Here is a 51,997-nt window from a genome sequence, read left to right as displayed (position 1 = left end):
TGGTGGTAACGGTGATGTTGACCTTCCGTTCGTAGTTAATATGGCATTGAAAGGTAACTTTGATTATCGGGCCAGCAATGGTTCGGAGAGCACAAAAATCAGGACTTCAAGCGTTCCGCGCACACCTGAGCGTTTGCTTGAGGAGGTTGTAGCGTTCTATTTGGCGCATTTCCCTCAACGAGTATTACGGGTTGATCCCGTTAGGATGTCTGTCACAACCGCCGCAGTTGAAACAGGAGTAGGCGCTGATTTTGCTATCCTCGACGCTACCTGCAACGATCCTGGGCCAAGGCCATTGATACTGATAGACGCGCCTCGCGGAACAAAAATAATGCCGATGGCGGGGGAGTTGCTGAATGGGGCGGTTGAGGTCTTATATGAAGAGCTAGTTAGAAAGCTTTCAACTTCCGAAGAGCCGTTAAAAAGATTTAGCCGCGATATGCCGGAAGACAAGAAAGCAGAGAGGTGGGGCGAGTTGATCACCCGCTTTGATTCGCGCGTAGCTATGCAGATTGTTGAGGAAGCCGGGAAGAAACACGGCGGGGCACGGTTCGACTGGATAGATTTTAGGATGCCTTGGGGCAGCACTGGAGCGCCTTCGCCATTTCATCTCCATATTGTACCGGCCGGACGCTACTCGATGGGTACGTTTGCCCACGCTTTTATTCAGCGCGGGGGAAGTAACGGAGTGAGAATTGTTGGTACGTTAAAGACTGGCGGGGATATCAATGTTATGGCCATCTATGAAAGATGAGGATCCGAATAGCGGACCATCGACCCCCAAGCAATCGTTTCGTCCGAACTGCCGTGGGGTCTATCTCCAGGATAGTTTAGAGGACGGACGTCGCTATCGGTGTCGCGCACTTGCAAGTGGCATGAGAGCAAGGGTGTATCGAGTGACGCACCGCCCGTACCCAAATGAGAACCGATCGTTTGTGAATGGCCGGTTTTTGGCGGCGGGCGCAAGCGGGCGTTTGATTTAGTGCTGCCTACGGAGGGTCGGGTTCCATTATGTGGTTCGTCCTTGGCCAACGAACCAAAGTCCGGAATGCGATATAGAAAGGATAGAATTTTTGCACCTTTGCAATGTTTGGCTTTTGGGGTTATATAAAAAATAATGCTCTGGTTGTTGTTTTTTTGTTTTCGTATTTGCAATAATTGATTGTGTGGCATGTGTCACGCAAATAATAATTAGAAGAATAATATGAATGCAGAGACTCAAAGCGCCTATATTAGTTTGGCCAGTAATTTTTATGCGACTCGGATGCAGGGCGTTGAGCTTGATGAGCTCAATATTATTGGTGCTTTACTACGGGCGGCCCCTGATTACCGCCCGGATTATTATCGGCGCCTACGTAACGCTTTGGCGTTTGATCAAAAGCATCGAGGAAATTTCTGGGCTGCCCAAGAAATCAATCGTACGCTCAATCCGGTCACTGTGTTAAATCTGCCGCGAAAGAAAAAGCAGCGACGTCCGCAGAAGCTTTCTACCGCTGATTTCGAAGCGTGGCTACGGTGTCTGGCTGAACGAGATATGCCTGTCGAAGCGGGAGCTTTAATGGTGATATCTCTTACCGGAGCGCGACCATGCGAGCTTAACGGAATTTCTATCGATGGCCGGCGCATCCATATATCCGGTGCAAAGCTTAGCCACAACGGTTTACGCGGCGCTAGCCGAACGCTTGAGGCTGATGGAGACGTCTGCAATATCTTGAGAAACGCTCTCGCTGCTTTTAAATGTCAGCCGCGCAGTATGGATTCAATACGCGTTGCGCTTCACCAAGTCGCTACTGAGCTATTCGGTAGGAGGAAGGTGCCGAGTATGTACACACTTCGTCACCAGTTCGGCTCAAATCTGAAAGCCTCAGGCATGTCCGCAATAGAAATGGCATACGTCATGGGGCACCAGGCTACCGATTCGATTAGCCGCTATGGCGATAAAAGATTTGGACGTGCAGAAGCGGTTAAGGTTAAGCCTGCAAGCGATGCTGACTTTTCAAAGGTGAGAGATACAGTGCCTGCTCGAATGCGTGCGGACGCCGTGGCTCTTAATGATCAGCGAGACTTGGATCGTAGGACTGAGGTCGCTGACGGCTGAGGTGATGTGGTCATTTCAGCGGACAATCATGAATTCCTTAGGCTATAGAGCGTTTGTATCTAGCTCTGGTTTTGATAGCGGTTTCCACCTTTACGTCGTCAACGCTCAGGTATCTGTTACGTAATCTTGGACACATGGGTGTCGCTCACCGGCAGCTTGCGGCCAGAAGCAGCCGTAAGCATAAGAGCTACAGGTGCTTCTAAAGCCCGAAACAAGACCAGAAACCATAGCGGCACCGGACGGATCAGACGTTCAGCCTGACCTCTCCAACTCCAGTCAGACCGAAAGTGATCGTCTGCCCCGGATCAGCCCAATAAATACCAGTCCAACTGCCTGTAGCAATAAGGTCGCCGGCGCGCAACGGCGTGCCTTGCGCTGCAGCATGTCGCGCTAGCCACGGTAGAGACGACAGTGGATCGATAAAAGGATGCGAGCCGTTAGCGTTGACTACTTCGTGGCTATCAACCCATAGTTTCGTGGTTTGGTGTGACCAATTTGGCAGATCCAATAGCTGTACGGCAACGCCAAGAATGAGAGCCCGGTTGAGCTGTTGGTCGGCAAGTCGAAGCAACGGATCGGCATCTATTCCGCCTTCCAGACGTGTGTCGCAGAGTTCAATCGCTGGTAACCACGCATCAATCGCGAAGCGGATTTCGGTCAGATCAGGGGCGTCGGGAAGATCCCGCCCTAGACGGACAACGAGCTCACCCTCGATACCGAGCGCGGTGACGTAACCGGGCGGTACGTGCCAGCCTGATCGATGGATCGCAGTAGCCTGGACCGCCGCCGCGCTGATCATGCCGCCAGGGGAGCCCCCAAGTTTCCAGGCGGCCGGACGCGCGCCGTCGAACCAACCTAGGGCATGACCGACCCGGCGTTGTACAGCGTAGGCCGCGGCGGTGTCGGGCAGAGCCAGCCCGCTGAGAGGCTGGCGCTGGCCCGTGCGCCAGGCGGTTATCAAGCGCTTGGCAACGGCGTCGATGTGAGCCTCGCTCACATCGGGATCTCGGTCTGCCGGCGGCGCGGCTTGGCCGGCTCGGGCCGGGCACAGGGCAGGAACTGACCACGGCCTGCGTCGCCGCGTGGCTGTTCGCCGTCCCATACGACGTCACCCCGGGACAGCGTCATCGCTGGCCAGGCGCTCAGATGCATGCCGGCATAAGGGGTGTAGTCCACATTGTGGTGCAGGCGGTCATTGTCCAGATGGAAGGTCTGCCCTTCGTCCCAGATCACCAGGTCCGCATCCGAACCGATGGCAATGCTGCCCTTGCGCGGATAAAGACCGTAGAGCTTGGCGGCGTTGGTCGATGTGAGGGCGACGAAGCTTTGGGGCGTGATTCGCCCGGTACGTACGCCCTCGGACCAGAGCAGGGCCATGCGCGTCTCGACTCCGGGAATGCCGTTGGCGACCTGGTCGAACGACACTTGCTCGCCATGCGCTTTCTTGCCGCCCGGGCCGTCGTAGCGGAACGGCGCGTGGTCCGAGGAGAACACCTCGAACGAGCCGTTCTCCAGCCCGTCCCAGATGACCTGCTGGTTGGCCTTGTCCCGTGGTGGCGGGCTGCAGATGCACTTGGCACCCTCGAAGCTGTCGTCGCAACCCAACGAGTCGGCGGTGAGGAACAGATACTGCGGGCAGGTCTCGGCGTAAACCTTGAGGCCGTTGCTTTGCGCCCAGCGAATCTGTTCGACAGCCTCGCGGCCGGAAACGTGGACGATCAGGATCGGTACGTCCACCAGTTCCGCCAGAGCAATGGCGCGATGGGTCGCTTCGCGCTCCACCAGCATCGGTCTCGACGTGGCGTGGTAGCGGGGCGCCGTGTGCCCGGCGGCAAGCAGACGCTCGGTGAGCCAGGCGATGCAGTCGGCGTTCTCGGCATGCAGCATCACCATCGCGCCCTCACGGCGAGCGACCGACAAGGTGTCGAGGATTTCACGGTCGCTGAGCTTGAGTGCGTCGTAAGTCATGTAGATCTTGAACGAGGTGTAGCCCTCGGCAATCAGGGCCGGCAGTTGGTCGCGAAGGACCTCGGGTGTCGGGTCGGTGACGATCAGGTGGAAGGCATAGTCGATCACCGGCTTCTCCCCAGCACGGCCGTGATAGTCCTCCACGGCGGCGCGCAGGCTCTTGCCCTTTTCCTGACAGGCGAACGGAATCACCGTTGTGGTTCCGCCGCAGGCTGCCGAAACGGTGCCGCTGAGAAAGTCATCGGCCATGACCGAGCCATCACCAGTGGGCTGGTCAAGATGTACATGGCTGTCGATGCCACCGGGTGTGACGTGACGCCCTTTTGCATCGATTTCGCGGGCACCGGCCGGCAGGTCGAAGCCCAGCGCGGCGATGCGCCCGTCACGGATGCCGATGTCGCTGGTGAAGGTGTCCGCGGCAGTGACCACGCGGGCGTTACGAATGACGGTATCGAATGGTTGCATGTCAGGCTTCCTGAAGTAGCCGGCCCCAGCCGGTGATGCGACGGGTATCCACGCCAGCGCGGCGCAGCATGTCCCACACCACGGTGGTCACGGTGTCGAACACCGGGACGCCGTGTTCGGCTTCCCAGTGGGCGACCCGGTGAGCGGCATAGAGATTGGTGCAAAAGGTGGTGATTGCCTGCGCGCCGGCCGCGACCACGTCCGCGACCTGGCGGTCCAGCGTGGCGTCATCGACCAGGGCGAAGGCGAAGTTTTCCTGGATCCCCAGATGACTTTCGGTGCGGGCGTCGATGCCGACCTTGGCGTAGTTGGCGATGATCCTGCTTTGCACGTCGGCAAGGTACGGGGAAACCAGCCCCAGCCGCCTGATGCCGAAAGCCTCGAGCGCTTTGTTCAACGCGAGGACGGATGTGCTGGCGGGCACGCCGGTGGCCTCGGTGATGGCCGCGCAGAGCGCTTCATCCTGATCGAACCCCAGCCAGCCGGCGGAGGTGCCGCTCCAGCCGATCGCATCGACATGGGCGTCGGCGAGCAGCTTCGCGGCATCCAAGATGCGTGTCTGCTGGAACTGCCCGAGCGCGTCGGGGCTGAGGGCGATCTGGGTCACGGAAAACCGCGCGAAATGCACGCTGACTTCCGGCAGGCCGGTGACCAGCCGCTGGGTCAGCGGCTCGAGCGAGGTATTTGAAGAGGGCGTGAGGATGCCCAGGCGGATACGTTGGCTCATCGGGGAGTTCCAGCAACGGACGGATAGGGACGGAGCGGCTTCGGGCAGCGCTGCCACAGGGCCTGACAGACGCGGTCGGCCTCGGCGCGTATTGCAGCCTCGTCGACACGGGTGGCGCGGCCCTGGTCGATGACCAGCTCGCCGTTGACAAGAACGCTTTCCACGTCGGCAGCGGTGGCGTTGTGGATCAGGCTGCCCAGCGGGTCGATGCAGGGCGTGAGGTGCAGCTGACGAAAATCGAGGATGGCGAGGTCGGCGAGCATGCCCACGGCGACCAGGCCAAGGCGATCCGCCCAGCCCAGGGCGGTGGCGCCGTTGCCGGTGCCCATGGCGAAAACGTCACGAGGCTGCCAGTCGTCCGCCACGAAGCCGGCTTGCAGACGGCCGATGGCCAGGGTCCAGCGCATCACCTCGATCATGTCGCCGTGCATGGTGTCGGTGGCGAGGCAGATCGGCGCGCCGGCATCAATCAGACGGCGGGTCGGCGCGATCCGCCCGGACATTGCATTGCCCACCGGGATATGTACCACGTGCGCGCCGCTGCGGCCGAGCCGCGCGATATCTGCCTCGTCGACGTGAATGCAGTGGCCAGCCAGCAGGCGGTCGTTCAACAGGCCCAGCTCGTCCAGCAGCTCCACGGGGGAACGGTCGTGCCGTGCGCGAACCCAGTCCACCTCGTCCTGACTCTGCGCGAGGTGGGTGCTGATGGGTAGATCGTACCGCTCGGCGAGGGCAGCAATCTCCCGCAGGAACTCGACCGAACAGGTATCCGGTGCGTGGGCGGTCAGGTGTGCCTGGATACGGCCATCGGCCCGCCCAGCCCAGCGTTCGACGAACGCGGCGGCGCGCTCCAATTGCCGCTCGCCACGGGCGCGATCGAAGCGACGGTCGCCTTCCAGCACCGAGGCGAAATCGACATCCGCCAGGCGCTGGCTGGCGAACAGGCGCACACCGGTTTCTGCCATGCCGGCAACGGTAGCTTCGGCGTGGACGAAACTGTCCACCAACGTGGTGCAGCCGGCGCGCAGCGCTTCCAGCGCACCGAGGCGCGACAGGGCGAGTGCTTCGTCCTCGTTCAGCCAGGACGCCTGGGGCAGGCCCGGCGTGTAGGACGGGGCAAAACCGCAATCGGGCGCCACACCCCGGACGAAATTCAGGCCAGCGTGGTAATGGGTGTTGACGAAGCCAGGGGTGACGACCCGGCTGGGCAAGGCGAGGGTCCGAGCCGCTGCCGGGCGTTCGTCGCCGATGAAGGCTATCTGCTTGCCACGGATACCCAGATTGGTCGTGCGCGCGACGCCGCCAGCCAGCAGCAATGTCGCATCGGTGATCAGCAGGTCGAGCATGTCGTCGGTCATCAGGCAGCCATCCATCCGCCGTCCACCATCAGGGTGGTGCCGGTCATGAAAGTCGAGTGGTCACTGGCGAGGAACAGCACAGCCAAAGCGATATCTTCAGGGCGCCCCAGGCGTGGCCAGGGAGTGCGGCTGGACGCACGAGCAAGCACGTCCGAGGCCACCGCACGGCCGCCCGCACCTGTCTGGATCTTGCCCGGCGCCACGGCATTGCAGACCACGAGGTCGGCCGCGTAGTCCGTGGCGATCTGCCGGGTCATGTAGTCGATCGCCGCCTTGGTGGTGCCGTAGCCCAGGTCTCCGGGCGCGGCGATCAGGCCGTGCTGGGACGACAGGTTGATAAGCCGGCCGCGCACCTCATTGACGGGGGGCTGCTCCACCATTTGACGCACGGCGGCGCGGCAGCAGCGGTAGACGCCGGTCAGGTTGACGTCCAGCAGGCGCTGCCAGTCGGCTTCGTCGAGCTCCAGCAGCGGCCGTGCATGGCGAATGCAGGCATTGTTGATCAGCACGTCCAGGCGGCCGAAACGTGCCACGGTCTGCGCCACGAGCGCGTCGACCTGAGCGGTATCGGCGACATCGGTGCGGAAGAAGGTGGCGCTGTTGCCGTCGCGGGCGATGAGCTCGGCTGTCGGATCGCCACCTTCGATGACTTCGGTCGTCACGTCGGCGATCACCACGTCGGCGCCATTGGCAGCCAGCTGCCGGGCAATGGCACGGCCAATGCCGGAGGCTGCGCCGGTGACGATGCAGACCTTGCCGCTCATGTCGAAGCGGGCGGAGGGAAACGGGATGTGCTCAGTCATGGTGTGCTCTAGCGCCGGATAGATCGGTGCCGTGCTCCCTGATCCAATGGTGGTAGTCCGCTTCCGCCTCGGTCAGCCCGAAGCGGGGCCGGAAGGTGCTGTCGCCAAGGAGCCGCTGGATCGACATGGAGGCGCGGTCGTAGTCAGCGAAATAGTCAATGTTGGCCCGTTCGCCCGATTCGGCCAGGCGCCAGCTGAAGTCCGGATAGCGAGCCGCGATGCAGGCGCACCAGTCGGCCAGGCTCCATTCGAATCCGGCCGCCAGGTTGTAGAGCGGATAGGCCCAGCTTGGTTGATCCAGCAGCGTGGCCATGGCAGCCGCTACGTCGCGTACGTACAGCCAGTCGCGTCGGCCAGCACGGGGAAGGATGGCCGTTTCGCCGTCTCGGGTGCGTACCAGAACCTGCAGTGGCGGACTCAGTGTGTCCCGTACGCCGGTGTCCGCCTCCCAAGGGCCGAAGCAGGTGCCCAGACGGCCAACCACCAGTGGCAGGCCTCGTATGGACGCCAGCCGCATGGCGGCCTCTTCGGCGGCACGCTTGGACATGCCGTAGAGGCCTTCCGGCAACAGCGGGGTGTCGTCTTCGCGTAGCGCCACCGGCGAACGCCCGCTTCGTCCGTATACGGAACCGGAGCTGGCATGCAGTACACGCTCGACCCCCGTATCGGCGGCCGCGTTGAGTGCAGCAAGCACACCGCCGACGTTGACCTCGAAGATCGTCTGCGCGGCATGCCGCTCGCGCGCCTCGTCGGCGGTGATCGCGGCCAGCGTAACGACGCGCTGCGGGCGGTGCTGGCTCATCTCGGCACGCAGTGCATCGACGTCCCGTACGTCACCGATGGTGGACACGAACCGACCGGGTAACGCTGCGAACGCGCGGTTGGCGGCTTCGGTCGGCGGTGAACGATCGAAACCGATTACCGTCTCGCCCGTCGCTAGCAGGTGCTCGGCGAGCGCAAGGCCTACGAAGCCACTGCTTCCAGTGATCAGCGTGGTCATCTCAGGCCGATTCCTTCACCGTTTCCGGGCGCAACAACGAGAGGATGTGGCGTTTGTAGTCGTTGAACGCGGCGCTGGTCGGGTCGCGTGGCCGCTCCAGCTCGATGGGCAGAAGCTCGCGGATTCGTCCCGGCCGCGCCGACATCACGGCGACGTGGGTGCCCAGCGCCAGTGACTCATCGATGCCGTGGGTGACGAACACGATGGTGCTCTGGCTTTCGCGCCAGATGCGGATCAGCTCACCGTGCATGTCCATCTTGGTCTGCTCATCCAGCGCACCGAACGGCTCGTCCATCAGGATCACTTCCGGATTCATCAATAGCGCACGGGCGATACCGACGCGCTGGTTCATGCCGCCGGAAAGCTCGCTCGGGAAGTGATTCTCGAAGCCTCTCAGGCCCACCATTTCGATGTAGCGCTGAGCCTTTTCGCGCCGGTCGGCCTTGCTGGCGCCGCGCATCTTCAGGTGGAAGGCGACGTTTTCCCAGACGGACAGCCATGGCATCAGGTTGGCCTGCTGGAACACGACGCCTCGGTCGGCTCCCGGCTCGGTGATGACCTGACCGCCAACGGTGACGGTACCGGACGACGGCTTGTCGAAGCCAGCGATCATGTTGAGCAGGGTGGACTTGCCGCAGCCGCTCGGACCGAGCAAGCAGAGGAACTCGTTGCGCTTGACCTGAATGCTGACGTTATCCAACGCGGTGACGACCTGCTTGCGCTGGCTGTCTTCGAACACGCGGGACACGTTGTCGATGGTAATCAGAGCCATGGTCTTCATCCTTCCTTCGCTTGCAGGGTGGAGCCGCGCTGCCAGCGCAGGACACGACCGGCGATGTACTTGATTACGTAGTCGCTGAGGAAACCGAGCAGGCCGATGCTCACCATCGAGGCGATGACGATGTCGTAGCGCAGGAAGTAGTACGAATCCCACAGAACATAGCCGACCCCACTTTTCACCGCGACCATTTCGGCCGTCACGGTGAGCATCCAGGCCGAGCCGATGGCGATGCGCAGACCGGAGAAGATGCTCGGCAAGGCGGCAGGGAACACGATGTGGCGCAGCAGCTTCGACGGCGTGCCGCCAGTCATGGCGCCGGCGCGCAGCAGGTTGCGGTCGCAGGTCTTCACGCCGTGAATGGTGCTGAGCAATACCGGGAAGAACGAGCCCATGAACACCAGGAAGATGGCAGGCTTGTCGGCGATGCCGAACCAGATGATCGCCAGCGGGATCCAGGACACCGGTGGGATCGGTCGCAGCGTCTGCAGCGTCGGCTCGATCAGCGCTTCGACCTGGCGCGACCAGCCGATGGCCATGCCGATGCCGACGCCCAGTACCGTTGCGATCAGAAACCCGGCGAACACCCGGCCGGAACTCGCCGCAATATCGGACAGCCAGCGCCCGGAATAGCTCTGGGTGTTGCCGTCCGTGGAGAAGATCCAGTCCGCCCAGGCCAGCATGACCTGGGACGGGGCCGGCAACAGCGCGGGCGGCAGGATGCCTGAGCGGGAGAAGGTCTCCCAGCCGGCGAGGAGCAGGACCGGCACTATGAAGCGCTCGATCCTTTTATAGAGGCGTTGCGAGAGTGAAGAAGACATCACGGGTCCTGAATCAATAGCCGAGGTCGGTCTTGGACTTGCCGGTCACTTTTTCCAAGAAGCTGTAGTCGAGGTTCTTCTCGACCGCCTCGGTGACGTCCGTGTTGATGTACTTCAGGTCGCGCATCATCTCGGCGATGGCCACGGCGGACTCGCGGTACATCCTGTAGTCGGGATACAGGTTGTCGACCGCGCCGGTGGCGATGGCATTGTCGAGGCCTGTGACCTTCTGAATGGTGTCGACGAAGAGCGGTTTGTCGTCGGCCATCATCTCGTTGACCTTAACGATGGCGCGTACGGCCTCCTCAACGCCTTTCGGGTTGTTCTTGATCACGTCCGAGCGGGTGACGATCAGGTTGGTCAGTTTTCCAGCGGCCTGCTCATATGGAAAATCGAAGAATTTGGCGGCCTTCACTTCCCGGATTTGGGTGGCGAACGGATCGACCGACGTGATCAGCTCGACTTCGCCTCGGCGCAGCGCCTGTACATGGTCGGACGGGTTGGGGATATTGATGAACTGCACATCCTTGTTGATATCGATGCCATGGGTCAGGAACGCGCCTCGCATATGGATGTCCTGCGCATTGCCACGGGAAGCCGCGACCCGGAAGGGCTTGCCTTCGTCTTTGTATTGCGCGATCACGCGCTTCAGGCCTTCCCAGTCACCCGGCTCGACGGCCAGGTCGTTGCCCACGAGAATCTGGGACCCGCCATTGATCTGGCCAGAAATCCCCACGATGTCGAAGCCCTTGTCGAGTGCGGTGGCGTAGTGCAGATAGGTGACCTGCGCTACATCAATGCTTTTGGAAAGCAGGGCCGTGAGCACGTCGTTGCCGGTGTTGAAAGAGATAGCGTCTAGTTTCACGCCCGTGGTGTTTTGCGGAGTGAGCGACAGCGGCGTGCAGTGGGCGCACTTGGCGTAGCCCAGCTTGATCGGTTCGGCTTCCTGCGCTTGGCTCAGAGCAGGGGACAGGGCGGCAGTAAACATCAATGGCGCCAGCAGGGCGCCGGCAGCGCGCTTGAGTACAGCATAGGACGAGCGGATGGGTCGCATGTCGAGGCTCCGTGATTGTCACAAAAATTATGTCTCGTTGTGGCAAAACGTTTGCAACCGCCATGCCACCATTGTGGAAACTTCCGGGTCAGGCTTGGCACGGACCATTCGCGATCTTGCTGCAGCGCCGGTATTCAGGGCATTGCGGCACGTCGATATATGTTCTCGACCGCTGCGATCTGGCTGGCTGGGAGGCGTACATGTGAGGTGAAGCGCTGACACCTCATGCGCGATGAAGGTGCAAGTTGCAGAGAAATGTTCTCCAGCGGTGCAAGTTTGCACAATTACTCAATTTTTTGTGACAATCCTCTTCGCCGATGTAACAGGCGAAGGGCAGGTGCAAGGAATCGATGTGTTGACCGAGAAAGAACCTTCACGCTCGCGCAAAGCGCGCAGCGCCGGACAGATACTGGGAACGAATGACAAACTGGACGCAATATACGAGCGAATCCTGGCTGCCGTGATGGAGCACCGCCTGATTCCCGGAACCAAGCTAGTCGAGGAGAAGCTCGCCAGCGTGTTCCACGTGAATCGGACCCGGATCCGCGAGGTGCTGTCCCGGCTGGCCTATGAAGGGGTGGTGACCACCATTCCGAACCGTGGCGCCTTTGTTGCCAGCCCGTCGGTGGAAGAGGCCCGGCACATCTTTCAGGCGCGCCGAATCATGGAGCCAGCGCTGATTCGCAGCCTGGTAGACAAGGGCACCGACGAGGACTTCCAGAAGCTGCATGCACATGTCGCCGAAGAGCGCGACGCCAGGGAGCGCGGTGACAAGCGCGCAGTGATCAGACTATCTGGAGAGTTCCACTTGCTGATCGCCGAAATGGTCGCCAGCCCACCGCTGATCAAACTGATGCGTGAACTGTCATCGTTGACTTGCCTGATCATCCTGCTCTACGACTCGCCCAACGTCCCGGCCTGCCCGAACCATGAGCACACCGACATCATCGCGGCGATGGAAGAAGGCAATATTGAGAAAGCCATTGCGCTGATGATCGGACACCTCGATCACATCGAGGCCACGCTAGATCTTTCGCTGCCCGAGGACACCGAAGTGGACCTCGAAGCGATATTCGGTTGAGCCGGTGAGCACGCCAAGCGCATTGAAACTGGCGGCGCGGGTCCGCTCCGGCGAGACTCGCGCCGTCGCGATTGCCGAGCGCCAACTGGCGCGGATCGCTGCGTTGAATCCGTCACTTAACGCACTTGTGCAAGTGGATGCCACAGACGTACGGCTCCAAGCAGCGCTTATCGACGCGCGCTGCGCCGCTGGTGAAGATCTGCGGCTTGCCGGCGTTCCGGTCACTATCAAGGATAATCTGTGGCTGCAAGGGCAGATCAGCACCTGTGGGTCCTGGCTCTACCGCAACCACCGTGCGCCGCGTGACAGCTGGGCCGTTGCCCGCCTGCGGCAGGCCGGCGCCCTGCTGGTGGGCGTGAGCAACTGTTCGGAATTCGCCTGCAAGGGGGTGACCGACAACCGCGTATATGGCGCGACCTGCAACCCTTGGGACCTGAACCGCACGCCTGGCGGCTCATCCGGTGGCGCCGCCGCAGCAGTGGCCGCCGGACTGGGAATGTTAGCCCTGGCCACCGACGCCGGTGGCTCCTCGCGTCGGCCCGCGGCGCACTGCGGTGTCGTGGGTTTCAAACCGAGCGCTGGCCGGATCGCCGATCCCTGGGGCTTTCCCGTCATCGGGCGCGAACTGAATGTGATCGCCCAATTGGGGCGACGTGTCACCGACGTCTCACTGATGCTCGACGTGCTCACCGGCGTGCACTCGGCGGACCGCTACTCCACGCCCATGCCAACGGTGGCGGCCCGCCCGCTCGAGACCTTGCGCATCGGTTACAGTCTCGACCTTGGGCTGGGCTATACCGTCGATGCGGATGTTGCCGCGCTGTTCGAGCAGACGGTGAGTCGATTGCAATCGGCCGGCCTGCAGGTACGGCCGTTCACGCCCCGCTGGCCGCAGGGGTTGCCCGCCGCCCCTCTGTTGGAAGCGCAGCATGCGGAACTCGCCGCGCATTTCGGTGAGGCTTACCGCGCCGATCCGACCCGCTTCGATCCGGCCATCGCCGAGCAGATCGAAGCCGGCTTCGCGGTACCTGCGACGCGGATGGTGGCGTTGGCCGCGCTGCGGGACGCCATCGTCCGCAACACGGCGACCCTATTCGAAACGGTGGACCTGCTGTTGTGCCCGACCGTCCCGGTCGAGCCCTGGTCACTAGATGTGCTCGGGCCTCCGACCATTGGCGGCCGGCCGACCGGCCCGCGTGGTCATGCGGTCTTCACTCCGCTCTTCAACCAGGCTGGCGTTCCGGCCCTTTCGGTCCCCTGTGGGTTTGGCGCGCAGGGATTGCCGCTGGGGTTGCAGATCGTAGGGCCACGCTTTCACGATGACGACGTGCTCCGCCTGGGAGCGTTCGTCGAGGACACACTAGCCCTGGAAATGGCACCCCTCGGCTTCTCCCAGATGCCCGACACGTTGGAGCAGGCATGAAACTGTTGATCGTCAATCCGAACATTTCCCGGAGCGTCACAGATCTGATCGAGGCGGAAGCCCGGCGCGTAGCGGCCCCCGACACGGTGATTACGATGGCTACGGCCGCTGCCGGCGTGGCCTACATCGAGACACGCTTCGAAGCCCTACTAGGGGCGCACGCCGTGGCCACCATCGCCGGTGAGCGGCTTGGCGAATACGATGCCTTGCTCGTCGCGGCCTTTGGCGATCCAGGCCTGCAGGCGCTGAAGGAGGCGCTGGACGTACCCGTCGTCGGGATGACCGAGGCGGCCCTGATGACGGCGGCCCAGCTTGGCCAGCGCATCGGCATCATCGCCATCTCCCACCGCATCACCGCGTGGTACCGCGAGTGCGTCGACCAGTACGGGCTGTTGTCACGCCTGGCATGCATCCGCCACCTGAACGATCCCCTAAGCGATCCAGGGACCGTCCAAGTCGACCATGCCGCCCGTTTGCTAGAACTCTGCAGGCAGGCAGTCTCGGAGGACGGTGCAGACGTGCTGATCCTAGCGGGCGCGCCCCTGGCGGGTTTGGCACGTAGTCTGGTCGGCCAGTTGCCGGTTCCTGTCGTAGATGGGGTATCGAGCGGGGTCTGCCAAGCTGAATTACTCGTGCGGTTGAAGCCTGGCATTGCTAGGCAAGGGAGCTTCGCGCGCCAGCCGATTAAGGATAATGCTGGCCTGCAATCGGCGATCGTTACCTTATTGAACTATCAGAACGCCTGATCTGGGCTGTGGTTCGCTTCCCTTGAAGAGCTGCTGGTCACGACCGGCCAGAAGCGGCCGGCGGCTTCGTAAATAAATCTGCCCCCTTTTCGGGTTCATGAAGTCCAGGCGTGCCTGGACTTCGTCATTGATCACTCCGCCTAACTGGTCGTACTGGCCGTGGGTTGCCCACGTCAGGAACTTATCGGACGGCTCATCCAGGCCGATGGCCGAGCGCGAGGGGTGGGGCACTGCGTGGGCGCCTCCATCGATTTTTCTCCGGCAAGGTCAGGCGAGCGGCGAGATGGATGGACCGCATGGCTACGCCGCATGTGCACTGAACCCCGGCGCCTGGCCAAGCGCTACGCTAAAGATGCGGTGTGACTGGTGCCTATCCTGTATTGGCAGTTTCGGTAATGCTGGAGCTCGACGGGCATCGGCTAAGAAAATTCGTTGTCGTCGAAAGGGGGCGCTTCTGGGCGGTTACGACTGTTCTTGGAAGGCGGCTATCGGCCCGATTCTGTTGAAAAAGTCGGTTTCTGAGAGAGTTGTTGTTCGGCAGCTCAAAAAACGCTCGATTGCGGCGTTGCTACGTAAAAAACCAGGACAGCTCCGTCTTCTGAGCAAACCAGACGTCGCTAACGCTCTTTCCTGGGTAAAAACCGCGACGGGACTTTTTCAACAGAATCGGCCGTTCAGAGCCAGTCGGGTCAGGCAGGTAACAGCCAACAGCGGTCATCTGGTATCTAGGAAAACTGGAGCGATTCATTTCTACTATGGCTGGGCAGGTTTGGCTGGTTGAGCCAAGCTGCGGCGTCGAGCCAGCATAAGGATCTGCGAAAGTGCGCATTATCAATCTGAAGATTGAGAATTTTCGGGGTGTGAAGTCAGCGGATCTTACGTTTGACGGACATACCCTGCTGGTAGGGGGCAACAACGTCGGGAAGAGCACGATTTGCGAGGCTTTAGACCTTGTGCTCAGTCCAGATAGGCTTTCTCGCTTTCCCCCGGTTCAGGAGTTTGATTTTTACAATGCCTCGTACCTTGATGCTGACGGGACCACCTCCGTAAAGATCAAGATCCAAGTCATGCTGGTGGATCTCAGTGGTGAGGTTGAGCGCACCTGCGCCGCTCACACCGAGCTGTGGCATGTCAAAGAGCAACGTCTGTTGGAGGCTGGTGAGGCAGATGCCGCCGTCCCTCCTGATGTTATTCGATGTCTGCGTATTGAAACCCAAGCCTTTTACAACCCAGAAGAAGATGAGTTCGAGGCGGACACTTTCTTCTCATACAGCCCTAGCCTTGAAGGTGGCGAGCTTCAGCGTGTAAAGAAAACTGTGAAGCGGCTGTTTGGGTTTCTCTACCTTCGAACCCTGCGCACAGGCTCACGTGCCCTCAGTCTTGAACGAGGTTCTCTGCTCGATCTCATCCTTCGGTTGCAAGGGGTTCGAACCGGGCTTTGGGAAAAGTCTATCAAGCGACTAAGAGAGCTGGATCCTCCAATTGATTCGGATGCTGCTGACCTTCGGCCGGTATTGGATTCCATTGAAGAGAGGCTTGCCCAGTACATTTCCGTGGGCGGTGCTGGCAAGGCGACCCAGCTATTCGTTTCGCAGCTCACGAGAGAGCACCTGCGCAAGACGATGTCGTTCTTTCTCTCCATCACAGAGGACCAAAAGCCAGTCCCCTTCCAGCATGTCGGAACGGGCACGCTGAACACCCTCGTATTGGCCCTGCTGTCATTCATCGCTGAGGTGAAGAAAGACAATGTGATTTTCGCGATGGAGGAGCCCGAGATAGCACTTCCACCGCATACGCAGCGCCGTATTGCGAAGTACCTTTTGGAAGAAACAACGCAGTGCTTCGTTACCTCGCATTCGCCGTATGTCATCGAGCGATTCGACCCATCTCAGATCATCATTCTCAGACGCAGCGCTGAGGCAGTGGTCGAGTCGACCGCCGTTGCCTCAGGCACGACCTTGAAAGGCAAGATGTACAAGCGGCATGCACGAAGAGGCCTTGCAGAAGCAATGCTCGGTCCTGGGGTGATTGTTGCTGAGGGGATCACCGAGCACAGTGCCTTGACCACTGTCGCTGAGAAGATGGAGCGGGCCGACCCAGATCTGTTTCCCTTGGACTTGGCAGGCATCACGATCTTCCCTGTCGATGGCGACGGTTCGTTGTCGAATTTCGGTGCTTTCTTCAAAGCCCTCGGCCTACGAACCTATGCCTTCTATGACTACAAGCCGCGCAAGGCAGAAGAAAATCAGAAGCTTGTGGAAGCCTTCGATATCCCGAACGAGATTCCTTACCCAAACATTGAGGAACTGCTGGTCACCCAGACGCCGGTAGAGCACCAATGGACATTCCTTAGTGCTCTTCGTGATTCCGGGGATCAAGGAAACATTGGCATCCCTGCCGAGCGCCCAGATGACAACGGTGTAAGAGCCAACATGCGGAAAGCACTCAAGAGCAACAAGGGCAACGGATATGCAGCCCGATTGCTAGACCTTTGTGCAGTTCACGAATTGCCAGTGGGTATCACAGATTTCCTGACACGCGTTTACGAGGACTTTCCAAAACCTACTCCTGCTTCGCAGCCCGATGATGAACCGGCTGACGAAGAGGATGGAGAGGATCTGGTAGGCGGCTGATGATCATCTGCGATCGGCGTCAAACGATTCTGGACGAGGATGGCCACCTCCTGATTGTCGGAGGGCCCGGCAGCGGGAAGACCACAATCGCCCTTCAGAAGGCTACGAAAATTATCGCTGCTGGGTTGCAGCCGGGGCAGTCAATACTCTTCCTTAGCTTCTCTCGGGCAGCCGTGGCAAGGGTCGCAGAGGCGTCGAGTCTGCTAGTCGATAAGACCGTACGTTCGCAGCTCAGCCTCCAGACCTTTCATTCCTTTTGCTGGTCATTGCTCAAAAGCCATGGCTACCTGCTCGGCTCTCCGAAAGGGAAGCTCAAGATCCTGCTGCCTCAAGATGAAAAGGCTTTGTCCGGTGGAGTGAAAGCACCGGAGAAGGGTGAGAAGGCAACAGCCAAGTGGCTCGAGTGGCAGGTCGAGAGGGAGCGACTTTTCGCGGAAGAGGGCCAAATCTGTTTCGACCTGTTTGCTCCTAAATCCAGTGAGTTACTGGGAAGGTGTCAGATGCTCCGGGAGCTGGTTGCAGGCACTCATCCCGTAATCATTGTTGATGAAGCCCAAGATACTGGGGATGCGGCTTGGAGCTGTATTGAGGAGCTGGCAGGCCTCTGCCAGATCATCTGCTTGGCTGATCTTGATCAGCAGATTTTTGACCACCTAGAGGGCGTTGGTCCAGAGCGAATCGAGCATATCAAAGACGCCTTAGATCCCGTTTTTGTAGACCTGGGCTCCGACAATAACCGCAGCCCAGGCACCGAAATCGCTGTTTTTGGCAATGACATCTTGGAGAAAACGCCGAGAAAAGCCCCATATGCCGGGGTTGGTCGCATTTTTTATGACCCCAGACAGGAACCGGTCCAGTGGCTGCGTGTGGCACTTGGTCGATTTTTCGGTAGTGCTAAAGCTAACGGTTTGGAATTGGAAAACATCGCGATCCTTGCAACCACTGGCCGCGGCGTCGCCAAAATCTCTGCCGCTTTGAACGGTGGGGCGAAGCCTATTCCTCATAAGGTGTTGTTCGATGAGGCCGGAGTTCTGCTTTCGGCTCGATTGGCAGCATTCCTACTGGAACCCAAGCTTCCAGAACGACGTGCAGCTGATATCGCAACCTGTCTTGAATTACTTGCCTCGATAAGGCGTGCGTCCGGTAGCGCGACAGCGATCAAGGATGCAGCAACCTATCTGACATGGAGTGCCAGTATCGCTGCTGGTAAGCCCCCGAAGACCAAATTAGCGAGAAGTGCTGAAGCACTCATTAATGGCGCTGCGGATCTGGTGCTTACCGGGGACCCTGGCAGGGATTGGATTCAGATCAAAACGCTGCTCTATCGGACCGGCGTAACTGAGTTCAAGCAGGTCGCGGAGGCCCTCGACTATCTGATTGCTTTCAATCGTGGCAAGCGGATCAGCGCGAATTTATCGGAAATGTGGATGACAACAGGTGAATATACCAGCGCGCGTCAGGGGCTTGATAACGCACTGGTTCAGGATCAACTGCTCGCTGACGGAAACGACACTCAAGGCATACACGTCATGACAATCCACAAATCCAAGGGGAAGCAGTTCGATGCCGTGATCCTTGTTCGGGAAAGCATTAGGCTGGGAGCGAACGTGTTTCGCTCCTCCTTGGTCTGGCGTGGGGACGAAGCGCCCTATGATCGCAGTCGGAAAATTCTTCGCGTTGGAATCACTCGCGCGCGGCGTTACGTTCTGATGCTCGAACCGACATTTCCGGCATGCCCCATCATGTCGGAGCACAGATTGTGAGGGTGACCGCTTGCGGCCGTAAGCGGAAGCGGTGCTATCTGCCCCTAAGAGGTGTGTTCAAGCTCGTCGTTTGAGCTTTAGCGAATTTCCCTGGCTCACTTTTCTAAACTGACGACTCACCGTCGCGCGAGCCCATACAGTGGCGGGCCTGAAAGCAAAGCTCGCACTTGATTTAGGTTGTCACCAACGGTCATTGAAGCGAAATGCCTTTATACCAGCGGCTGGGCGATCCTATTGATAAGTTCCGGCCCATCATTCCGCACGTTCCCGACGTCCTTACCCACCGGATGCCACTCGAATTCCTCGACGCATAAACCATGCGCCAGTGCTAGCTCCTCAGCCTTGAGCGGCAAAAGCTCCTGCTGCATCCAGAGCGCAGCGTACTCTGGCGATAGAACCAGAGGACGCCGATCGTGAATATCGAGCATGCCGGCAGCGCTAGATGACGTAATGACAACAAAGCCGTCGCCGTCTCGGGGTTCCAGCGAGGCGCCTCGCTGAAACCGCCCGAGCGCAGCGAAAAACATCGGCTCGCCGCTACGGAGCGTGATGTAGTAGGGCTGCTTGATCTTCGGGTTGGCCGCGTCCTTCTTCCACTCGTACCAACCATCAGCGGGCACTATTGCGCGGCCGGTTTGCCAGATATCGCGAAAGAACTTGCTAGTCGCGGCCGTTTCCACCCTGGCATTTATCGCTGGTGGTCGCTTCCCCTGTGCCCACAATGGGGCGTAACCCCACTTGACCGGCTCCATGCGCAGGCCATCATCGTCCTGGTGCAGGAGCTGAACCAGTGATTGCGGACACACGTTGTAGCGTCCGATTGGCTCAGGATTCACGCTGCCACGCAATGGCAAGGGCAGCTGCATCGCGATCTTGTCCAGGTACTCATAGGCGATTCGGTACTGAGCGAAACGTCCACACATGGGTGCCCCCGCACATCTGGTTCAATTGACCGGACTCTAGCTTCAGAATACTGTATATGCATACAGTTATGAGGTCTGTGCCATGCCCGTCCATATGTTGGGACCTGCTGCTCCCGCCACAATTGCACTGCCGTTTTTCAGTTTCTGCGTGCCCGCCGGATTCCCGAGCCCAGCGCAGGACCACATGGAGGGGAGCATCTCGCTCGACGAGCTGATGAACATCCGAGCTCCGCATACCTACCTGGCGCGCGCAGACGGGGAGAGCATGATCCAGGTCGGCATTTTCGACCGAGACATTCTGATCATCGACCGGGGACGGGAGGCAGAAAAAGGGGAGGTGATCATCGCAGCGCTGAATAACGAGCCTCTGGTCAAGATTTTCGACCGAGCCGGCAGCCAGGTCATTCTGCGCTCGGCTAATCCGAAGTTCCCGCCGCGGTACCTCCTCGAAAGCGAAGAACTCTACGTATGGGGCGTGGTGTCATACAGCATCCGAATCCATGGCAAGTACTGAGCGGGCCATCGCCCTCATTGATTGCAACTCGTTCTACGCCAGCTGCGAGCGTGTCTTTCGACCAGACTTGCGCCGTACGCCTATCGTCGTGCTTTCGAACAATGACGGCTGCGTGATCGCGCGCTCGGCCGAGGCAAAGCAGCTCGGTATCAAAATGGGCGTGCCGTATTTTCAGATCCGGCGCGACCTGGAGCGTTGGGGCGTTGTGGTGTTTTCCAGCAATTACGCGCTGTACGGCGACATGAGCGAGCGCGTCATGACGGTCATCGAGAGCCTGGTGCCTGCGGTTGAGGTGTACTCAATCGACGAGTCGTTTGCCGACCTTACCGGTGTGCCAGACGTCGAAGTGCTCGGCAGGCGGATCCGCGCTGAGGTACTGCGCAGCACAGGTATCCCGGTCGGGGTGGGCATTGGGGGGACCAAGACGCTCGCCAAGTTGGCGAACCATTCAGCGAAGCGCTGGCAGAAGCAGACGGGTGGGGTAGTGGACCTTCTCGACCCGGTGCGGCGCGACAAGGTGCTGCGCGTGACTGACGTCGGCGATGTATGGGGTGTCGGTCGCCGGATGACCGAGCACCTGAACAGGTTGGGCATACGTACTGCTTGGGATCTAGCTAGCGCGGATGCCTGGACCCTGCGCAAAAAATTCAGCGTGGTCATCGAGAAAACCGCACGCGAACTGCGCGGGACGCCGTGCCTCGATCTGGAGGAGGTCGCGTCACCCAAACAGGAGATCTGCTGCTCGCGGATGTTCGGCAAGCGCCTGCGCGAGCTTGAGCCAATCAAGGACGCAGTGGCGGCATATGCCGCTCGGGCCAGCGAGAAGCTGAGGGCACAGCAGTCCATGTGCAAGCGCGTCCGAATCAGCATCCGTACCGGCATGTTTAATCCCGACGAGCCCAAGTTCGCGAAAGGCGTCGTGTGTGAGCTGCCGTATCCCACCAACGACACCCGCTACATCATCCGGGCGGCGATCGCTGGGTTGGAACACATCTATCGCGATGGCTTTTCGTTCAGCAAGGCAGAGGTCCTGCTGATGGACCTCTGCCAGCGCGGCGAGTACACCGACGATCTATTCGCCCAAACCCAGCCCGCCGCGTCGGAGCGCGTTATGGGCGTGCTCGATGCAATCAACGCCAAGTGGGGCCGCAATACCCTCCGGCCCGGCCGCGTAACCACCGCGCCGGACTGGGGCATGCGACGGGAGATGATGAGCCAAAGTTTCACGACCAGGCTGGATCAGTTGTGGGTGGTGCGGTGCAACTAGGCGAGTGCATGCGAGGACCGATGAATTCCAGGTACTGGTTGTAGTGCGATCGCTTGCATCCGTTGACCGCTGAAAGCGTAAAGAAAAAGCCAGGCAGTGCCTGGCTCTTGTGTTGGTCGGATAGCTTACTGAAGCCAACCCTCTACCTTTTCGGCGCCGTGCTTTTCTTTCCAAGCTTTCAAAATCTTATGATTGCCACCCTTCGTCTCTACCACCTCTCCAGTTTCTGGGTTTTTGTAAACCTTAACTTGGCGCTGCCGACGAGGCGCTTGAGACGTCGGGGTGGCGCTGATGCTGGTGCGGCTGGGCTGCGGATCCAATATTGAAATAATTTCGCGCAGGCCTACGTCATATTGCCCCATCAAATTGCGGAGTTTTTCCTCGAACTCGATTTCGCGCTTGAGTTTGTCGTCATTCTTAAGAGCATCAAGCTGCTTGAGCTGGGCTGCGAGCTGGGCTTCTAGAGCTTTGAATTCGGCGAGTTTGGACATGGGTAACCTTCGGAGAACGAAACTGCTTTGTGTGTCTCAGTCTACCGCTTGGGCACGGAGGGAGAAAACTAAGGACCGACCGATTTCGTGAGTAATTCAGTCATCGAGAAGGCTGGTACAGGGATGGCGCTGCGGAGTGTTTGTCAGCCAGAGAGGTGCGTACTTCCTGACATATGAAGTGGTGGGTTAGCAAAATGGGAGGTGACCAAGCGGCGGCCGTTGCATAGAAACGTCGCGCATCCCGTAGAGGAAGCGGACGTGAGCAGGCTTCTTCTGCTTTAGCAGAGGTAGCCATGCATAGCATCGAAATTGGAGCTAGCCATTTACCTGCGGCAAATGAAGAAAGCTGCCTTTTTTGACAACAATGGCAGCCGCTTCGCGAAGGCAGTTGATCATTTTGGTCTTATTGCTCGGTCTCGCTCCACATTCGTTTCGCTTACCTGCAAACGCCCAAAATGCTCAACTGCCCCATACTTGAAGGTTTCAAGTATGGGGCGCGGGGGCATACTTGAAGGAACGCTTCGCTGCTTCAAGTATGCCCCCGCAATTTTGTTGTCAAATCATAGCCGCCAGGCGTTGCCTGGCCGAAATGGCGATTGTGCACAGACGTGAGCTGCGCCATTCGCGGGCGCTGCCGCCCCGGCCTCAATCATAAGCCCGATCACTGCGGCACACTTGTCTTACGACCGCCATGTCACATGACTCGAGTGCTGCAGTCTCGCCGTGTCACTCGTAGGGCTTGCGGCAGTTAGTGAGTGTCGATGCGCCGGGTGACCGTGCCGTGTGTCTGTCACAGTGGCGTTATGAAGCGGTGTCCGGTCTGATGCCAAAGCGCCCACGCTTCAACTGAAATTTGTGTGGCAGCAGCCGACTGTCACGGAATTCTCGTCGCAGCGGATGCAAGTTCTTCGATGGTGGACTGTGCTCAGCGATAGGGCGTGCCAACCGTCGCCGCAAGCGATGCCCGGAGTTGCGTGAAAATTCGGTTTCTTTCCTGTTGTGTTCAGAACGAAAAAGGCCGCAGATTGGCTGCGGCCTTTTATTCATCCTGTCTCATAATCATCTCCAAGCGATGATCGTTCCCGCTCTATGCATTAGTGAAGCTGCAGCTTACTTTTCCTCCCGCGCTTTCCGCGTCCGGCTTGGTTTGCGAGCAGGTTTTTAAAATGCTCCCAGCGAATTCGCTCGGTCTGTACGTTGTATGTCAGTCCCCGTTCCATCTGCTCCAGTAATCTCAAACTCAGTGGCCGCTCCAGGTAGTGGTCTGCTGTGACTTCTGGTGCACCACCTTCATGGCCGAGCAGATAGGCAATGGTTGAAGGGGGTATACCTGACCGTTCAAGTCTCACGGCAAACGAGCGGCGGAAACTTTTAAAATTGAGCCCACCATTTACGGCTGGCGGGCAGTGCTGACCGATGTATCCTGTTCCCGTGCATGGCCCGCAGAAAAACCGACTTGGGTCGCGGGAGTACAGGTGCTTCGAATCGAAGCTCAGCTCGTTGAAAAGCAGTGCATCGTTGCCTTCGGCCTGGCGCCGTTCTTCTACGAATTTTAGAAAGCCCATCTCCACTAGCTTCGAGCAGATTGGGATCTGCCGGGCCGACGGCCCCGTCTTCAAAGACTTGTCGTAGCCATTGTCGTTGATATCGATAAGGTCGACGCAGTGGACATCTTGGATCACATCATGCACACGTAGCTGGCATAGCTCGTTAAGCCGCGCGCCGGTATAGAGCCCAAGCGGGAGCAACCAAAACCGATAGGGTTTGGCGTCTTGGTAGATCTTCGGCATGTCGCCAGCGAGATACTTTCTGTAGGGCCAGCCTGAAAACATCTGATTCAGATTGCTATCCAGAAATGGCTTGGTGATTTCGGCGTGTTTTGTATTGCATGTCGCGACTTTGATCGCCTCGGTAATCAGCTTGCTCTCAAGTGCTTCGTCCAGCATTCGATTGAACAACTGATAATAGGTCGTGAGGTTTGCGCCTTTGCTACCCGACGCAGCGTTCTGCTTGAGTAACGACGGTAGCTGATCCTTCAGACGCTGTACGTCGGCCCGATCAAGCTCAGCAACTCGGCGGGTAGGATTATCTTGCGTCAGAACGATCTTTAGTTTTTCCATCCTCGCTCGAAGCATGTGCTCGGATTTACCTGCGTAATTGTTTTCTCGCAGAAAGCGGGACAGCGTTATATCCATGAACTCGGTCAGCAAAGGAGATGACTGAAAGCGGTTTATCGCATCCGTAACCGTTGAAATATTTGCCAAGGCGATTCGCAAGTGCTCTTCATGGCCAGGTTCGACGATAAGACTCAGACCTTTGTAGAAAGGAATGGAGAACGGGGAAGTTACATTCATACGTACCTCACTAATGGGTGAGGCTTGAGAATATTGCTGTATGGATAAACAGTCAACATAATCTATTAGGAATTATTGATCGATAGCTTTTATTGACAAGTTGTCAATAATCGAAGGATGAGCAAAAGGTAGGGAGCGGGGCTCCCACCTCTGCTAGCTAGACGTTATGCGTACGTTTTCCAATGCCGCTTAACAACCCGCACGCTGGGGAACGGGGTGCCAACGGGGCGACCAACATTGAAAATGCCCTGTCGTTCTCGTAACTCTTGATAGTGCCGGTAATGGATGTGTCCCAGGCCCAACCCGAAGTCAATTTTGTCGAGCTCATTCTTGAGCACGTCTGATGGGTAGCAGTCGCCGTACCCACCGGTGGTGCTTTTATCCGAGTGACCCACTAACGCTTTGGCTTTCGCGAGGTCGAGGTTCTGTCGGCGGAATTGGTTGATAAAGGTGTGCCGTAGGCCGTGATACGTCAGGCCCTCCTCTCCGAGGCCGCAGAGCCCCAAGTAGCCATGACTGCTCTGGCTTGAGCCCAGGTACCAACGACTCGCAACGTGCCCAGGAGAAAGATCACCGTAGACACGGATATTTTCGAAAAGGGGAGCTTTTACATCGTGCTCTACTATGTCCAAGCGCGCTTGGTGATACTCAAGGAAGCCTGTTTCGATCAGCTGTTTATGTATGGGCACTAGCCGTTCAGAGTCGGACGTTTTGAGCTGCTTCGACCCAGTCCGATTGATGCTGATGATCCAAACGCCGAGCTCCTGCCGAATGTCTTCGAGCCGTAGCTGGCACAGCTCGCTGAGCCTCGCGCCGGTATAGAGGCCAAGCAGCGGCAACCAAAACTTGTAGTCGTCCAGACGCCAGCGAGGCGGCTGGGTCAGCGTGTAGGCCGGGCCGTGAAGAAGTTTCTCGATCTGGCTTGGGCTATAGGTGCGCTTCCTCGGGGCCTCGGCACCTTTGGTGCTGAATGCCAATCCGGCCGCGATGTTTTCGGTGATGTAACCTTGATCATGGGCGTAGGTGACAAGCGCCCTCGCCAATTCGAAAAACTTCTTCGCAGTGCGAGGGTTGATTGGCTCGAACTTACCGTCGCTAATGATCTTACTTAGCGGCTGGTTACGCGTGGCACGGAGGCGATGCCGGTTCTTCGGATAGCTACGCAGATGATCGCGTAGCGTGTTGAATTCAGCGCGAGTCAGCGTCTCGACTTGCCGGTGCCCGCCAAGCAGCTCGCACAGGCCTTCCAGGCGGGCCTTTGCGGTAATGCGAGTCCGCGGGTTAGCCCAGGCGCCTTCACGAATTTGCCGTTCTTCGTATTCCTTTACCAAAGCTGCGAGGCTCAACCCTGCGTTTGAACCACGCGCCGGCGAGACAATGCGATCGTTGACGGAGGGTTGCGTAAAGAGGGTTTCAAGCTTGGCTTTCTGCGCGTCGGGCAGAACGCTCCCGAGCGCATTCAGCAACGCGAGCGTGCCTGGATCCTGTGGCGGTGCCACAGCATCTGTCGGCGAGTTCAGCTCCGGAATCGTCTGCATAGGCTCGGCGGTTGCAGCAGAACCCAACATCCGCCGAACCAGGTCACCGATTTCCTGCATGGCTTGGGCGTAAGGATCTTGGTGATCGTCTTCCTGAAAGTAACGCAACAGCACCTTATCAACCTTCTGCAGCGTATACGTCAGCATGAGGACCGCAATGATGATGGAGCTAGTGAGCAGCTCAACCCGAAAGCTTTTCTTTTCTCTCAGATGCGCTTTCATGCACAGCGGATCGAGTTCGATAAGCATCACATAAAGCCCCGATCCCTCCTGCACCAAGAGCGCTCGATCAATGATGCGGAGCTTTAGATGCAGCGCGTTGGCTTGCTGAAGATGGAAATGCAACGCTTGCCGAGACTGAGGTAGTGCTGGGGGGATGTGCATGAGATTCCGGCCCTGGTCTGGGCGGGCATGGCACAGGTACTCATAAAGCGTCATCGCTGCAGACGCAGGGGATTCTTTCGAATAGCGTCCTAGAGATGGCGGGACTGTTTCAAGCACATCAAGGGCAGAGTAAATGTACCGGGCAGCGTCGCTGGCGACGTTGTGATTGCTGGTTCCGAGCGGCCAGTCAAAGCGTACGAACCCGACTCCAAGTGCTTTCACCAGCGCGGGCGTCGGTGTAAGTGCAAAGAAGATTTCGCCCCCTGGCTCGTGGCTATAGAGCACAACACGTTCAGCGCTCTCTTCCATCATCCGCGCATGTGCGGCCGTGAGGTCTTGATTGGCGAGTGCCATTGGCGAGGGACGAACCTTCCAGACGCGGTCAGCAAACTTGAGAGCCTCCGCCACCTCAAGGTGAAACCTTTGGAGGTCAACCAATAGTCGGTCTGAAAACAGCTCGACGTAGTGCTCCGTTGCTTTCGCAAGAAACTGCTCGAAAGACGCGTTCAAGTACTTGGCTAGATCGCGGGCAAGGGCTTCGTCGTGACTAAGCGCCCAGCGGATTTGCGCGGGCAGCTTGGGGTTGGCCGCGAAATGCTTCGGAAAGGTGAGGTAATACTGGAAGCCAGTTTTGGCTTGATAGACAAGGTGCGGAACACCTGTTCTGCTTTGGCGCTTGGACATGATGGCATACCTTTTGGATTCACAGACGGACTGTGAGTAATCCAATGCCATCAAATCTGGTCTGAAACCCGCGTTCTAGACGGGTTTCAGTGTTGAATTGGTGGAGCCGGGGGGATTTGAACCCCCGTCCTATTGCCGTATTTGCTGGGCTGCGGCTAAGTGGTTGCTGAAATGTTGCTGAAACGCAGTTTTGAGTACGGTTTATGCGGGTCACTTTCAGGCATCGCCATCGCCATCAGCTCATAGAGGTCTACCAGCGCGGCATCCATGGCCTGCGACGCACTGACCGCCAGCTTTTCGTCATGCGAAAGCGTGTGGTAGTGCGATAGATGAAGGCGCTTCAGCAGCTCCAGCGGCACGCTTACCATCTGATTGCTCATGCTGTCACCTCGGACTGTATTGCTTCAAACTTGCCCGGCTCTCTGCCTGCTTTGGCTAGTTGCCCACGCTGAGCATCAATAAAAAGCTGCTTGATTGATTCTGCTGTCTGATTTGACACAGATGATCTGCCCTTTCTCAGTGCCGGGTTCCGCCAGTGCTCATTCCTAAGCAGCTGATGATCTCGAATGCCCATAGGGCCGACCGTTGGCTCGCCCGTGCCATAGACGGTGCCGACGCTTAGGCCAAGATTATTCCGGTTGGATATGATCCATGCCGCGTCCGTTACTTCATCAAGGGCGCTCGAAAGGGCAAGACATGCCTTCTTGAATGATGGCGCTTCCTTGGCTGCCTTCAAAATACTTGCCTGTGCATCCTTGATAATCGACTCAGCCCAGGCTACCTGCTTGGCCGATCCGAGTAGTTCGCTCATGCTGACTCCTCATTAGGGATTTGAACCGGCGTCCCGAACAATTCCGCCGCCTTGCTGCCGGACGTGTCGCCATCGTTCGGAATGTAACGGCCATAGACGCGGGCGATCATCACCCAGCTACTGTGGCCCATCTGTTTTGCTACCCACATTGGGTGCTCACCGGCTGACAGCATCATCGATGCGTACGTGTGCCGGGTCTGGTACGGGTTCCGGTAGCGGACCTTCGCCTTGCGAATGGTCGGAATCCAGAACGATTTACGAATGGCCTGATCGCCATCGAAGGGCTTGCCGTAGCGCGGATCATGGAAAACCGGCCCGCCTACTATATAGGTATGCGCTTTCTGCTCTTCCAGCGCCGCCAGCGCCATCGGCAATAGCTTAACGTCCCGCAATCCCGCCGCCGTCTTCGGCAGCTCCGCTTCCTTGGCCGCCTTGGTCAGCCCTCGCGAGATCCGCGCCTCCCCCCGTAGCCAATCAATATCCCCCCATTCCAGCGCCACGATCTCCGATGTGCGAAGCCCGGTCCAGAACGCGAACTGCAGAAGGTTCCGGTACTGCCCGGTCGCTGCCGCCAGGATCGCCGCCTGTTCCTCCTTCGTAAACGGATCGATCTCGTCTTCCGCCTTGGGCTTACCCTTCACTGAGTAAGTCCAGCCGGCCAGCGGGTTTGCCTCGATCAGCTCATCGTCTACCGCATCGTTCAGTGCCGACCGCAGGCAGCTTTGCACGTTGGCCAGCCGCTTGTTCGATGCCTGCATCGTTGCCAGTTCGTCGCGGACCATCTTGCGCGTGAGCGTCACCAGCGGCAGATGCCCGAGCTTGGGCGCCAATACGCCGCTGATGATCTTGCGGTAGCCGTCCAGGGTGGACGCCTTTAGATGCGCCTCCTTTCGGGCCAGCCACTTGTCGAGATAGTCGGAGAGGGGTATCAACCCGGTCTGATGGCCGAGCTTTACAGCGCGCTTGGACTTGGGGAAAGTCGCCGCGTAGTCGAAGGTGCCGTGGTAGATCGCGAGTTCAATCGCCGCCTTGTGCTTCTCGGCACGCTTCAGGTTAGCGGGGCTGGGCTCAAGCGGGAGACGCTCGCGGCACTGCTGCCCCTCGAACATGAAACTGATTTCAATGCTGGTCGCCGACGCGCGCCGGACTCCATTCCGCTTTCCACCCATGCTTCGTACCCTTCCACGCTGATCAGCGGCTTGTTATCGGGGGCGCGGATCCAGACCTCGCCCAGCGGCCACGTTCCGTCCGACATCTTCCCCCGGATTGCGCGCTCAGTGTAGCCGCTCACCTCTGCAAATTTCTTGACCGTCTGATATCTGGCCATCTCTCACTTCTCCAATTCACGGCAGCCGCAGTAACTGCAACGCTTACCGAGTACATTCTTCACGCACACGTTCGTGCGCTCGCCTTCTTCCTCTATCCACACTTCCATGCGGATTCGCTGCATGTCCGATCTGGCGAGGATTTCAAACTGCCGCTTCTGATCCTGCTCTGGCAGGCGCTTGAATGATTGCCATAGGCTCATGTTCACCCCCTCACCGTTACGCCGGCTGCTATCGCCTTGTCTGTGTGCTGCATGTCTATCTCCTCGGGCGGCTATACCGCCATTTCAAGCTGTGTTTCGCGCTGCCAGACGGCGGCGCTGTTATGCGCTTCTATTCGGGATGCGATGACCTCGGCGCGCTGGCCTGCCGTGGGCGGGACGTACATACCGAAGCGGCCGACGCTGCCGCCGTTCACTGCAGCGTTAGTTGAGTCGGCCGATGCGAAGGGGAGGCTGGAGAAGATTGCAGGGTCCAGCATTCGCAGCCCGTGGAGCCGGCAAGCCGGCCGCCCCTGGTCGTCGCAGATGGCGTTCATAGCTTCGCCGATACGCTTCCACCATGAGTCGGTGCCGGGGCTCGCCCACTGGCCGGAGCTGCCAAACGCTACGGTTCGCCACTCTCCAGCCAGACGCTGCAGCCGCTCGATTGATTCGTGGAGGTGCCAAACAGGAACGCCTGGCAGGTGGCTTGGCCATTCTTCGAGAAGCCGGTCATTTGCCGCTTCGTCTCCGTCGATCACGTCAGGGATCAGCGCCCAGTCGAAACCAGGGTGTCGATGCCAGTCATCCACCCATCGCACATAGCCTTCGACGTCGAGCTGGCCGCCCTGCTTCCATACCGTGAAGGCGCCGTTATCGAATACGAAGGACTGGCACACGTCAGCAACAATCCCCATGTCATCCCGCCTAGGAAATGGAACGAGTGCATGCCGACCCGCCAAGAAGCGCGCCCCGTCCTGCCTGTTACCGCCTACGGGGGTCCCGTGGTAATGAATCATTCAGCGTCTCCAGCCAGTTGATTGCTTCGTCCAGTCGCCCGAATGTGCGAGTGCTGTGATATCGGAGCCATGGACTGACGGGATCAGGCGCAACCACCGCCACGACCTTTCCCATCTGCCACGCCAGCAGAACTTCCATCGATGTCCCTGCGCTTGGCTTAGGGCACACCGCGAGAAGCACGTCGCATGCGGCCACATCCAGCTTGTCGAGATCGACGATCTCTCTATAAACGGCTGCCTCAACCCCTCGGTAGTCGCGGCGCATCGGGTCTAGCGTGTCGCTGAATCGCGCTTTCACCGCGGAGCGCCAGTCGTTGCACTCGCCGTCCGTGCAGCCGTTGATTGGCCCTGCCAAATAGATCCGCATCAACTCCCCCTCCGGCTTTCAATGCCGACGCCGTGATGGTTGGCGCTGATGATCTGCAGTCCGCCGAAGCGCTGATAAAGATCGTCCGCAATGTCCTCGTGATAGCCGCGCCTATGCAGCGCACAGGCCGTCTTGATGTGCTCTACCAACACCTTGTCGCGGCTATGGATTTCGAGGCTGTAGACGATCTGCTCGTCATTTGCCGGGCAGGCAGCGACGAACTGGTATCGATAGATATTCATGACGTGCAAATCCTCCCCGCCGACTCTCGCCGGCAGGCTGTGTGTTTGGGTGGGGGTTAGGGGGTGGCGTCTGATTTCAGCGCCGCATCCATGCGGGCAATCATGGCTTCCGACCGCGCTAGTAGCTGGTCGAGCTGATCGTTCTGGCGTTTGACCTGAGCAATCATGGCGTCCATGTCATCCATGCTCTTTTTGACTAACTCGCGAAACCACTCCAGATCAGTCTGGCGTTTCATTCACGCCTCCTTCGCAGCCATGGCGGCGGACGAACGGAAAAGCTCGTCAGCGGCTTCAAACTCACGTTCCAGTCGACGTGTATTTGCGCTATCAAATTCGCAGCAGTTGCTGTAACCGGCCGCTACATTGCGCATTCTCATGAATGCCTTCCGCATCCCCTCGACCTCGGCGCGAAGCTGGCTGACCTTCTCCATTGAGGCGATGCACACACGCTGTTGGCTGTCTCGATCTTCCCGCAGCCTATCCCGCTCGGCGGTCACGGCTGACAGGGCGGCATGGTACTGGTCCGCCTGGCGAACGATGCCATGCACCAGGCTTGCGTGAACTACCTGAGTTCCTGGCGCATAGCACTCTGCAGGGTGCGATGCAGGGCATTGAACAGCGCCTTCCGCCTCTGCGGGCTGGGCGCGGCGGTTCCAGGCTTTCAGAACTGCCGGTACAAGAGATAGGTCCGCGCTAACTGCTGCCCTGGCCCTAGCGGCTTCGTGAACGGTGAAATAGCAGTCATCCGCATGATTGTTCGTCACAGCATCTCCTCCACAAAACGGGCACGGCAGTACCTCCCGCTCATCCTGCGCCGGGGCTTGTTCATCCTGCTGGGAGTCAAGCAAAGCCCTCATTTCCTTCGGAGCTGCTTCGTAAAGAACAGAGCTTGCCTTTAAGCAACCCATGAGCCTGTCCAGCAGCTCCCGATCAACTAATACCTTGCTCATACGTCACCTCGTTGGGCGGGGCTGAGTGTTGAGGATGGGGCGGTGCGTAACACGGAAGACCGGGGACACCTAAGCGGCTTGCTTATTGCCTCATCGAAACTCATGCCTTGATAATCCAATCGATGCTGAAGAGTCGTTTCGCGTATGCCGATAATTTGCGCCGCCTTCCTCAGGGTCACGCGCTCACCATTTAGCTCGACATAACGGCAGTTGCGCTGATTCAAACGCTGCTCATGACGAGCAAGCCACTTGCAGTTTGATGCCTCGTAATTGCCGTCATTATCAATGCGCTCGAGGGTGAGTCCGTCTGGCTTGAGGCCCATGTCCCAAAAGAACCGATCAAACTCTAGCCACTCAGAACATACGGTTATTCCACGAGCACCGTAGTTCTTGAAGCTTCTATTCTTAGGGTTCAAGCAGCGCTGCTTCATGTCTTTCCAGCACTGGCGGGTCGCTTCAAGCCTCGCTCTTTCCGCAGAAGAAGCGCCTTTCAGTTGATTAGTCATTTGAATTAGCTCCGCCAAGCCCAGCAAGAGGGGCTGGCTCTACCGGCTCGGCCTGCTGGGATAGGGCGGCGTCGATCCGTAGCTTCTCTGATATCGGAGCGTACGGATAAACGGCTCGCAGCAACCCCTTCACCCGCTCCAACTGCGTCCAAGTAGTCCGATGCTTCTCGCGCTGGCGTTGGATTTCGGCGTTGAGTTCGGATAGGGCGCGCTCGGCGTCGGAAAAGGCTGCGCGGAGATGGTCACGCCACCAATATTTATGGCCGCTTGGGTGATCCTCTCCGAACCAGTATCCGTCCAGCTCGCATTCTCCTAGCAGGAAGCGTGTCACCACATCCAGCCCGCTCTCTAATTTTTCGCTCATGTGCTGCTCCTTGCTACGCCGCATGCCCTAGCGCCCCATCGGCGTAGTGCTCGGCGATCTGTTCGTTGAGTTTGTCCAGCAGGTCGGGGCGCAAGAATTCGAGGTGCAGGTTGCCGTTTTTGAAGGCCTTGGCCTTGTAGTAGGCGTCCTCGAACACCTGGCCGGCCTTGAATGCGCCGTTCATGGCAGACTCGAAGCTGCGCGGCTGGAAGGGCTTGCCGTCCAGGGTCTTGATCACGCGGTCTATGTCGTTGAGCTTGTCCTGTCCGGTGCCGTGCCGTACCTGCAGGCCGCCCGTCCAGCCCGGCTGGATGATCCAGCTCATCACGATCTTGCGGCCGATCCTGAACGGCTCGTTGGCGTTGGTTCGGTAGCTATCCGACAGGCTGCGGAAAACGTTCACGACGCCGCGCCGGAACATCTCGCCAGCGCGTTGGTGCAGGTCGATAAACGTAGCCCGGACGGTTGCATCAACGAACGCTGGCGGCACTGGCGACAGGCTGCGCTCGAACTCGGCGACGGCGTCGGCGTCCATCAGCTGACGAAAGCCGGTCAGGTCGAACGCCCGGCGCCACATGCTGGCGTCCAGCTCGTGCCGGGTGCGATCCTCGCATTCCCGAAACTGGCCGCCGCATGGCATCAGGTAACTGCCGTGCTGCTCGAGCAGCGTCTTGGCCATATCGTTCAGGCGCCGTGCCTGCAGGTGCAGGTTCAGGGCCTTTTCGCGGGCGTCGAGGAGGTCGGTTAGCGTGATGGGTAGGGTTAGCTGGTTAAACGGGCTGACGGTCATGCGCGGGCCTCGTCTTGTCTGAATAGGGATTCCCACGGCGAGCAGATACGACCGGCTGCCGTAAAAGCCTTGCGCGTCCGGTAGGTCGGCGAGTCGAAAAAGCAGGCCTTGCAGCTGTAGCTGAGGCCGTCCTTGCTCTTCGAGTGCCTGAAGAAAAACTCGGTGTCGGCGGGCCACCACTCATCGCAGCGGCGGCAGTATTTTTCGGGGGCGGTCATGCGGCGGCACGCCTTTGAGGCCAGGCGCCGCACGCATCGAACACGCGATAGGCTTGGTCCTCGTCCAAGCCCTTGCCGCCCGGCACCGCGATCCAGCCTGAGCCGATCTTGTGGTTCGGGTTGCAGCCGGCCAGCAGCTCGCGGTAACAGTGCTCAAGCACTTCGGCCAGGCTGTCGGACTTGTACATGCCGTCCGGCGCTATCTCGGTGGACTTCATATAGCGCCGGCCCTGGCCATCGAGGCAGAACGCGCCGATGTAGATGACCCAGCGGTGGGAGATATTGCAGACGGCCTCACCTATCTGGTGGCTCGGCGCGATGTTCTTGCAGGTCTTCCAGTCGATCAGGCCTTGCCGGCCCTCGGGATCGATGTTGACGACCGATACCCGGAACTGCCGGAGAATGGCGCGGCTGACCTTCTCCAGGCGCGCGCGGGGGATGCATCCTTTCATGGGCGGCAGACCTCCAGCAGGCTATCGGCGCTCAGCCGGCCGAGCGGCGCGGCGATGTATCGATCAAGCGAGTAGACGCCCCATGGCTGGCCTGTTTCCGTGGCCCGGTAGGCGGCGTGGCGGATGGCGTCCAGCACATCAACGAACCTCATGCCCACACCTCCCGAAGCACGTTGTTACGGCGGGCCTGCGGTGTGCCTCCCTTGCGTGGCGATGCCTGGCGCTGGGCTTCGGCGCCCTTGCGAGCACCGCGACGGCGGCTGGCTGCCTCAGCGTCGGGGTTCAGCGAGTTGTTCCACATGCCGACCTTTGGCGGCTCGCCTATGCGGTTGCTGAGGTATTGGACCTGGCCGCCCTTGCGAACGAACTCATCCATCTGGGCAGCCAGTTCCTGGCGCGCAGCCTCGTGCGCGGCCAGCGAGTTAACGCGGTCGTAACGGTAGTCTTGCATGGTGTTTGTCCGGGGAGGAGGGCGCCGAGGGGCGCCCGGGGTGGATCAGATCAGCAGCGAGCGGGCGCCGCGGTAGGGGTCGGCGAATGGCACGTCGTCCTCATAGGCTGGAGGCGCCGCCTGCTGGCTGCGTTGTGGCTGGCCTTGACGCTGTTGCTGCGGCTGCCCTTGCTGCTGATCGTCGCGCGGCTCAAAAAGGGCAAGCCAGATGGAGCCGTCTTCGTCGACCTTGCAGCCGGCCGGGTTGAAGAAGGCGTCCATCTTCATGCGGAAACCCTTGTCGGTCTGGATGACCGCGCCGACTTTCCGGCTGATGTACTTGGTCTCGCCGTTCTTCTCGTACTTGCCGACGGTGGCTACTACGTCGTATTTGAGCTTGGCCATTCTGGCTCCTTACTTGATGCGGATGGATGATTGGCCGCGCTCCAGGCGCGCACCGGGCACTTCCTCGCCGGCCTTTAGCTTGGCGGCGATGGCAGTCTTGTCTGGCGCGATCTCGGTCTTCACGCGCATCAGGTCGTCCGGGATGCTGTTCTCGTCATCCACAACAACCGATTCGCGGCCCTTGGCCAGGGTGATGGTGAAGAGCGGGCAGCTGATCTTCGTCATGCCGGCCGCTTCCATGTTCTCGCGCAGGTACTCCTTGATCTCGCGCTGGCGGTTGGCGAGGAGGCGCTTTCGCTCCTGCAGCCGGTCGATTTCCTTATCCAGCGCGGCAACGTCGGCATCGAAGTTCAGGATGACGTGAGAGACGGCCAGCGCCTTGTCCTGAAACTCCGCCTCAATGCCTTGCATCGTGTCGCGGATGGCAACGGCCATGTCCTCGTCTGCCGCTTCCTGCAGCAGGGCCAGCTCCTTGAACTGGCCGGTGATTTCGTAAAGGGCGGTCATGCTTTCGCCTCCTGAGCGGATAGGGCCGACTTGCGTTCATCCTTCGCCCGGGTGAACTTGAGCTTGTTGGTTTCATCCTTGCGCAGGTCCAGCTTCCGAATAGCTGAGGCGAAAACCTTCTGCAGCTCGTTCAGCGTTTGCGCTGTCTGGATCAGCCGCAGGTTGTTATCCAGCCACTCGCGATACTCCGCAGCCTGGCGCTCCTTCGTCTCGATCTTGTCCTCGGCTCGCTCGATTTCAGCCTCGGCTTCGATCTCGTTGACGTAATGGATGTCGTCATACAGGCCCATGCGGATATCTGCGGAGAAGCCGAGCTGGCTAAGGCACTTGCCGATGGCATCGGTTAGCGATTTTTTCGGGGCTTCGAAGTCAGTCGTGACACCGAATTTGTTCTGCGTTACGAACGGGGTGTGCCCGTAGTGCATGACCGTCTTGCGCTCGCCGTCGTCGCCGATGTACCAGAGCGCCACCTTGAGCGTGTGGACTTGGGCGTGGGCGAGCACCGTGCCTTCCTTGTTGGTGAGCGGCCCGCCAATGTCGAATCGCTCCTCTACCACGTCGTAGCCCCATCCTGTTCCGCATGGCCCGAAAGTCTCGGTCGCGCGCTTGGCAAGGTATTGAGCGTTTACGGCGGTACCGGTAAAGCCGCCCGGGCCGGTGTATTCCTTGGTGAACTTGGGGTCGGTCTTCTGAACCGCGTCCCAAATCTGCAATTTGCTGGACACAGGATCTCCTCGGCCGCATCGCGCAGCCTGTCAGTAGGTTGGTTTATCCGAAAAAGTGATTCATGGCCGCCCACTGGAAGCCCGCCGTTATCAGCAGGCCAGACAGGACGGCGAAGCCAGACAGCGCAGACCATCCAGCCGCATAGCTGTGGCCTGTCTGTGTGTCGTAGGGGGTGGGGTCGTAGGGGAGGGAGGCGGTGGTCATGGCAGCACCTCGTCACCTGTCAGATGCTCAGCGAATACAGTCGCCTCGCCGTTCGTTTCCCAGAACTTGCCTTTGCCATCAGTTAGCTCGAACCAGAGGCCGGGGTTCATTCGGCCAGTAGCGCGCCGCTGTCTCACGAATAATCCGAACTTGTTCGGGTTCGGGTCGCCTGCCCATAGATTGCACATCCGGTCTCCAAACTTCGGCTTGCGCCCTGCATTTATGCGCGCAGCCAGTTCACTCATTGCCTTCCTGCGATCCTCCATGCTCATTCCGTCACCATCCCTGCAAGTCCGCTCAGCACAACCAGCAGCGAGAACACTACCAGGCCTGATGCGTAGAATTTCCAGAACCAGATGCGCTTGGCGCGTTGGTATGAGCTAGTCATTCCGCACCTCCAGCACCCGGCGACCGCGCTTGATGGTCATGGGCGAGCAGATGCCTGAGTCGATCAGGCGTGTTTCAGGTGGCAGGCCTAGCGCCTTGCACAACGACTGGCCGGGCGCGGAGAGCAGGGTGAAGCGCTGGGCTATCTCAGCCACCTGCTCATCAATGAGGCTGGTTACTGGCGCGGTAGTGGCGTTCATGGCTTTTCTCCCTGCTGGGCGCGCATGAAATCCGCCATGCCGCCCATCTGCTCAACGATGGCGCGCTCTTCGGCTTCGCTGCTGGATGTGATCTCCAGCCTTTTCTTGAGGCAGCGCGCGCAGTCGACGGCACGCCAGTCACCGCTTAACTTGCTGGTCTCACCTAGCCATACGCCGCAAGGGCCGCGCTCGGCTTCCTCGTCCCCAGCGAGAAATGGAGGGTAATAGTGAGTCTTCATGGCTGCTCTCCTTGCAGGGCGGCGCGAGCTTTAGCCCCGCCATCACGGTCCAACGCTTGACGAGACGATTCGCCTACGGATCCCAATTTTCGACAACCTGCCGCTTGCTTTGAATACCACTCCAGCACATCCCGCAGCCGATCCTGCTCAGCGAGAAGGGCTTCGATTCGGTCATGCTGCGTGTGCAGCGTGTTCACCAGTCCGTCAATGTTCTCTTGCAGTTCGCAGACTGCGACCCCGTAGCTGTCGCCGTCCTTGGTGCGCACGTCCACGCCGAGCAGATCGCGCAGCAGGGCTACCATCTCGGCGGGCGCTGCAATGACGTAGTGGTCGTCAGGCTCGCGGACGTACTCGAAGCCCTTCTTCAGGCACTCTTCCTGCCAGTTCACTTCCTTGCTCATGCCGCAGTCCTCACGGTGAATTTCGTCTTGAGCGTCCATGCCTTCGTGACCGCGTGATGCAGCCGCAGATAGCGGGCCGTATCGATCTGTCCGGTATCGCGCAACGCCTGCAGGTAGCCGTACAGGACGTTACAGTGGTAGTCCGCGGTGGCAGCGTACCGGGCGCCACGCAGGTGCTTGAAGTGCTCGCGAATGGTGTCTTCGGTCTTCATGCTGCCTCCCGCTTGATCTCTTCGGCGTGTTCGCGGCGCCGGTTGGCCTCGTGTTCGAGGAATTCGTCTATCCGGTCATCGCAGTAGTCGAGGAAGGCCTGGACGGTTGCTTCGTCGTGCTCCTCCAGCTGCCGCTGAATGGCTTCTTCAAGCGTTGTGCTATCAGCAGGCAGGGACGACTCTCGGCGCCGCTGGCCGCGTGCTAGTGCGTTCATGTGGGTTACCTCGGGTCGCCCGGACGGGCTGGGGTGGGCGTTACGAATTGGCCGCGTTGCTTTTGAGATATTGCTCAACTTCCTCGACCGGCCAGCGGACAGACTTGCCGAAGCGAATTGGCTGAGGGAAGCCCGGCGTTTTGGTCCAGCGCCACCAAGTTGTTCGGCTGATTTCAAGCTGCTCGAAAAAGTGCGCGGCAGGTTTGTACGTAGTCATCTGGGCTTTTTTCATTTCCATGTCCTTTCGATCTATCTGCACACCCACTGCAAAGCCCCCGTCCTGTATCGCAGGACCAAGTGAGGTACAGGCAGAGGCTTTGCGGTAGGTGCTGGGGTAGGAGGGTGATGCAGTGGCCGGGCATCACTCCGGCGCGCCTTAACAATGCGGTGGCTCCGCAAGAGGGCTCCCGACCTTTCGGCCCGCATGGCAACCCCTCTGACGACTTCTTCCCCGGTGCGCCTGGCTCCGGCATTTCTGCTGTTTGCGTGTCTATGGTTGCCACGCCGCACTGCATCGGGGAGTGATCTGTAGAACTGGCCCACACGGGCGACCTCCCACCCTCCACGGGTAGGCGCGCTAAGCATCGACGCCGATTACTAGTCAGGAGGCCTGCAGTCCTCCATTCGTTCATCGCCGCCTACGCAACCAATCACCGCCGTCGCGAACGGCCGGGTCGCTGGTTAACACTGCGCTACAGCTCTACAGATCACTCTCCGATGCAGGCTCGTTACGTGAGCCATTCGGCCGTCTCAACGGGGTGTAGTGGAGTCCCGCCAACGGCTGCCGGTGTTTTTCGCAATCAGGGCACTACCGGCTTATCCCTGTCGCAGGTATCCCGAAGGGGCGCTGCGCTCGCCTGTTACTTGGTGCGGGCTTCGATCATTGCGTCGGCGATGGCGTAAGCGTCGGTTGCCAGATGGCTGAACCTCTCGAAGTCGCCGCCGCCTTCGAGCAACCCTTGCATCGCCTTCGCTGCGAAGTAATCGCGTAGAGTCATGCCATTCCTTTCGGCGCAGCCCTCACTCCATGCCGTTTGGAGCGGAAACGCTGGCCCGCCTGCTTCAATCTCTTTCGCTTCCATCATCCTTCTCCTTCCAATTCCTTCTCCACCAGTCCCACATGTACAGCGCTGCTAGGGCGCCGCAGAGGATCAGGGCGTCTGGGGTGGTTAGCATCGCCTGTGCTCCTGTGTGCTGGTGGGGCGGTTAACCTGCCAGCTCATCAGCGCGAGCTGCCCAGGCGGCGTGTAGCCTGTCGCGCAGCACTTGCTGATGCTCTGCGCTGATGATGTGCGCCACATGCAGGGCGATGATGAATCCAGACGTGTGCGACGCCATTCGCAGGAGGTCGCGGTCGGTTTCTGCGGTTGCCAGCCCGGCAATGTCCTTTTCGGCCATCTCTACGGCCAGCCTGTGATGTGCGTTCATTTCCGTTCTCCGGTTGTCTTCCCGTCTGGCCCTGTCGCCAAGGCCAGCCAGTGAAAACTTGCATTACGCCGCACTGCCCGTTCGGGTCATTCGCTCGGTTCGGTCAGCACCTCGCCTGTTCCAGCCCCTCAATGGCTTTTCCAGTGCGCCGGTCGCCGTCGAGGCAATGCGGTTTGTGTTGCGGCAAGTTCTTAAAGAGTTTCCGGGGATTCACCCGAGGCCCGTTTCGGGGCCTGGAAGCTTGTTGCGCTTCGATGGGGTGAACAATACGGAAACGTATTGAATCGGTCAATACGTTTTCGCATTAATTTATACGGTAGGTAATACGCTGTGGCGCCAGTGATCTGTCGTTTGCATGAAAACAAGCGAAGCGGCCATTCGTCGGACGGGTTCGAGCGGGGAATCTGAGGCACAAAAAAGCCCGCTCAGAGGCGGGCTTTTGATATCGCGGTGATATTAGAAGACGGACTTCGCTAGCTTGGCGTCGATGACGCGGCCGATGATTTGGACATCGCTCGTGACCTCGATTGTCTTAAAAGAGGGGTTCAGCGGCTCCAGGTATTCGACGCCGCTGTCTCTCACATAACGCTTGAACGTGGTTTCGCCCGTTTCGCCAAGTCTGGCAACGTAAAACTTCCCGCTGACGAGATCAAAGCCTTCCGGCTGAACCAGAATGCGCATCTTAGGTGGGAAGCTCGCGCCGTCCCCTGGGGAAACCATCGACAGGCCCTTCACCTCAAGCCAATAGCCCCTATCGCCCGCCTTCTCGTCCGATTCGATAAACTCTTCGGCATCGCCGGGCATAAAATTGTCGGCCGATTCAGCCCACATTCCAGCAGCAATCCAACTGATCAAGGGATACTTCCTCGCTTCCCTATGTGGCTGCAAAGTGGGGCTGACGTTACTCAGCGCACCACCCCCAAAGAGCAGCCACTCAGGCGGAACCTTCAAGGCTCTGGCGAGTTTGGACACGGTATCTCGCCTGGGGCTTTTGCTCTCCCCAGAAAGTATACGGTTAATCGTTGGTTGCGGGACAGAAGACTGGCGCCAGAGTTCCCCCTCTGACCACCCTCTAGCCCTCATCAAGCCTGCAAGACGCGAGGCAATATTCATCTCATCCCCGATACGGTTTTGTATATCGAGATTGTATTGCTCTAAGTCATGCGTTTGCGTATCATCGGCCATACATAACCTGATTGGTATCGTATCAAATGACCATCCAACAGATGCTCTGTGAACTGGCCAGTCTGGGCTACTCACAGCGGCAAATTGCCGAGGCTAGCGGGACCAGCCAACCGAACATTAACCGCGCCCTCAAGGGTACGTCTGTTCGGTACGAGATCGGCAAGGAGATCGAGCGATTGCATAAGAAAGCCACTCGTTCCGCGTCCCGCAAAGCAGCGTAACCCTAACCACGAAGAGATAAGGAGTTTTCTCGCCATGTATGACAACCCCCGCCACAAGAAAGAACAGATCGTTAAAGCCCGCCTGGATTACTACGACGACTGCGCATTTCGTGCGCTAGCCAACCAGATGCGCATGCAGCCCGCCGTGTTAGCCCGCCACTTGATTAAAGAGTTCATCCGCGAGGCTAAGGGGCAGTCTGCCACTACCGAGCAGCGTACCGCCGTTTAGAGGCACTGAGCAGGGGAAGTTTGTGGGTGAGCTGATTGAGCTGGGGGAGTTTGACGACGAGGAACGGAGATTCCTGCGGGAGATGGCGAACGGCCTTAACAAGTCGGTCGAGGACGCAACAGGAGAGATCCTGAAGATGATCGCCGAGAACCACAAGGTGATTCGGAGCCGGGTGGTAGCAGCAGAAGTAACAGACCTCGCCCTAATCAGGGCAAGGAAGCGGGGGCCTGAAAAGGGCCAATAAAAAAGCCCACCGGATCAGGGTGGGCTCAGGACAACGTACTTACGGGAAAGATTATGGACAACGTGATTCACATTGGCAACACCCAACGGGGGTTTACCCGGATGGACAACAGCATCATGGAGGCTCTGGCTGCAGTTGATCTGCCAGCTCGTGAGTTCCGCGTCGTGATGGCTATCGCCCGCCAGACTATCGGCTACAACGTCGAGAGCAAGCGTCTCTCTGCCGACGAGATCGGCAAGCTGACCAACATGCGCCGTGACGTTGTCTCCAAGGCGATCAGTCATCTCCTTGAGCGCCGCATCATGTTCCGCGTAGGTGGAAGCCGTGGAGAGGTGGGTATTTCCCCAGTCTCCGAGTGGTCCTTCTACGAAGAGAAGCAAGACCGTCTCACTGAGACCAAAACGTCTCACTCAGCCCAAATCGTCTCACTGAGACATGACGCGAGTGAGACCAAAACGGCAACTTGCTTCCTTTATACAAAGAAAACAAATCTTCCTACGGAAGATATTGTAACGCCCGACGGGAAGAGCAAGCCCGCTGTCAAGGCGAAGAGCCGCAAGCCATCCTCGGCAGGGTTCGGCCTGACTCACATGCTGGCTGACAACCCCCATGCCATCCCTGACCAACTGCTCCAAGACTGGATTGCCCTGCGCGAGAAGAAGCGTGCCGCACTGAGCGCAACCGTCTGGACCGCCCTGAACGCCGAGCTGGACAAGTGCGTAGCCGCTGGCATCTCCGCTGAGACCGCAATGACCGAAGCGCTGGTCGCTGGCTGGCAGGGTTTCAAGGTCGACTGGGTTGTTAACCGCTTGACCACTGAGGGCCGTATGCCGGCTCGCAACTCGTCCGCCCCTGATTTCCACAGCGGTGACACCAGCTGGGCAAACGATCTGGGGGATCTGTGATGCGCAACGTCAAGGATCTGATCCCGTCCGCCACCAGCGGCAACCACGTCGCCATCGCTGAGCCGGTCAACGCGCCTCGCGCTATCGACCAAGGCACCGCCAGCGTCGTCAACAGCCTGTTCGCTGAGCTGCAGTGCATCTTCCCGGCCTGGAAGCAGGCATGGCCCGATGAGGACTCGCTGAAGGCCGCTAAACGCTCATGGATCAAGGGATTCATGGCTGCTGGTATCAACTCGCTTGAGCAGATCCGCTTCGGCATCCAGCAGTGCCGCAAGTCCGGTGGCGACTTCGCCCCGAGCGTTGGCCGCTTCATCCGCTGGTGTGAGCCGACCCCTGAAATGATGGGCCTACCAGATGCGGCGAAGGCGTACCGCGAGGCCTGCGCGAATGCCCATCCAGCCGCTGATCGCCATTGGTCGCACCCGGCCGTCCACCACGCAGCCTGCGAAACCGGCTTCTACGAGCTGGCAAATATGCCCGAAGAGCGCAGCCGCAAGCTGTTCGACCGCAACTATGCCATCACCGTGCGCATGGTTATGACCGGCGAGCCGCTTCGGGAAATCCCGCTGGCCCTGCCGGAAACCGTGACCGTCCGCACGCCTGAAGTCGGACTGGCCGCTATTGCCGCACTGCGCGCGAAGGTGAAGGCATGAACCGCTCCGGCTCCCTCACTCTCGCCCAGCGCGCAACCCTCGCCCAGGCACTGGCAGCGGGTTTCATCGTGGACGAGGAAGAAAACACCGTCATCCGCATCAAGCGCGGCAACGACTACCGATTGATTCAGATGGACGGCTCGCAGAAGCGGGCCTATGGGGCGAAGAGATGAGTGATTTTTCAGAAATGGCCGCCGCCTACGAGCAGGCCCGCACAGCTCCCGACGTAACAGATCGCGCTACTGGCCTAGAGGAGGCTGATCGGATAGGTGGTGTGGCGCTGGTACAGGCCAGGCTGCAGGGGCAGGGCGCTGAGGAATGCGAGGAGTGCGGCATCGAGATTCCGGCCGCTCGCCGTCGTGCTGCGCCGTGGGCGGTGTGCTGCATCGACTGCGCTTCGATGAGGGAGGGGCGCCGCCATGGCTGAGAGGATTCGCGTCAACGGCCTGGGTGAACTCTCCGCAGTGACCGCTGCCATTCGCGCCAAAGGCTTCCCGTGCAACGTCAGCATCACCGGTGCGGGCCGCAGCCTGCCTCAGAACTCCCTGTTCCATAAGTGGTGCGCAGAGATCGCGGCCTTCTTCGTATCGATGGGCAAGACGACTTTCGCCACCGGTGCCGCCATGAACGAAACGAACATGAAGCGGAACCTGAAGCAGACGTTTCTCGGCGAGGAGGAGATCGAGGATATCGACCTGCGGACAGGCGAGATCACCAAGCGCTCCGAGCTGCGCCACACCAGTGACCTCGACAAGGGCGAGATGCACGCCTTCATGACCTGCGTCGACAAGTGGGCCATGGAGCACGGCATCTACCTGTCGCACCCCGAGGACAGCGAGTACATGCGGATGCAGCGTGACTTTGGGGAGGCAGCATGAAAGGCCGTAACCCATCCGCAGAACAGAAGCGCTATCACGATCAGCTCGCTCAGCGCATCGGCTGCATAGCCTGCCATCGCGACACGGCAGGCCATCAGCGCAACCACGTCGTGAGCATCCACCACGTCGATGGCCGCACCAAGCCAAACGCGCACTGGCTCGTTCTGCCGCTGTGCGCTGGCCATCACCAAGACGGCTACGGCGCGCCCGGCCTGATCGCAGTTCACCCCTACAAGGCCCGCTTCGAGCTGGCCTATGGGAAGCAGGAAACACTAATCCGCGACTGCGCCCTGCAGTTGCTTGATATGGGCCTGACGCTCCCGGCGCGGGTCATGGAATTGATCGGACTGGAGCAGGCAGCATGAGCGACGCAATCAACCCCACCCATTACACACGCGGCGGCGTTGAGTGCATCGACGCTATCGAGTCGGCCACTGTCGACAAGCGCGGCATTGAGGCTGCATGCACCGCGAACATCATCAAGTACCTGTGGCGGTACGAGGCCAAGAACGGCATCGAGGACGTGAAGAAGGCCCGCTGGTATCTGGAGCGCCTGCTTTCTCACCTGAGCAAAGTGCAAGAAGCGCAGTTCGGCCAGATCAATACCATCGACTACCGCACCGAAGCCGAGAAGGCGGAACTGGCATGAAGATCAGCCGAATCGATGTGATTGGACAGAACGGAAACGATGGGGCGGCCTATGACGGGTTCGGCGCGGAATGGCTCGCTAAATCTGGCCTGCTTGACGATGACGGAGCGGCAGCTGATCGAAGCGGACAAGACAGCCTGCTTGATCAGGTGGAAGGTGCGCGACCTCAAGGGGCCGGAGAGGCAGAGGCAGGGCAACGTTCTGCTGGCGGCTGTTCCAGAGAGTGCGCGGCCTGCCGTTGTGCAAGCGCTGAAGGCGAGGGGGAGTAGATGATCATCGGAATCGACCCTGGCTGCACCGGCGCAGTCGTCCTCATGCACAACGACTACCGCTACGTTGCGCACATCCTCATGCCAACAGTGAAGGTCGGCACCAAAAGCCGCGTGAACGGCGCTGCCATTTCCGCCTTCCTCCGCGAGCACAAGTACCGGGAGCCGACGCACGCGTATCTCGAGCAGGTCGGCGCCATGCCGGGCCAGGGCGTTTCCTCGATGTTCACCTTTGGCCATGCCGCTGGCGTGGTCGAGGGCATCCTGCAAGGAGCGTGCATTCCTTACACATTGGTCACGCCGCAAGCATGGAAGAAAAAAGCGGGCCTCATCGGGGCCGACAAAGACGCCGCCCGATCCCGCGCCATTCAGCTTTACCCGGACCTCCGCATTCTCGACCTGAAAGGGAAGGGGCAAGCGGTGGCCGACGCTATTTTGATCGCCCGGTTTGGGCAGAAGGGGGAGACAGCCTAATGGCCGCACGCGTATTCACAGACGAGCAGCTTATCGAAGCGCTCAAGACCATGACCAACGCGCAAGCGGCCACGCACTTCGGTGTATGGACGCGCACGATTGAGGTTCGCCGGGCAAAGCTGGCTCGCAAGGGTTGGAGTCCTGAGCATGGCATGACCAAAACCGTGCCGGACGGCTTTCACCTCAAGGGCACCTCGACGCTGTATGACGAGGAAGGCAAGCCGAAGCTGCAGTGGGTGAAGACCAGCATCGACCACGAGCGCCAGCGTGAGCTGTTCATGCAGGCCGCCGAGGCTATGGCAGCTGAACTGCCGCAGGTTGGGTCGGTTATGTCACCAGAGCGCACCCTGCCTCACCTGATGGCCGTATACCCGATCGGTGATGCTCATATCGGGATGCGCGCATGGGGCGACGAAACGCAGGGCGAAAGCTGGGACATGACCCGCGCTGTACAGGTGCAGTGCGGCGCGATGGCTGCCCTGGTCGAGCTGGCGCCGGCAGCAGAGCAGGCGGTGATCATCAACCTCGGAGATTGGTTCCACGCTGACAACATGGCCGGCATGACAGAGCGCTCCGGTCACGTCATGGATCTGGACGGCCGCTACGCCAAGATGATCGACGTAGGGATGATGGTCATGCGCCAGTGCATCACGTCAGCCCTGAAGAAGCACAAGACGGTGCGCGTGATCAACGTAGTGGGCAATCACGACGACACAGGCGCTCTGTGGATGAGCGTAGCCCTGCGACACACCTACGAGAACGAGCCCCGCGTTCAGATCGATCGCGCCCCGTCAGCATTCCACTACATCGAGTTCGGCAAGGTGCTGATTGGCTGCCACCACGGCCACACCTGCAAGGGCGAGCGCCTGCCGGGCGTTATGGCCGCAGATCAGGCTCAAGCCTGGGGCCGCACTGAGCATCGCTACTGGTATCTGGGCCACGTCCATCACCAGAGCGTGAAGGAGTATGCCGGCGTGACCGTCGAGAGCTTCAACACCCTGACCGCCAAGGACGCCTATGCAGCCTTCGGAGGCTACCGCGCGCGCCAGAACATGAAGTGCATCGTCATGCATTCAGAGCACGGCGAAGTATCGCGTCACACCGTCAGCCCTGAGATGTTGAAAGGAGAGGCAGCATGACCTACCAGTCAGTTGTATCAGCAGTAGTCCGGGCCCTGGCTGCGGAGACCATCAACAGCGCGGGCGGCGTGGACTTTGAGCCAAAGGTTCAGGCTGCGCGCATTCCTGGCGAGATCAGCGGGAAGGAAGCGGCGTTCCTGACGGACTGCTGGGTTCATGGCCGGCTCCACAAGGCACTGCCGGTTGGTCTGTGGCTGGCATTGACCGCGAAATACAGCACAAACATGGAGCGCAAGCGCGCCGCGATGACTGTTATCGCTAGCGGCCTGAAGTCTCCAGCGCCTAAACGATTTGTTGAGTGCGCGGTAGCGACGTGGGCCTTCCCAAAACTGCCCGGAGCGGACGGAAAGCGGTCGACCAATGTGATGCCTGCAGGCTGGTACGACATGACTAATTGGGATGATGGCGGTCGCCCTGAGTCGACTTTGCGTCGATGGAGGAACGGAATCCGGCGCGACCTTGAGGCGCAAGTCAACGAGGGCCTTTTGCTGGCGCAAGAGATTCTTGATCGGGAAGGCCTGATTGCAGGGGAGGCGGCCTGATGAAAACGGATGCACGACTGGAGAAGCAAGTCGTAAAGCAAGATGCGCTAGAGCATTCAAGGCTGCTAGAGCTGCTTGAATACGACGCGGAGACGGGGCTATTCCGATGGGCAGTAAACCGTGGCCGCCTAGCTAAGGCTGGGAGCGTTGCAGGAGGGCCGCGCGTAGACGGGTATTGGGGGATAAAGCTGGCTGGCTTCACCTATCTAGCTCATCGCCTTGCCTGGTTCTATGTCTATGGGGTTTGGCCTGAAGAAGAGCTTGACCACATAGATCGCAACAGGGCAAACAACCGAATCGAGAACCTTAGGCACGCGACGCGGGCGGACAACTGTCGCAACAAGCCGGTAAGCAGATCATCAAAGACTGGCGTGAAGGGTGTATGGCCCCACAAGAACAGGTTCCGTGCCGAAATCCACTTTGGTGGTAAGCAGAGGGACTTGGGCGTCTATGACACTGTTGACGAAGCAAGAGCCGTCTACGAGGCAGCTGCACGCAAGATTCACGGCGATTTTGCGGTTGTCTGCCATTGATTCAGGCGCTTGAGCAATAAAACTTCAAAAACATCTTGCATTCAACCGATCAAACGATCACTATGTTTCCTATCTTGGTCATTTCACGCGTTGAGATGGCCGAGAGCAGGTGAATGCGCAGGCTGATGCGCAGCGTTAGGCCCGTAGATGACAGGGACTGAAACTGAGATCGCGCACGTAAACGGATGCGCGGCACGTCGTTAAGCAAGAATTCAAGCCGGAGATCAGCGCCGGCCACCTGCACCAATTCAAGAGCCCAGCCTAACCGCTGGGCTTTTTCGTTTCCGGGCATCGCAAACGGCAGCTTGAAGGGCTCGCCACCCTGCGCCCGACCTATCAGCCGGGAGGCCTCTGATCATTTTCGTGAAGCCACGCAAATGTTCACGCACAAATCTCCGGCAAACCTCTTCCGGCCCCATGCCTGCCTCCTAGCCCCGAGCGGATCGCTGAGCATGTGAGGCCGGACCAATTCCTAACGAGACTCCACTATGACCGACACCCACGATGTCAGGACGGTGCACGAGCGTGTCGGCGCCCTGGAGCAAGAGGCAGCCGTAACCCGGCACCGCCTTGACAGATTCGACCGCGACCACGCCCAGTCACCCAACCGACTGACCAAGCTCGAGCAACAGTTCGAGCACATGACCCGTCAGCTCACCGCTATCGGAGAGAGCCAGGACGAGGTATCAGAGAAGGTAGACAAGCTAGGCGGCAAGCTCTCATACGGGCTAGGCGCCGCTGCTGTCCTCCTAGCCGTGTTCGATAAGGCGTGGCCGTACCTGAGCAGTGGGATCGGGTCATGAAGCGCATCACCTGGGCATTCGTCCTCACCTCCTGCTTCCTCACCCTTAGCTGTATCGGCTGGGGAGTGATAGAGGCTGTGCGGTGGGCTGGGTCGTTGGTCGGGTGCGCGTATGGCTAACGCCTCTGCATGGCATCACCTCTACAACGGGAAGCGATGGCATCGTCTCCGCTGGCATCAGCTCCAAAGGGAGCCGCTGTGCAAACTGTGCCAAGCACTAGGCAAGGTGACTGCTGCATCAGTGGTTGACCATAGGAAGCCGCACAGGGGTGATGAGAAACTGTTCTTCGATGAGAGCAACCTCGACAGCCTGTGCAAGCCATGCCACGACAGCGCGAAGCAGAGGCTGGAAAGGTCTGGTGTTCTGCCCGGCTGCGACTTAAATGGCTCGCCTCTAGATCCCAGCAGTCACTGGAATCGGTGATGCGGTATAGTAAGGCCCAGAAACAAGCGAGCCCGGCACTGCGTCAACAGTAACCGGGCTCTGACCACAAACCTGATCGTTCGAGGATCACGGCTATGGCTGATGCCGATTGTACCGCATGCATTGCGTGCGGGAACCTGTTTCAAAGTAAAGGTCCTCGCGGCCGTCGCAAACTGTACTGCCGCCCAGGCTGTCGCCCGAGCGCTTACGCTCCGAAGGCGAACCGGTTCGTGCCTGTTACGAAAAGCTGTCCGTCCTGCGGCGAACCGTTCACGATCACGCGGAAGAAGTACGAAGCTCAGGTCTGCTGTTCAGACCTATGTGCGCGGCGGCATCGCTACGGGGAGAGGTTCGGTTTCGCGTTGCGGCCTCGGTTTTGCGCTGGCTGTCACGCCCCGATCAGTCGACTCGTCCGCACCGACAAAGATGCCGGCAGGTTTTGCACTAAGCAGTGTTACGGCAGAGCTAAGACTAGGATCGGAGAAGAGCGTAGGGCGCTGCTCCGCATAGGGGTAAACGTCAAGCGGCGATTAGCCCTCGCCAGTCAGCCGCCGAAGCTATCAAAGTCCGAGCAGATTGCGCCTTGCTGCGTATGCGGAGCCGGTGTAGTGCTTGAGAAGCACAAACAGGCTCGCGGAGCGTGTTGCAGTGATGCCTGCCGGAAGCAGAGGCGCAGTGCGCGCAGAAAGGAGAGCCGGGCAACCGAGGCCGGGAAGAGGGCAAGGCGCGTTGCTAAGAGTAAGCGGCGGGCGAAGATGCGCGGCTTACTGGCGGATCGCATAGATCCTCTAAAGGTGTTTGAGCGTGACGGGTGGCGATGCCATCTATGCGGGGTAAAGACCAAGCGCGCACTGAGGGGGCGCTGCGATCCACTTGCGCCAGAGCTTGACCACGTTGTCTCTCTTGCGGCTGGTGGCGCCCACTCTTGGGGGAATGTTGCCTGCTCCTGTAGGGCGTGCAACCACTCCAAAGGCGCGCAGTCTGCGGGGCAGCTTGGCTTCGGATTCCCGGCGTGAGGGTAGGGCCATTCGAAAGCTCAGCGCCGGCTGTAGCAATACCGGTCCTCGCCCTCACTTTTCATTAACCGCAACAATTTTGGTAATTCGCCATGGCCGAACGAGGCAAGAAATCTGTCGCCTCGCTTTCCGTGGCGGCTTCGGTAGGGGTTGATTCACGACTAGCCCCACCGTTCATTTTGACCCCGGCGCAGAAGGCTGAGTGGGTCGCAGTGGTGAACTCCAGGCCTGCTGACTGGTTCGGCCCGGAAAACGCCGCGATGCTGATTCAGTATTGTCGGCACAAGGTCCAGTCAGACCTCATTGCTCAGCAGCTGGAAGAGTTCGACCCGGCGTGGCTGGTCGATGATGACGGCATGAAGCGGTTCGACAAACTCGGTGCAATGCTAGAGCGCGAGACGCGAGCGATTAACGCGCTACTCCGCTCAATGCGCCTGACCCAGCAAAGTCTATACAACGCCAAGTCCGCCAGCACGGCGAGCCAGGGCAATAAGGGGCGTAAACCATGGCAGGTCGAAAACGGCTGACCAGAGGCGAGCGCAACTGCGAGTGGATTGAGACGTTTTGCTGCATCCCTGAAGGTAAGCTGGTCGGCCAGAGAGTCAAGCTGACCAGGCATCAACGCAAGTGGATCAAGCGCATCTACGACAGCCCGACGCGCGTGTTCATCTTGAGCATGGCTCGGAAGAACGCAAAAACCGCGCTATCTGCATTTATCGTTCTGCTCCACTTGTGCGGCCCAGAGGCTCGCCCGAATTCGCAGCTATACAGCGCTGCGCAGTCGCGCGATCAGGCTGCGATACTGTTCGAGCTGGCTGCCAAGGTTGTTCGCATGAGCCCGGACCTGTCCGAGTATGTGAACATCCGCGACACGGCCAAGGAACTGCTGTGCGGCGACCTCGGCACCTTCTACAAAGCCCTATCTGCTGACGCTGCGACCAAGTTTGGCTTGAGCCCTGCGCTCATCATTCACGACGAATTAGGCCAGGTTATCGGTCCGCGCTCGCAGCTTTACGAGGCGCTAGAGACTGCATCGGCAGCGCAAGAAAACCCGCTGTCGATAATTATCAGTACTCAGGCGCCAACCGATGCTGATCTGCTGAGCTTGTTGATCGATGACGCATTGACCGGCGCTGATCCGCGCAACAAGGTCGAGCTGTGCACCGCCCCGATGGACCTTGACCCATTCAGCGACGAAGCAATCAGGGCGGCTAACCCGCACTTCGACGAGTTCATGAACCAGGACGAGGTGAGGCGCCAAGCATCAGACGCCAAGCGCTTGCCAAGCCGTGAGCCTGCATACCGCAACCTGATCCTCAATCAGCGCGTTGAGGCCCGCAGCCCATTTGTGAGCCGGTCTATCTGGCAAGCCAATGGCGACCAACCCGACAGCCTGGAAGGGCAGCCCGTCTATGGCGGGCTTGACCTTTCGAGCGTGAACGATTTGACCGCCCTGGTGTTGGTTACCGATGGCGGGGACGTTGAATCGACGTTCTGGCTGCCCGAGGAGGGTCTGCCGGAAAAGTCCCGAAACGACCGGGTGCCGTATGACCAATGGGCGCGGGATGGCTACCTGCAGACCTGCCCTGGCCGTGCAATCGAATATGAGTTTATCGCTCACCACCTGCGAGACCTGTTTGACCGCTATGACGTGCGAATCTTGAACTTCGACCGCTACAACATGCGCTTTCTCAAGCCGTGGCTGGAGCGAGTCGGGTTCAGTGAAGAGGAGTTGGGGCGGTTCAAGGAGTTCGGCCAAGGCTTCGTGTCAATGAGCCCCGCGCTGCGCGAGCTTGAGACTCGACTTCTGGGGCACAAGCTGCGCCATGGCAATCAGCCGGTGCTGACGATGTGCGCGGCTAACGCTGTAGCGGTCACCGACCCGGCAGGCGGGCGAAAGTTTACCAAGTCTAAAGCTACCGGCCGTATTGACGGGATGGTGGCCCTGGCGATGGCCGTCGCTGCGGCAAGCGGCGAACAAGAGGAGCAGGGCGATATGGCCGGCTTCCTCTCTAACCCAATCATGGTAGGAATCTAATGGCCGAATCTAACAAGCCGGGGCGCGTAAAGAGCGCGCTGCTGAACTGGCTAGGCGTGCCGGTCGGGCTTACCAATGGCGCGTTCTGGCAGGATCTGTTCGGCACGTCGAATAGCGGTAAGGTCGTGACGGTTGATGCCGCGATGCAGCTATCTACAGTCTGGTCGTGCGTGCGCTTGCTGAGCGAAACCATCTCCACCTTGCCGTTCAAGCTGTACCAGCGCCAGGCGGACGGCTCCCGTGTTTCGGCTTCTAACCACCCGCTATACCGGGTGCTGTGCCAGAGCCCGAACGCCGAGATGACGCCGAGCCGCTTCATGTCGATGATTGTTGCCAGCCTCGCGCTGTGGGGTAACGCCTATGTCGAGAAGCGTTATGTCGGTACGCGGATCGTCGCGCTCATTCCACTCCTGCCGCAGCTGATGAAGGTGAAGCGGCTGGAGAATGGGCGCCTCGAATACACCTGCGTTGAGGACGGCACCGAGCGCAAGTTTGGCGAAAAGGATTTGATGCACATCCGGGCCTTGGGCCTGGACGGTGTTTG

General features: G+C 59.3%; 73 protein-coding genes (2 of these 73 running past the window's edge). 29 read left to right on the top strand and 44 right to left on the bottom strand.

All coding sequences use genetic code 11. The features are described 5' to 3' along the window. Positions 1–754, top strand: the 3' portion of a protein-coding gene (locus AC4LFW_RS13815; RefSeq protein WP_491819673.1) for a hypothetical protein. Its footprint begins 200 nt before the window's first position; 754 of the gene's 954 nt are visible here — the last part of the coding sequence; its start codon lies off the left edge, out of view; it ends in the stop codon at positions 752–754. Between the two features lie 450 nt (positions 755–1,204). Next, complete coding sequence (locus AC4LFW_RS13810) at positions 1,205–2,098, top strand: site-specific integrase (RefSeq protein ID WP_003291594.1); 894 nt, start codon at positions 1,205–1,207, stop codon at positions 2,096–2,098. 244 nt (positions 2,099–2,342) lie between these two features. Here the strand turns inward: AC4LFW_RS13810 and AC4LFW_RS13805 are convergent, their stop codons facing one another. The 9 genes from AC4LFW_RS13805 to AC4LFW_RS13765 are packed head-to-tail and all read right to left on the bottom strand — an operon-like array spanning position 2,343 to position 11,072. Then, entirely contained in the window at positions 2,343–3,095 is a 753-nt protein-coding gene (locus AC4LFW_RS13805; RefSeq protein WP_491819672.1) for a 2-keto-4-pentenoate hydratase, read from the bottom strand. Continuing rightward, on the bottom strand, positions 3,092–4,531 hold the full coding sequence (hydA, locus tag AC4LFW_RS13800; RefSeq protein WP_312571342.1) for a dihydropyrimidinase: 1,440 nt from the start codon (positions 4,529–4,531) through the stop codon (positions 3,092–3,094). Before hydA ends, AC4LFW_RS13805 begins: the two co-directional genes overlap by 4 nt. A 1-nt stretch (position 4,532) precedes the next feature. After that, the gene (locus AC4LFW_RS13795; RefSeq protein WP_491819671.1) at positions 4,533–5,258 is read right to left on the bottom strand and encodes a maleate cis-trans isomerase family protein; all 726 of its coding nucleotides are present in this window, start codon (positions 5,256–5,258) and stop codon (positions 4,533–4,535) included. Then, complete coding sequence (locus tag AC4LFW_RS13790; protein WP_312975602.1) at positions 5,255–6,616, bottom strand: amidohydrolase family protein; 1,362 nt, start codon at positions 6,614–6,616, stop codon at positions 5,255–5,257. Before AC4LFW_RS13790 ends, AC4LFW_RS13795 begins: the two co-directional genes overlap by 4 nt. Beyond that, complete coding sequence (locus AC4LFW_RS13785; RefSeq protein WP_312975604.1) at positions 6,616–7,419, bottom strand: SDR family NAD(P)-dependent oxidoreductase; 804 nt, start codon at positions 7,417–7,419, stop codon at positions 6,616–6,618. The genes AC4LFW_RS13790 and AC4LFW_RS13785 overlap by 1 nt, the downstream gene beginning before the upstream one ends. Then, on the bottom strand, positions 7,412–8,419 hold the full coding sequence (locus AC4LFW_RS13780) for an NAD-dependent epimerase/dehydratase family protein (protein WP_491819670.1): 1,008 nt from the start codon (positions 8,417–8,419) through the stop codon (positions 7,412–7,414). Before AC4LFW_RS13780 ends, AC4LFW_RS13785 begins: the two co-directional genes overlap by 8 nt. 1 nt (position 8,420) lies before the next feature. Beyond that, positions 8,421–9,191, bottom strand: a complete 771-nt coding sequence (locus AC4LFW_RS13775) for an ABC transporter ATP-binding protein (protein WP_161612402.1) — start codon at positions 9,189–9,191, stop codon at positions 8,421–8,423. Positions 9,192–9,196: 5 nt separating this feature from the next. After that, positions 9,197–10,018, bottom strand: coding sequence for an ABC transporter permease (locus AC4LFW_RS13770; RefSeq protein WP_161612401.1), 822 nt, complete (start codon positions 10,016–10,018; stop codon positions 9,197–9,199). Between the two features lie 13 nt (positions 10,019–10,031). Beyond that, a complete protein-coding gene (locus AC4LFW_RS13765; RefSeq protein WP_181119569.1) occupies positions 10,032–11,072 on the bottom strand; it encodes an ABC transporter substrate-binding protein in 1,041 nt (346 codons plus the stop codon). A 352-nt stretch (positions 11,073–11,424) separates the two neighbouring features. Between AC4LFW_RS13765 and AC4LFW_RS13760 the strand changes: the two genes are divergently transcribed. The 6 genes from AC4LFW_RS13760 to AC4LFW_RS13735 all read left to right on the top strand — a co-directional run bounded on the left by AC4LFW_RS13760 (position 11,425) and on the right by AC4LFW_RS13735 (position 18,718). Then, positions 11,425–12,153 (top strand): GntR family transcriptional regulator, encoded by a 729-nt coding sequence (locus tag AC4LFW_RS13760; protein ID WP_279645601.1) that lies wholly within the window; start codon positions 11,425–11,427, stop codon positions 12,151–12,153. A gap of 4 nt (positions 12,154–12,157) precedes the next feature. After that, positions 12,158–13,576 carry an amidase gene (locus AC4LFW_RS13755; protein WP_312711587.1) on the top strand — a complete coding sequence of 473 codons (1,419 nt, stop codon included), beginning with the start codon at positions 12,158–12,160 and terminating at the stop codon, positions 13,574–13,576. Then, positions 13,573–14,322, top strand: a complete 750-nt coding sequence (locus AC4LFW_RS13750) for an aspartate/glutamate racemase family protein (RefSeq protein ID WP_161612397.1) — start codon at positions 13,573–13,575, stop codon at positions 14,320–14,322. Before AC4LFW_RS13755 ends, AC4LFW_RS13750 begins: the two co-directional genes overlap by 4 nt. 144 nt (positions 14,323–14,466) lie before the next feature. Beyond that, positions 14,467–14,685 carry a WecB/TagA/CpsF family glycosyltransferase gene (locus AC4LFW_RS13745; protein WP_491820227.1) on the top strand — a complete coding sequence of 73 codons (219 nt, stop codon included), beginning with the start codon at positions 14,467–14,469 and terminating at the stop codon, positions 14,683–14,685. A 458-nt stretch (positions 14,686–15,143) separates the two neighbouring features. Beyond that, the gene (locus tag AC4LFW_RS13740; protein WP_045633405.1) at positions 15,144–16,955 is read left to right on the top strand and encodes an ATP-dependent nuclease; all 1,812 of its coding nucleotides are present in this window, start codon (positions 15,144–15,146) and stop codon (positions 16,953–16,955) included. Then, entirely contained in the window at positions 16,955–18,718 is a 1,764-nt protein-coding gene (locus AC4LFW_RS13735; RefSeq protein ID WP_045633404.1) for a UvrD-helicase domain-containing protein, read from the top strand. Before AC4LFW_RS13740 ends, AC4LFW_RS13735 begins: the two co-directional genes overlap by 1 nt. Positions 18,719–18,927: 209 nt before the next feature. Here the strand turns inward: AC4LFW_RS13735 and AC4LFW_RS13730 are convergent, their stop codons facing one another. Next, positions 18,928–19,641: an SOS response-associated peptidase family protein gene (locus AC4LFW_RS13730; RefSeq protein ID WP_011914413.1), complete on the bottom strand. Its 714-nt coding sequence runs from the start codon at positions 19,639–19,641 to the stop codon at positions 18,928–18,930. 82 nt (positions 19,642–19,723) lie between these two features. On the opposite strand from AC4LFW_RS13730, the gene AC4LFW_RS13725 reads away from it, so the two are divergent. Together AC4LFW_RS13725 and umuC are read left to right on the top strand one after the other, a co-directional pair. Then, positions 19,724–20,155: a LexA family protein gene (locus AC4LFW_RS13725; protein ID WP_011914412.1), complete on the top strand. Its 432-nt coding sequence runs from the start codon at positions 19,724–19,726 to the stop codon at positions 20,153–20,155. Then, positions 20,142–21,422 (top strand): translesion error-prone DNA polymerase V subunit UmuC, encoded by a 1,281-nt coding sequence (gene umuC, locus AC4LFW_RS13720; protein WP_017243954.1) that lies wholly within the window; start codon positions 20,142–20,144, stop codon positions 21,420–21,422. Before AC4LFW_RS13725 ends, umuC begins: the two co-directional genes overlap by 14 nt. Positions 21,423–21,547: 125 nt before the next feature. Here the strand turns inward: umuC and AC4LFW_RS13715 are convergent, their stop codons facing one another. The 33 genes from AC4LFW_RS13715 to AC4LFW_RS13555 all read right to left on the bottom strand — a co-directional run bounded on the left by AC4LFW_RS13715 (position 21,548) and on the right by AC4LFW_RS13555 (position 40,365). Then, entirely contained in the window at positions 21,548–21,913 is a 366-nt protein-coding gene (locus AC4LFW_RS13715) for a histone-like nucleoid-structuring protein, MvaT/MvaU family (protein WP_017243953.1), read from the bottom strand. 1,094 nt (positions 21,914–23,007) lie between these two features. Then, positions 23,008–24,267: a site-specific integrase gene (locus AC4LFW_RS13710; RefSeq protein ID WP_491819665.1), complete on the bottom strand. Its 1,260-nt coding sequence runs from the start codon at positions 24,265–24,267 to the stop codon at positions 23,008–23,010. 164 nt (positions 24,268–24,431) lie between these two features. Continuing rightward, the gene (locus AC4LFW_RS13705; RefSeq protein ID WP_491819664.1) at positions 24,432–26,873 is read right to left on the bottom strand and encodes a site-specific integrase; all 2,442 of its coding nucleotides are present in this window, start codon (positions 26,871–26,873) and stop codon (positions 24,432–24,434) included. Between the two features lie 155 nt (positions 26,874–27,028). Then, on the bottom strand, positions 27,029–27,253 hold the full coding sequence (locus tag AC4LFW_RS13700; RefSeq protein ID WP_491819663.1) for a hypothetical protein: 225 nt from the start codon (positions 27,251–27,253) through the stop codon (positions 27,029–27,031). Continuing rightward, positions 27,250–27,684 carry a hypothetical protein gene (locus tag AC4LFW_RS13695; protein ID WP_491819662.1) on the bottom strand — a complete coding sequence of 145 codons (435 nt, stop codon included), beginning with the start codon at positions 27,682–27,684 and terminating at the stop codon, positions 27,250–27,252. Before AC4LFW_RS13695 ends, AC4LFW_RS13700 begins: the two co-directional genes overlap by 4 nt. After that, a complete protein-coding gene (locus tag AC4LFW_RS13690) occupies positions 27,681–28,853 on the bottom strand; it encodes an Arm DNA-binding domain-containing protein (RefSeq protein WP_491819661.1) in 1,173 nt (390 codons plus the stop codon). The genes AC4LFW_RS13695 and AC4LFW_RS13690 overlap by 4 nt, the downstream gene beginning before the upstream one ends. 161 nt (positions 28,854–29,014) lie before the next feature. Next, positions 29,015–29,212: a hypothetical protein gene (locus tag AC4LFW_RS13685; RefSeq protein WP_491819660.1), complete on the bottom strand. Its 198-nt coding sequence runs from the start codon at positions 29,210–29,212 to the stop codon at positions 29,015–29,017. A gap of 71 nt (positions 29,213–29,283) precedes the next feature. Beyond that, positions 29,284–29,907 carry a hypothetical protein gene (locus AC4LFW_RS13680; RefSeq protein WP_491819659.1) on the bottom strand — a complete coding sequence of 208 codons (624 nt, stop codon included), beginning with the start codon at positions 29,905–29,907 and terminating at the stop codon, positions 29,284–29,286. Positions 29,908–29,974: 67 nt separating this feature from the next. Further along, complete coding sequence (locus tag AC4LFW_RS13675) at positions 29,975–30,376, bottom strand: nucleoside 2-deoxyribosyltransferase (protein WP_491819658.1); 402 nt, start codon at positions 30,374–30,376, stop codon at positions 29,975–29,977. Then, complete coding sequence (locus AC4LFW_RS13670) at positions 30,376–30,618, bottom strand: hypothetical protein (RefSeq protein WP_491819657.1); 243 nt, start codon at positions 30,616–30,618, stop codon at positions 30,376–30,378. Before AC4LFW_RS13670 ends, AC4LFW_RS13675 begins: the two co-directional genes overlap by 1 nt. A gap of 56 nt (positions 30,619–30,674) precedes the next feature. After that, entirely contained in the window at positions 30,675–30,854 is a 180-nt protein-coding gene (locus tag AC4LFW_RS13665) for a hypothetical protein (RefSeq protein WP_491819656.1), read from the bottom strand. Continuing rightward, positions 30,855–31,568 carry a hypothetical protein gene (locus AC4LFW_RS13660; RefSeq protein WP_491819655.1) on the bottom strand — a complete coding sequence of 238 codons (714 nt, stop codon included), beginning with the start codon at positions 31,566–31,568 and terminating at the stop codon, positions 30,855–30,857. It lies immediately after the preceding gene. Further along, entirely contained in the window at positions 31,565–32,074 is a 510-nt protein-coding gene (locus AC4LFW_RS13655) for a hypothetical protein (protein WP_491819654.1), read from the bottom strand. The genes AC4LFW_RS13660 and AC4LFW_RS13655 overlap by 4 nt, the downstream gene beginning before the upstream one ends. Then, complete coding sequence (locus AC4LFW_RS13650; protein WP_491819653.1) at positions 32,067–32,438, bottom strand: hypothetical protein; 372 nt, start codon at positions 32,436–32,438, stop codon at positions 32,067–32,069. The genes AC4LFW_RS13655 and AC4LFW_RS13650 overlap by 8 nt, the downstream gene beginning before the upstream one ends. A 13-nt stretch (positions 32,439–32,451) precedes the next feature. After that, the gene (locus AC4LFW_RS13645; protein WP_491819652.1) at positions 32,452–33,228 is read right to left on the bottom strand and encodes a DUF4942 domain-containing protein; all 777 of its coding nucleotides are present in this window, start codon (positions 33,226–33,228) and stop codon (positions 32,452–32,454) included. After that, the gene (locus AC4LFW_RS13640) at positions 33,225–33,446 is read right to left on the bottom strand and encodes a hypothetical protein (RefSeq protein WP_491819651.1); all 222 of its coding nucleotides are present in this window, start codon (positions 33,444–33,446) and stop codon (positions 33,225–33,227) included. The genes AC4LFW_RS13645 and AC4LFW_RS13640 overlap by 4 nt, the downstream gene beginning before the upstream one ends. Then, complete coding sequence (locus AC4LFW_RS13635; protein ID WP_491819649.1) at positions 33,443–33,898, bottom strand: hypothetical protein; 456 nt, start codon at positions 33,896–33,898, stop codon at positions 33,443–33,445. The genes AC4LFW_RS13640 and AC4LFW_RS13635 overlap by 4 nt, the downstream gene beginning before the upstream one ends. Beyond that, positions 33,895–34,050, bottom strand: a complete 156-nt coding sequence (locus AC4LFW_RS13630; protein WP_491819648.1) for a hypothetical protein — start codon at positions 34,048–34,050, stop codon at positions 33,895–33,897. The genes AC4LFW_RS13635 and AC4LFW_RS13630 overlap by 4 nt, the downstream gene beginning before the upstream one ends. Beyond that, complete coding sequence (locus AC4LFW_RS13625) at positions 34,047–34,349, bottom strand: hypothetical protein (RefSeq protein ID WP_491819647.1); 303 nt, start codon at positions 34,347–34,349, stop codon at positions 34,047–34,049. Before AC4LFW_RS13625 ends, AC4LFW_RS13630 begins: the two co-directional genes overlap by 4 nt. Before the next feature lie 45 nt (positions 34,350–34,394). Further along, on the bottom strand, positions 34,395–34,733 hold the full coding sequence (locus tag AC4LFW_RS13620) for a hypothetical protein (RefSeq protein WP_491819645.1): 339 nt from the start codon (positions 34,731–34,733) through the stop codon (positions 34,395–34,397). Between the two features lie 9 nt (positions 34,734–34,742). After that, positions 34,743–35,240 (bottom strand): siphovirus Gp157 family protein, encoded by a 498-nt coding sequence (locus tag AC4LFW_RS13615; RefSeq protein WP_491819643.1) that lies wholly within the window; start codon positions 35,238–35,240, stop codon positions 34,743–34,745. Further along, the gene (locus AC4LFW_RS13610; RefSeq protein WP_491819641.1) at positions 35,237–35,965 is read right to left on the bottom strand and encodes a hypothetical protein; all 729 of its coding nucleotides are present in this window, start codon (positions 35,963–35,965) and stop codon (positions 35,237–35,239) included. The genes AC4LFW_RS13615 and AC4LFW_RS13610 overlap by 4 nt, the downstream gene beginning before the upstream one ends. A gap of 43 nt (positions 35,966–36,008) precedes the next feature. Beyond that, the gene (locus AC4LFW_RS13605; protein WP_491819640.1) at positions 36,009–36,170 is read right to left on the bottom strand and encodes a hypothetical protein; all 162 of its coding nucleotides are present in this window, start codon (positions 36,168–36,170) and stop codon (positions 36,009–36,011) included. After that, the gene (locus tag AC4LFW_RS13600; RefSeq protein ID WP_491819639.1) at positions 36,167–36,415 is read right to left on the bottom strand and encodes a hypothetical protein; all 249 of its coding nucleotides are present in this window, start codon (positions 36,413–36,415) and stop codon (positions 36,167–36,169) included. Before AC4LFW_RS13600 ends, AC4LFW_RS13605 begins: the two co-directional genes overlap by 4 nt. Positions 36,416–36,550: 135 nt before the next feature. After that, a complete protein-coding gene (locus AC4LFW_RS13595; RefSeq protein ID WP_491819638.1) occupies positions 36,551–36,757 on the bottom strand; it encodes a hypothetical protein in 207 nt (68 codons plus the stop codon). Beyond that, a complete protein-coding gene (locus AC4LFW_RS13590) occupies positions 36,754–36,996 on the bottom strand; it encodes a hypothetical protein (protein ID WP_491819637.1) in 243 nt (80 codons plus the stop codon). Before AC4LFW_RS13590 ends, AC4LFW_RS13595 begins: the two co-directional genes overlap by 4 nt. Next, complete coding sequence (locus AC4LFW_RS13585) at positions 36,993–37,397, bottom strand: hypothetical protein (protein WP_491819636.1); 405 nt, start codon at positions 37,395–37,397, stop codon at positions 36,993–36,995. Before AC4LFW_RS13585 ends, AC4LFW_RS13590 begins: the two co-directional genes overlap by 4 nt. Next, positions 37,394–37,609 (bottom strand): hypothetical protein, encoded by a 216-nt coding sequence (locus AC4LFW_RS13580; RefSeq protein ID WP_491819635.1) that lies wholly within the window; start codon positions 37,607–37,609, stop codon positions 37,394–37,396. The genes AC4LFW_RS13585 and AC4LFW_RS13580 overlap by 4 nt, the downstream gene beginning before the upstream one ends. Beyond that, positions 37,606–37,824: a hypothetical protein gene (locus tag AC4LFW_RS13575; protein WP_491819634.1), complete on the bottom strand. Its 219-nt coding sequence runs from the start codon at positions 37,822–37,824 to the stop codon at positions 37,606–37,608. Before AC4LFW_RS13575 ends, AC4LFW_RS13580 begins: the two co-directional genes overlap by 4 nt. A gap of 40 nt (positions 37,825–37,864) precedes the next feature. After that, positions 37,865–38,056 carry a helix-turn-helix transcriptional regulator gene (locus AC4LFW_RS13570; RefSeq protein ID WP_491819633.1) on the bottom strand — a complete coding sequence of 64 codons (192 nt, stop codon included), beginning with the start codon at positions 38,054–38,056 and terminating at the stop codon, positions 37,865–37,867. Positions 38,057–38,684: 628 nt separating this feature from the next. Further along, entirely contained in the window at positions 38,685–38,906 is a 222-nt protein-coding gene (locus tag AC4LFW_RS13565; protein WP_491819631.1) for a hypothetical protein, read from the bottom strand. A gap of 124 nt (positions 38,907–39,030) precedes the next feature. Continuing rightward, positions 39,031–39,252 carry a hypothetical protein gene (locus tag AC4LFW_RS13560; RefSeq protein ID WP_491819629.1) on the bottom strand — a complete coding sequence of 74 codons (222 nt, stop codon included), beginning with the start codon at positions 39,250–39,252 and terminating at the stop codon, positions 39,031–39,033. Between the two features lie 456 nt (positions 39,253–39,708). Continuing rightward, entirely contained in the window at positions 39,709–40,365 is a 657-nt protein-coding gene (locus tag AC4LFW_RS13555; RefSeq protein ID WP_491820226.1) for a helix-turn-helix domain-containing protein, read from the bottom strand. A 327-nt stretch (positions 40,366–40,692) separates the two neighbouring features. On the opposite strand from AC4LFW_RS13555, the gene AC4LFW_RS13550 reads away from it, so the two are divergent. The 13 genes from AC4LFW_RS13550 (at position 40,693) to AC4LFW_RS13490 (ending at position 47,173) form a co-directional block, all read left to right on the top strand. Further along, positions 40,693–40,887 carry a hypothetical protein gene (locus AC4LFW_RS13550; protein ID WP_491819628.1) on the top strand — a complete coding sequence of 65 codons (195 nt, stop codon included), beginning with the start codon at positions 40,693–40,695 and terminating at the stop codon, positions 40,885–40,887. 22 nt (positions 40,888–40,909) lie between these two features. Next, positions 40,910–41,131 carry a hypothetical protein gene (locus AC4LFW_RS13545; RefSeq protein WP_491819626.1) on the top strand — a complete coding sequence of 74 codons (222 nt, stop codon included), beginning with the start codon at positions 40,910–40,912 and terminating at the stop codon, positions 41,129–41,131. A 53-nt stretch (positions 41,132–41,184) separates the two neighbouring features. Next, positions 41,185–42,036, top strand: coding sequence for a replication protein (locus AC4LFW_RS13540; protein WP_491819625.1), 852 nt, complete (start codon positions 41,185–41,187; stop codon positions 42,034–42,036). Further along, entirely contained in the window at positions 42,036–42,689 is a 654-nt protein-coding gene (locus tag AC4LFW_RS13535; RefSeq protein WP_491819624.1) for a replication protein P, read from the top strand. Before AC4LFW_RS13540 ends, AC4LFW_RS13535 begins: the two co-directional genes overlap by 1 nt. After that, positions 42,686–42,862, top strand: coding sequence for a hypothetical protein (locus AC4LFW_RS13530; RefSeq protein WP_491819623.1), 177 nt, complete (start codon positions 42,686–42,688; stop codon positions 42,860–42,862). Before AC4LFW_RS13535 ends, AC4LFW_RS13530 begins: the two co-directional genes overlap by 4 nt. Continuing rightward, complete coding sequence (locus AC4LFW_RS13525) at positions 42,859–43,116, top strand: TraR/DksA C4-type zinc finger protein (protein ID WP_491819622.1); 258 nt, start codon at positions 42,859–42,861, stop codon at positions 43,114–43,116. The genes AC4LFW_RS13530 and AC4LFW_RS13525 overlap by 4 nt, the downstream gene beginning before the upstream one ends. Continuing rightward, positions 43,109–43,567 carry a NinB/YbcN family protein gene (locus AC4LFW_RS13520; RefSeq protein WP_491819621.1) on the top strand — a complete coding sequence of 153 codons (459 nt, stop codon included), beginning with the start codon at positions 43,109–43,111 and terminating at the stop codon, positions 43,565–43,567. Before AC4LFW_RS13525 ends, AC4LFW_RS13520 begins: the two co-directional genes overlap by 8 nt. Next, the gene (locus AC4LFW_RS13515; protein ID WP_491819620.1) at positions 43,564–43,932 is read left to right on the top strand and encodes a Ref family recombination enhancement nuclease; all 369 of its coding nucleotides are present in this window, start codon (positions 43,564–43,566) and stop codon (positions 43,930–43,932) included. The genes AC4LFW_RS13520 and AC4LFW_RS13515 overlap by 4 nt, the downstream gene beginning before the upstream one ends. Beyond that, the gene (locus tag AC4LFW_RS13510; RefSeq protein ID WP_491819619.1) at positions 43,929–44,216 is read left to right on the top strand and encodes a DUF3310 domain-containing protein; all 288 of its coding nucleotides are present in this window, start codon (positions 43,929–43,931) and stop codon (positions 44,214–44,216) included. The genes AC4LFW_RS13515 and AC4LFW_RS13510 overlap by 4 nt, the downstream gene beginning before the upstream one ends. 269 nt (positions 44,217–44,485) lie before the next feature. Further along, a complete protein-coding gene (locus AC4LFW_RS13505; RefSeq protein WP_491819618.1) occupies positions 44,486–44,959 on the top strand; it encodes a hypothetical protein in 474 nt (157 codons plus the stop codon). Then, positions 44,959–46,098, top strand: coding sequence for an oxidoreductase (locus AC4LFW_RS13500; RefSeq protein ID WP_491819617.1), 1,140 nt, complete (start codon positions 44,959–44,961; stop codon positions 46,096–46,098). The genes AC4LFW_RS13505 and AC4LFW_RS13500 overlap by 1 nt, the downstream gene beginning before the upstream one ends. Next, a complete protein-coding gene (locus AC4LFW_RS13495) occupies positions 46,095–46,640 on the top strand; it encodes a hypothetical protein (RefSeq protein WP_491819616.1) in 546 nt (181 codons plus the stop codon). Before AC4LFW_RS13500 ends, AC4LFW_RS13495 begins: the two co-directional genes overlap by 4 nt. Continuing rightward, positions 46,640–47,173 carry an HNH endonuclease gene (locus tag AC4LFW_RS13490; RefSeq protein ID WP_491819615.1) on the top strand — a complete coding sequence of 178 codons (534 nt, stop codon included), beginning with the start codon at positions 46,640–46,642 and terminating at the stop codon, positions 47,171–47,173. Before AC4LFW_RS13495 ends, AC4LFW_RS13490 begins: the two co-directional genes overlap by 1 nt. 49 nt (positions 47,174–47,222) lie before the next feature. Here the strand turns inward: AC4LFW_RS13490 and AC4LFW_RS13485 are convergent, their stop codons facing one another. Then, a complete protein-coding gene (locus AC4LFW_RS13485; RefSeq protein WP_491819614.1) occupies positions 47,223–47,465 on the bottom strand; it encodes a hypothetical protein in 243 nt (80 codons plus the stop codon). A gap of 196 nt (positions 47,466–47,661) precedes the next feature. On the opposite strand from AC4LFW_RS13485, the gene AC4LFW_RS13480 reads away from it, so the two are divergent. From AC4LFW_RS13480 to AC4LFW_RS13455, 6 genes are all read left to right on the top strand, one after another. Next, complete coding sequence (locus tag AC4LFW_RS13480) at positions 47,662–47,976, top strand: hypothetical protein (RefSeq protein ID WP_491819613.1); 315 nt, start codon at positions 47,662–47,664, stop codon at positions 47,974–47,976. A 111-nt stretch (positions 47,977–48,087) separates the two neighbouring features. Next, positions 48,088–48,399, top strand: a complete 312-nt coding sequence (locus AC4LFW_RS13475; RefSeq protein ID WP_491819612.1) for an HNH endonuclease signature motif containing protein — start codon at positions 48,088–48,090, stop codon at positions 48,397–48,399. A gap of 95 nt (positions 48,400–48,494) precedes the next feature. Next, entirely contained in the window at positions 48,495–49,415 is a 921-nt protein-coding gene (locus tag AC4LFW_RS13470; RefSeq protein WP_491819611.1) for an HNH endonuclease, read from the top strand. Between the two features lie 92 nt (positions 49,416–49,507). Next, a complete protein-coding gene (locus tag AC4LFW_RS13465) occupies positions 49,508–49,942 on the top strand; it encodes a hypothetical protein (RefSeq protein WP_491819610.1) in 435 nt (144 codons plus the stop codon). Beyond that, the gene (locus AC4LFW_RS13460; RefSeq protein WP_491820225.1) at positions 49,939–51,453 is read left to right on the top strand and encodes a terminase large subunit; all 1,515 of its coding nucleotides are present in this window, start codon (positions 49,939–49,941) and stop codon (positions 51,451–51,453) included. The genes AC4LFW_RS13465 and AC4LFW_RS13460 overlap by 4 nt, the downstream gene beginning before the upstream one ends. Then, a protein-coding gene (locus AC4LFW_RS13455; RefSeq protein WP_491819609.1) for a phage portal protein crosses the window boundary here: on the top strand, positions 51,453–51,997 show its start. 694 nt of this gene lie beyond the right edge of the window; only the first 545 of its 1,239 coding nucleotides appear in the window; the start codon lies at positions 51,453–51,455; its stop codon lies off the right edge, out of view. Before AC4LFW_RS13460 ends, AC4LFW_RS13455 begins: the two co-directional genes overlap by 1 nt.

Source organism: Stutzerimonas sp. C6.4V (assembly GCF_058536345.1).
The sequence above is the reverse complement of the archived record's forward strand: the minus strand, read 5'-3'. Positions and strand labels throughout refer to the sequence as shown.

Coding starts and splice junctions, on each gene's coding strand:
- AC4LFW_RS13505 (WP_491819618.1), top strand. CDS start 44,486: ATGATCATCGGAATCGACCCTGGCTGCACCGGCGCAGTCGTCCTCATG.
- AC4LFW_RS13725 (WP_011914412.1), top strand. CDS start 19,724: ATGCCCGTCCATATGTTGGGACCTGCTGCTCCCGCCACAATTGCACTG.
- AC4LFW_RS13730 (WP_011914413.1), bottom strand. CDS start 19,641: ATGTGTGGACGTTTCGCTCAGTACCGAATCGCCTATGAGTACCTGGAC.
- AC4LFW_RS13515 (WP_491819620.1), top strand. CDS start 43,564: ATGAAAGGCCGTAACCCATCCGCAGAACAGAAGCGCTATCACGATCAG.
- AC4LFW_RS13580 (WP_491819635.1), bottom strand. CDS start 37,609: ATGAAGACCGAAGACACCATTCGCGAGCACTTCAAGCACCTGCGTGGC.
- AC4LFW_RS13765 (WP_181119569.1), bottom strand. CDS start 11,072: ATGCGACCCATCCGCTCGTCCTATGCTGTACTCAAGCGCGCTGCCGGC.
- AC4LFW_RS13535 (WP_491819624.1), top strand. CDS start 42,036: ATGCGCAACGTCAAGGATCTGATCCCGTCCGCCACCAGCGGCAACCAC.
- AC4LFW_RS13510 (WP_491819619.1), top strand. CDS start 43,929: ATGAGCGACGCAATCAACCCCACCCATTACACACGCGGCGGCGTTGAG.
- AC4LFW_RS13605 (WP_491819640.1), bottom strand. CDS start 36,170: ATGACCACCGCCTCCCTCCCCTACGACCCCACCCCCTACGACACACAG.
- AC4LFW_RS13785 (WP_312975604.1), bottom strand. CDS start 7,419: ATGACTGAGCACATCCCGTTTCCCTCCGCCCGCTTCGACATGAGCGGC.
- AC4LFW_RS13775 (WP_161612402.1), bottom strand. CDS start 9,191: ATGGCTCTGATTACCATCGACAACGTGTCCCGCGTGTTCGAAGACAGC.
- AC4LFW_RS13540 (WP_491819625.1), top strand. CDS start 41,185: ATGGACAACGTGATTCACATTGGCAACACCCAACGGGGGTTTACCCGG.
- AC4LFW_RS13485 (WP_491819614.1), bottom strand. CDS start 47,465: ATGCCCGGAAACGAAAAAGCCCAGCGGTTAGGCTGGGCTCTTGAATTG.
- AC4LFW_RS13470 (WP_491819611.1), top strand. CDS start 48,495: ATGGCTGATGCCGATTGTACCGCATGCATTGCGTGCGGGAACCTGTTT.
- AC4LFW_RS13520 (WP_491819621.1), top strand. CDS start 43,109: ATGGCTGAGAGGATTCGCGTCAACGGCCTGGGTGAACTCTCCGCAGTG.
- AC4LFW_RS13710 (WP_491819665.1), bottom strand. CDS start 24,267: ATGAATGTAACTTCCCCGTTCTCCATTCCTTTCTACAAAGGTCTGAGT.
- AC4LFW_RS13490 (WP_491819615.1), top strand. CDS start 46,640: ATGAAAACGGATGCACGACTGGAGAAGCAAGTCGTAAAGCAAGATGCG.
- AC4LFW_RS13665 (WP_491819656.1), bottom strand. CDS start 30,854: ATGAAACGCCAGACTGATCTGGAGTGGTTTCGCGAGTTAGTCAAAAAG.
- AC4LFW_RS13530 (WP_491819623.1), top strand. CDS start 42,686: ATGAACCGCTCCGGCTCCCTCACTCTCGCCCAGCGCGCAACCCTCGCC.
- AC4LFW_RS13655 (WP_491819654.1), bottom strand. CDS start 32,074: ATGACTAATCAACTGAAAGGCGCTTCTTCTGCGGAAAGAGCGAGGCTT.
- AC4LFW_RS13600 (WP_491819639.1), bottom strand. CDS start 36,415: ATGAGTGAACTGGCTGCGCGCATAAATGCAGGGCGCAAGCCGAAGTTT.
- AC4LFW_RS13735 (WP_045633404.1), top strand. CDS start 16,955: ATGATCATCTGCGATCGGCGTCAAACGATTCTGGACGAGGATGGCCAC.
- AC4LFW_RS13790 (WP_312975602.1), bottom strand. CDS start 6,616: ATGACCGACGACATGCTCGACCTGCTGATCACCGATGCGACATTGCTG.
- umuC (WP_017243954.1), top strand. CDS start 20,142: ATGGCAAGTACTGAGCGGGCCATCGCCCTCATTGATTGCAACTCGTTC.
- hydA (WP_312571342.1), bottom strand. CDS start 4,531: ATGCAACCATTCGATACCGTCATTCGTAACGCCCGCGTGGTCACTGCC.
- AC4LFW_RS13810 (WP_003291594.1), top strand. CDS start 1,205: ATGAATGCAGAGACTCAAAGCGCCTATATTAGTTTGGCCAGTAATTTT.
- AC4LFW_RS13715 (WP_017243953.1), bottom strand. CDS start 21,913: ATGTCCAAACTCGCCGAATTCAAAGCTCTAGAAGCCCAGCTCGCAGCC.
- AC4LFW_RS13565 (WP_491819631.1), bottom strand. CDS start 38,906: ATGGAAGCGAAAGAGATTGAAGCAGGCGGGCCAGCGTTTCCGCTCCAA.
- AC4LFW_RS13630 (WP_491819648.1), bottom strand. CDS start 34,050: ATGAGGTTCGTTGATGTGCTGGACGCCATCCGCCACGCCGCCTACCGG.
- AC4LFW_RS13705 (WP_491819664.1), bottom strand. CDS start 26,873: ATGTCCAAGCGCCAAAGCAGAACAGGTGTTCCGCACCTTGTCTATCAA.
- AC4LFW_RS13660 (WP_491819655.1), bottom strand. CDS start 31,568: ATGAGCAAGGTATTAGTTGATCGGGAGCTGCTGGACAGGCTCATGGGT.
- AC4LFW_RS13465 (WP_491819610.1), top strand. CDS start 49,508: ATGGCCGAACGAGGCAAGAAATCTGTCGCCTCGCTTTCCGTGGCGGCT.
- AC4LFW_RS13590 (WP_491819637.1), bottom strand. CDS start 36,996: ATGAAGACTCACTATTACCCTCCATTTCTCGCTGGGGACGAGGAAGCC.
- AC4LFW_RS13680 (WP_491819659.1), bottom strand. CDS start 29,907: ATGGGGATTGTTGCTGACGTGTGCCAGTCCTTCGTATTCGATAACGGC.
- AC4LFW_RS13495 (WP_491819616.1), top strand. CDS start 46,095: ATGACCTACCAGTCAGTTGTATCAGCAGTAGTCCGGGCCCTGGCTGCG.
- AC4LFW_RS13575 (WP_491819634.1), bottom strand. CDS start 37,824: ATGAACGCACTAGCACGCGGCCAGCGGCGCCGAGAGTCGTCCCTGCCT.
- AC4LFW_RS13780 (WP_491819670.1), bottom strand. CDS start 8,419: ATGACCACGCTGATCACTGGAAGCAGTGGCTTCGTAGGCCTTGCGCTC.
- AC4LFW_RS13675 (WP_491819658.1), bottom strand. CDS start 30,376: ATGCGGATCTATTTGGCAGGGCCAATCAACGGCTGCACGGACGGCGAG.
- AC4LFW_RS13525 (WP_491819622.1), top strand. CDS start 42,859: ATGAGTGATTTTTCAGAAATGGCCGCCGCCTACGAGCAGGCCCGCACA.
- AC4LFW_RS13615 (WP_491819643.1), bottom strand. CDS start 35,240: ATGACCGCCCTTTACGAAATCACCGGCCAGTTCAAGGAGCTGGCCCTG.
- AC4LFW_RS13500 (WP_491819617.1), top strand. CDS start 44,959: ATGGCCGCACGCGTATTCACAGACGAGCAGCTTATCGAAGCGCTCAAG.
- AC4LFW_RS13550 (WP_491819628.1), top strand. CDS start 40,693: ATGTATGACAACCCCCGCCACAAGAAAGAACAGATCGTTAAAGCCCGC.
- AC4LFW_RS13480 (WP_491819613.1), top strand. CDS start 47,662: ATGACCGACACCCACGATGTCAGGACGGTGCACGAGCGTGTCGGCGCC.
- AC4LFW_RS13795 (WP_491819671.1), bottom strand. CDS start 5,258: ATGAGCCAACGTATCCGCCTGGGCATCCTCACGCCCTCTTCAAATACC.
- AC4LFW_RS13640 (WP_491819651.1), bottom strand. CDS start 33,446: ATGACCGCCCCCGAAAAATACTGCCGCCGCTGCGATGAGTGGTGGCCC.
- AC4LFW_RS13585 (WP_491819636.1), bottom strand. CDS start 37,397: ATGAGCAAGGAAGTGAACTGGCAGGAAGAGTGCCTGAAGAAGGGCTTC.
- AC4LFW_RS13560 (WP_491819629.1), bottom strand. CDS start 39,252: ATGAACGCACATCACAGGCTGGCCGTAGAGATGGCCGAAAAGGACATT.
- AC4LFW_RS13475 (WP_491819612.1), top strand. CDS start 48,088: ATGGCTAACGCCTCTGCATGGCATCACCTCTACAACGGGAAGCGATGG.
- AC4LFW_RS13625 (WP_491819647.1), bottom strand. CDS start 34,349: ATGCAAGACTACCGTTACGACCGCGTTAACTCGCTGGCCGCGCACGAG.
- AC4LFW_RS13620 (WP_491819645.1), bottom strand. CDS start 34,733: ATGGCCAAGCTCAAATACGACGTAGTAGCCACCGTCGGCAAGTACGAG.
- AC4LFW_RS13645 (WP_491819652.1), bottom strand. CDS start 33,228: ATGACCGTCAGCCCGTTTAACCAGCTAACCCTACCCATCACGCTAACC.
- AC4LFW_RS13670 (WP_491819657.1), bottom strand. CDS start 30,618: ATGAATATCTATCGATACCAGTTCGTCGCTGCCTGCCCGGCAAATGAC.
- AC4LFW_RS13650 (WP_491819653.1), bottom strand. CDS start 32,438: ATGAGCGAAAAATTAGAGAGCGGGCTGGATGTGGTGACACGCTTCCTG.
- AC4LFW_RS13595 (WP_491819638.1), bottom strand. CDS start 36,757: ATGAACGCCACTACCGCGCCAGTAACCAGCCTCATTGATGAGCAGGTG.
- AC4LFW_RS13690 (WP_491819661.1), bottom strand. CDS start 28,853: ATGGGTGGAAAGCGGAATGGAGTCCGGCGCGCGTCGGCGACCAGCATT.
- AC4LFW_RS13570 (WP_491819633.1), bottom strand. CDS start 38,056: ATGAAAAAAGCCCAGATGACTACGTACAAACCTGCCGCGCACTTTTTC.
- AC4LFW_RS13750 (WP_161612397.1), top strand. CDS start 13,573: ATGAAACTGTTGATCGTCAATCCGAACATTTCCCGGAGCGTCACAGAT.
- AC4LFW_RS13685 (WP_491819660.1), bottom strand. CDS start 29,212: ATGAGCCTATGGCAATCATTCAAGCGCCTGCCAGAGCAGGATCAGAAG.
- AC4LFW_RS13555 (WP_491820226.1), bottom strand. CDS start 40,365: ATGAATATTGCCTCGCGTCTTGCAGGCTTGATGAGGGCTAGAGGGTGG.
- AC4LFW_RS13695 (WP_491819662.1), bottom strand. CDS start 27,684: ATGAGCGAACTACTCGGATCGGCCAAGCAGGTAGCCTGGGCTGAGTCG.
- AC4LFW_RS13770 (WP_161612401.1), bottom strand. CDS start 10,018: ATGTCTTCTTCACTCTCGCAACGCCTCTATAAAAGGATCGAGCGCTTC.
- AC4LFW_RS13635 (WP_491819649.1), bottom strand. CDS start 33,898: ATGAAAGGATGCATCCCCCGCGCGCGCCTGGAGAAGGTCAGCCGCGCC.
- AC4LFW_RS13700 (WP_491819663.1), bottom strand. CDS start 27,253: ATGAGCAATCAGATGGTAAGCGTGCCGCTGGAGCTGCTGAAGCGCCTT.